The following is a 56365-nucleotide window of genomic DNA, read 5'->3' as shown; positions in this document are numbered from 1 at the left end:
GTCGTCGGTGCCGACCTCCGAGCCTAGATGTCGAGGAGGGCCGGAAGACCCGGACGGCCAGCACCAGGGCGTCAAGGTTCCGTCAAAGTTCTTCGGTGGCAGGTGCGCGCGGGGCCCTCGCTCATGCAGCAGCTCCCCCGGGTCAGGTCGGCCCGGGGGAGCTGCTGGTGCTTCAGGCGTCAGCGGACGAGCGTGAAGCCTGCGGTCCACGAGACGGCCTCGCGGGCCGCGAGGGTGAGCTGGAGGAAGCCGATCGCCTCGAGCTCGTGGGCGCGGGCGAGCGAGCCGGCGTCGACGGCGTCGAGCCCACCGGCGGTCACAGCCGCGACGAGCGTCTGCTTCGACGCCTCGTCGTCACCCGCGACGAGGACCGTCGTCCGGTTCGTGCCGACGGTGCCCGAGGCGAGGGTCGCCGCGAAGTTCGTGTTGAAGGCCTTGAGCACGTGCGACTGCGGGAGGGCCCGGGCGATCTCGGCCGTCGCTGAGCTGCCGGCAGGGACCACGAGCGAGTCGAAGGTCTCGAAGTTCAGCGGGTTGGTGATGTCCACGACGATCTTGCCGGCCAGCTGGTCGGCGTAGGTCGCCACGATGTCCGTGACCGAGGGGTACGGGACGGCGAGGACGACGACGTCGCCCGTGAGGGTCGCGGTCTCACCGCGGCCGACGTGCTGGACGGAGGCCCCGCCGGAGGCGAGGACGCCTGCGATCGCGCTGCCCATGTTCCCAGAACCGAAGATCGTCACGTTCGTCATTGCTGCTCCTCGTACGGGGGCCTCGCGACCCGCTTTGTTGTATGTACAAGCAACCTAGCACCGGTTAGTTGTAGCGTCAACCATCGGCGGTAGAGTGGTTCCCATGGACGACGTCACCTGGCTCGACAGCGACGAGCACACAGCCTGGGTGCGGCTCATGGCCGTGCTCACCCTGCTCCCCGGGGCCCTCGACGCGCAGCTCAACCGCGACGACGACCTCAACCACTTCGAGTACTTCACGATGGCCATGCTGTCCGAGTCACCGGGACGGGTCCTCCAGATGTCGGCCCTCGCCTCGCGCACCAACGCCACGCTGCCCAGGCTCTCCCGCGTGGTCTCGCGCCTCGAGAAGGCCGGGTACGTCGAGCGATCCCCCTGCCCAGGCGACGGCCGTGCGACGAACGCGACCCTCACCGACGCCGGCTGGGACAAGGTCGTCCAGGCAGCCCCGGGTCACGTGCGGACCGCACGGGAGCTCGTCATCGACGCTCTCGAGCCCGAGCAGGTCGGCCAGCTCGCCGAGATCGCCCGGCGCATCCTGACGACCCTCGACCCCGAGCAGAAGATGGTCGCGACGTCGCACTGAGGCGCGCACCGCCGACAGGCAACCCTGCTCGACCGGGCTCGACGGCGCACATTGCCCGCCGCTACGGCACCCATCCGACGGCACGTCAGAGCCCCTCGGGCGCCTGTGTGCAAAAGGGTGATGAACCGACACCTGGGCAGATACTTCTGATAACGTTCAATACGATCTTTCCTGTCGATCGCGGACCTCAGGCCAAGGAGAAGACCATGAACGTCAGACCGCTCGTCACCGTCATCGTCGGAGCGCTGGCGCTGATCGCCGTGCCGAACGCGGGCCATGCGGCACGATCAGCAGAACCCGCACCGGGCCCGGCGCTCACAGCACTCTCACCTGAGACAGACGCGACGCTGTGGACTCTCGCAGGAACGCAGTCCGATGCCGAGATCGAGGCAGTCGTCGAGAGCGGTCTGCCCGTCGCAGACCTCTTCGACCCAGTCACGAACGACGTGCTCGCCGCAGTGAACACAGCCCCACAGGCATCTCTGGTCAGCCTCACGCGTCCCTGAATATCTCGCGGGACATCCCGACTGTCTCGGACTGGCTGGACCAGGCCCTCTGGACCAAGGCTCGGCCAACCTCTTCCTCCGGAGTGTGACCTGACACACTAGGATGGAGCTCCAGGGGGCAGGGTCGGATCTCGCCGACCCATGATCCCGCCGGACGGGCGACGGTGCACACCACCGCCATCCATCGAGCGAGGGGCGACGATGACCGACCAACAGCACGACCTGAACATGCCGTTGCAGCCCGGGTCCGTCGAGGCCGAGTTCCGCCGTCCCGAGGGGCCTGGTCTGGTCTCCGCCGGACCGGCGATGTCCTCGTACGGCACCGGGTCCGCCATGCGACCCAAGAGCACGACGATGCGCACGGCGCTCATCGCCGGGGCCGTCGGCATCGCGATCGGGTTCTGGATGGGCACCTCTGGGCCGCAGGAACCCGCCGTCCCGGACGACGTCCAGACGTCGACGGTCGTCACGCCCGTCGGCTGACCGGCGGGAGGCTAGCCTCTCTCCCCGCAGGCTGCCGCCGAGGTGCCCTGCGAGGTCCGGGAGGACGCCCCACGGTCAGGTGGTCGCCGCCTGTGTCAGCGGCTCGCCTCCGAGTCGTCGTCTCGTCCTCAGAGCGTCCGCTGCCAGGCGACGACCCGTTCGACCGCCTCGGCGACGACAGCCGGGTCGGCCGCGAAGGACAACCGCACCCAGTCCTTCCCCGCGACCCCGTCGAAGTCGGTCCCCGGCGTCAGCGCGACGCCGGTCTCGGCGAGCAGCCGCTCGCACCAGGTCACGGAGTCGAGCCCGTACCGCGAGATGTCGGCGTACACGTAGAACGCGCCGTCGGCCGGGGCCACGGGTCCCCACCCGAGGTCGTCGAGACGGTCGAGCACGACCCTGCGAGACCGCGCGTACTGCTCGACGTTCGCCCGCGCTGAGGCATAGCCCTCGTCGCTGAAGGCCGCGACCCCCGCATGCTGCGCGAGCGCCGGCGGACAGAGCGCGACGTTGCCCGCGAGCGCGTCGACCGGGGCCACCAGGTCGTCAGGGAGCAGCAACCACCCGAGGCGCCACCCCGTCATCGCCCAGTACTTGGAGAACGACGAGACGACGACCGCTCCGTCGCCCAGGTACGACGCCGCCGTCGGTGTCTGCTCGCCCTCGGGGCCGTAGGTGATGCCGTGGTAGATCTCGTCGCTCACGAGCCGCACGTCGTAGTCCGCGCACCACCCGGCGATCGCCGCGAGATCACCGGGCGAGACCATGGTGCCCGTCGGGTTCGCCGGGCTCGCGAGCACGAGGCCGTCGAGCCCGCCCCCGTAGTACGCCTCCTGGAGCTGCGAGAGCGTCGGCTGGTAGCGGGTCTCGGGCCCGCAGTCGAGCTCGACGACCTCGCAGCCGAGCGCCGTGAGGATGTTCTTGTACGCCGGGTACCCGGGGCGGGCGAGCGCCACCCTGTCACCGACGTCGAAGGCGGCGAGGAAGGCGAGCATGAAGCCGCCCGATGATCCCGTGGTCACGGCCACGCTCGACGCCGGGACGTCCACGCCGTACCAGCGCCCGTAGTGCTCGGCGATCGCCGCCCGCAGGGGTGGGGCACCCATGGCCTCGGTGTACCCGAGGTCGCCCGACTGCAGGAGGTCGACCGCGCGGCGGCGGACCACCTCGGACGCGCCGGTCGACGGCTCGCCCGCGCAGAGGTTGAGGACAGACTCCCCCGCGGCGCGTCGCGCGTTGGCGGCGGCGAGCACCTCCATCACGGCGAAGGGCGGGACCTGGGCACGACGTGAGACCTTCATGGCTCCATGGTCGCAGGGCCTGCCTCGCCTGCGTGGCCACGCAGGTCCGGGAGCACACCGGCCGAGCGCAGAGCCCTGCGCAGGCGCGCCCCGTCGGGTGCGCTCACCACGGGGACGCTCGCCCCGGCCCCGGCCGACATCCCGGCACGGGCCTGGACCGTCGGTCCGGGGGCGCCGTGGGCGAGCACCTGCTCACCGGCGCTCAGCTGACGGATCGCGACAGCGCGCACGTGGTCCGGGTACATCTGCGCGAACCTGCTGTAGATGAGCGGGTCGTGCTGGCCGTCGTCCCCCACGAGGATCCACCGCACGTGCGGGAGCTCGCGGGCGAGCCGCTCGAGGCTGTGGAACTTGTGCTCACGACCGCTGCGGAACCAGCCGGTGTTGGTCGGACCCCAGTCGGTCAGCAGCATCGGTCCGGCCGGGAAGCCGTGGAAGGCGAAGAAGCGACGCAGCGCGGCCGCGCCGTTCCACGTGTTCGTGGACAGGTAGACGACAGGCAGCTGGTCCTCGAGCGAGTCGATCTCGGCATAGAGGTCAGCCATCCCGCGCACGGGTCGGCGCGCGTCCTCGTGCAGGACGAGCAGGTTCCAGATCGCCGTGAGAGGTCGGGGCAGCGAGGTCACCATGACGGTGTCGTCGACGTCGCTCACGAGTCCCGTGCAGACCTGGCGACCCACCACCCGGACCGGCGCTGTCACGGACGGCCCGCCGACAGGTGCGACCTGCACCTCGTGCCAGCCCTCGTCGGTCCGCGAGGGGACAACGACGTCGACGTAGCCACCGCGGTCGGCGACCACCCTGTGCTCGGTCCCGTCGACGGTGATGACCACGGGCGCACCCGGGAGCTGGGCGGTGAGGAAGCTGCGCCACCCGCGCACGGCGCGCAGCGGCTCGGGGCCCTCGGCGCGAGGTCGGCCCAGCCTGCGCGGTGTGGGGGCTGAGCTCTCGGCCACGGCAGTCGGGTCGTCGGCGCGTCCACCACGTCCTGCTGCGGCCCTGTCGCGGGTGGTCGCCCTGTGGGCCGGCGCGAGCACGACCCGCCCCAGCACGCGGACCCAGCCGTCGTCGGTGGCGTCCTCGCCCGGGGCGAGCCCGTACCCCGTGTAGGGCTCGATGCGCGGCACCCACCCGCGACGGCGCAGGACGCTCGCGAGGGCGGCGTCGAACGTGTTCTCCCAGCGGCTGGCCCAGTACGGCCTGCTCGACGTCGTGTCGCTCATGCGGCCCGAGTCTTCCAGAGGTGGGGCCTCGCTGCTGGTCGAGGCTGCAGGCCGAGGCTGTCGCGGCGACCCGGCGGAGGGCTGGCTCCGTCTCCCGGTCAGCAGCCTCCACCGCACCTCGTGTGGAGTGCGGGGGAGGCTAGTCCCGCCCCAGCCGCACCCGGGCCCACCCGACGATGCCGTCGACAGCGGCCTCGACCTGCGCGAGGCACACGTCGAAGTCTTCGGGGCCTCCGTACCAGGGGTCTTCGACGTCGAGCAGGTGCTCGTCCTCGACGCCACGGGTCGAGGGTGCCGCCGGGTCGAAGGTGCGGAACATGACGATGTCTCCGACCACGTCGGGCTGGCCGCTGCGCTCGGCGAGCCTGCGCAGCGCGGCAGCGTGCCGGGCGGTCATCGGGAGCAGCAGGTCCCGGGCTCCGAGGTCTGCCACGTCGACCTGACGGGCGCGGTGCGTGTCGAGGGCGCGGTCGGCATAGCCAGCCGCGGCGAGGACCGCGCGGGCGCGGCGGTCCATCGGGTTGCCGTGCTCCTCCGAGCTGACTCCCGTCGAGTCGACGACCACGTCGTCGCCGAGCCCTGCCGCCTCCAGCCTGTCGCGGAGCACCACCTCGGCGATCGGCGAGCGGCAGATGTTGCCCGTGCAGACTGTCATGATGCGCAGGGGTCGCACCTGACCGTCGGCGGCGGGCGTGTGGTCCGCGGCGGGGGTCTCGTGGTCCGCAGGGCTGTGGGGGTCGGTCACTGGGGCGTCCTCCGGTCGGGGGTGAGGTCGGGGCACCAGCCTGTCACGCCGACGCGCGCCCGGTGGTGTCTGCGCAGGTCACCAGCACGGCGGCCGACCCGTCGTCCACAGACGAGAAAAACCCCTTGAGCTCTCGCCCTGCGCAGGCGTAGCGTCGTCGGTACATCGGAAGGAGGTGGTCCCAGACATGAAGTTCACTCGGACTCGTGAGGTGGCTGTCCGCTAGTCGCCACCAGCATCGACCAGCCAGCCTGGTCGAGGACCAGCGCGCAAGGTCGCGCTGGCAGCTGACGGACGAACCGGTTGTCAGTACTCGCCGGCCCCGCACCGCCACGCGGTGGGCGGCAGCGAATACCAGGCAGTCACCGGAGCCCGTGGGTGCCGCGATCTCGTCCTTCGCGGCAGGTGGAGCGATCCACCAGCCCACGGGCTCTTCCATGCCCGGCCGCAGATTTTCACCCCTGCCCGCCTCGACGCCGCCGCGCACAGCACGGGACGCGTTGGCATACTGACGATCTGTCAAGAAGCAGGGGGATCATCGATGAACGAGCGCACCACGTCTGACCCGCAGGAGCGCCAGCGGGTCATCTCTGCCGAGACCGCACTGTGGACGTCAGCAGCGGGCAAGGACCGACAGCGCCTCGAGTGGTTGCTCCACGAGGACTTCTCGGCGATCACCTGCGACGGAGACGCCGTCAGCCGCGAGGCTGTCGCCGGGTCTACAGCACGAGACGTCGAGGTCGGAGACCGTACCTTCTCCGACTGGGCTTTCCACGAGATGCCCTGGCCCCTCGTGCTCGTGACCTACCACCTGGACGAGGTCGACAGGTGCAGCCGTCACATGTCGATCTGGGACGTGTCGACGGGGTCGGCCCGCATCAGGTTCCACCAGGGGACCTGGGTCACCGAGGACGAGACTGCCGAGGCCGACGTGCTGACCGGCGCAGCCTCTGGCCACGCGACGGGTCACGGGATGTAGCCACGACCGGCGCCTCCGGCGCTCAGCCGATGTACCCCAGGTCGAGCGTCACCACCTGCGCGAGAAGCGCGTCGATGACCGCCGTCACCGCCGGGGTCGGCTCGTGCCGGTTCGCGCGGTGGCGGGCGGCGATGTGCCTCATGCCGAGCCCGGCGATCGGCACCACGTCGACCCCCGCGACGTCGGCGTGCTCGAGGGCGAGAGCCGGCAGCAGCGCCACGCCCTGGCCGGCCGCGACGAGGGCGATCGCGACCTCGTAGCTGTACGTGCTGTGCAGTGTCGACCGGGTCGGCTTCGCCAGGTCCACCACACGGGAGAGCGCCCGGGCTGCGGCCGTCGTCTTCTCCGACCCGATCCACACGGCGTCGGTGAGGTCCTGCAGGCTCGTCGGGGTCGCCATGGAGGTGGGCACGGCGATCCGCCACGGCTCGTCGAGCAGCGGCACCTCGCGGAAGCCGCGCGGGACGGGGCGCTCCGCCGAGGAGTCGTGCTCGACGATCGCGATGTCGTACTCACCGCTGCGCAGACCACGGTTCGCGTCGTCGGTCTCGACCTCGTGGACGTCGATCTCGAGCCCGGGCGCAGACTCGGCCAGCTCGACGAGCATGGGAGCGACGACGCTGCGGGTCACGGTCTGGAACGCGCCGATGGTCACCCGTCCGCTGACGTCCGGCCCGATGGTCGCGATCTGCTTGCGCGCCTCGACGAGCTCGGACTCGATGCGCTCGGCCGCCTCGGCGAGCATGAGCCCGACGGCTGTCAGCGTCACGCCGCGGGGGCCGCGGTGCAGCACCTCGACACCTTCTTCTGCCTCGAGCTTGGCGATCTGCTGGGAGATCGCCGAGGGGGTCAGGTGCAGCAGGTCGGCGGCTGCCACCACTCCTCCAGCCCTGTGGACCGCCAGGAGTACACCAAGTCTTCGCGCGTCCAGAGCCATGTAGTGATGCTACATGGGGTTTGGAGAATGATTCGATTGTGCTACAGCATCTGGAGCCTCATGATTGGGGGCATCACCTCGTGGTCCGCAGCCGGTGGCTCGGCAGGACCGCACCCCCCACCGCACGTCATCAGGAGTTCGTCATGTCCGCAGCCGCCCAGATCCTCCTCACCCTCGCCGGGTGGACCGGTGCCATCAGCGCCGTCGTCGCCTACGGTCTGGTCACGATGAAGCGGATCTCCCCCGACTCCCTGCTGTTCCAGGGGCTCAACATCGTGGGTGCCGGACTCCTCTCGGTGAGCGCGTCGGTGCACAGCGCGTGGCCTTCTGCGGTCGTCAACGTCATCTGGGTCGCGATCGGCGTCTACGCCGTCCGTGCGCTGTGGAACGCCCGCCGCACAGCCGCCGCGGTCGTCGTCCCCGACGACGCCTCGGAGCTCACCGGCAGCGCACCCGCGGAGACGTCCGCGGACCTCTCGTTCGACAGCAGCCCCGAAGAGGTCCTCGCGACGGGCTGGGAGGCCCCGGCCTCGTCGGTCGCCGACCACGACCTGCTCATGGACTCGCTCTTCGCCGGGACCGACGTGGTCGACCCCGCCTCGCACCTCGTCTCCGAGAGGAATAGCGCGACGCGCACCCCGGTTGCAGCCTGAGTGAGCACCAACCCCACCACTGGCACGCCGGTGGACCCCGCGCCCGTCGACAGCACCCCTGTCCCCTCTGTCTCTGCACTCTCCGTCCTCGACCTCATCCCCGTCAGGACAGACCAGACCTCTGCTGACGCGATCGCCGCGAGCACCCGTCTGGCGCAGACGGCCGACGAGCTCGGGTTCCGGCGCTACTGGATCGCCGAGCACCACAACATGCCCGCGGTGGCCTCGACCACCCCGCCTGTCTTGCTCGCGCTGCTGGCCTCGGCCACGCAGCAGATCCGCGTCGGGTCGGGCGGGGTCATGCTCCCCAACCACGCGCCGCTCGCCGTCGCCGAGCAGTTCGCCGTCCTCGAGGCAGCGTTCCCGGGGCGCATCGACCTCGGCATCGGCCGCGCTCCCGGCTCCGACCCCGTGACCAGCCACATGCTGCGGTCGGGCGCGGCCCAGGGCAGCAGCTCGGTCGACACCTTCCCGGACGACGTCCGCGACACCATCGAGCTCATGTCCCCCGGTGGCATGGTCCTCGACCTGCGCGGCCGCAGCTATCCGCTGAGGGCGACCCCGCACGCGACCTCGGCACCCGAGACGTGGCTGCTCGGCTCCTCCATGTACTCGGCGCAGCTCGCCGCGGCCCTCGGGCTGCCGTACGTGTTCGCGCACCACTTCGCCGGGCAGGGCACCCGCGAGGCGATGCAGACCTACCGCGCCGCCTTCCGTCCCTCGGAGCATCTCGCGGAGCCCAAGACCTTCGGCATCATCAACGCCGTCGTCGCGGAGACCGCCGAGGAGGCCGAGCGCCGGGCGCTCCCCTACATCCGGTCGATGATCCGGCTGCGGACAGGCCAGGGCCTCGAGCCGCAAGAGCTGGTCGAGGACGCCGAGCGCGAGGGCATCGCCCCAGAGCACGCCGGCATCGCCCAGGCGATCCGCGGCTCGTGGGCGATCGGCACCCCGGACGTCGCAGCCGCGAAGGTCCGTGAGCTCGCCGAGATGGTCAGGACCGACGAGATCATGATCTCGCCCGTCTCCTCCGCCTACGTCGGCAGCGACCCCCGCCGGGTCGAGACCCGCGAGGAGACGCTGCGCCTGCTCGCGGGCGCGCTGCTCCCCGGCTCGCTGCTCCCGAGGTGACCGAGCACACACACCAGAGCTGAGCAGCCGAGAGCTCCGGGGCCACCTCCCCAGGCCCTTCTGCCCCCTTCTCAGCCCATTCGTCTCCGCAGGCCGTCCACAGTCCCGAATATTCGCTGGCCAGCCGCAGATACGATGACTGTATGAAGAGGATTGCTCTGGTTATGTGTTCATTGGTTCTGCTTTCTGCCTGTTCGGGCACCGACGACTCCAGCTCGACGGAGACGACCTCGGCCCCGGCCGCGGCGACCGCCGAGGCCGTCTCGAAGGACCCTGTCGCCGTCTGCGGCACGCTGTTCGACGGTGGTGAGGACAGCATCGTCAGCCAGCTCACCGCCCTCGCGGGTGTCGCTGTCGACGAGACCGTGCTGACCCAGGTCTCCGACCTGCGTCAGGAGCTCGTCGGTGCGATCGCGAAGTCCCCGACCGACCTCGCGTCGGCCATCGAGGGCCTGCGCTCCCCGCTCGGCGCCGTGGTCTCGGCCGCCGGCTCGGGCACGCCCGACGTGACCGTCGACGCCGAGGCGATCACGACAGCCACCGCAGAGCTCACCACGGCCTGCGAGGACGCCGGGTACACGGTCCCCGCAGCCTGACCCTCCGGTCGCGGGCGGCCCAGCCGGCGCCCGGATCGCGACGACGGCCGGTCCCCTACCCCGGGGCCGGCCGTCGTCGTCTCTCACCGGAGGGCGGGCCCGGCGTCCTACGCCCCGTCCTGTCACCTGTCGACCACCGCCAGGCCCGGACCGGTCGTGGGGAGGCCGGTCCAGCCACGGGAGGCCGGACGAGACCGCGACCGGTTCGCCCGTCGCACCACCCGCATACTGGTGCCCATGTCTGTCGCACCCGCACCTCACCCGCCCCGACGAGCTGACCGGCGGACACGCCACGGGTGGATGCTTCTCTGCGCAGCCCTGACCGTCGTGCTCGCAGGCTGCGCCACGGACCCCGCACCTGACGACACCGACGACCAGGTCCCCGCAACCTCAGCCACCGTCGGACCGGTGCCCGACGATGCCGGCAGCTCCGGGGCAACCAGCAGCACCGCCCGTCCCGAGGTCAGCCTGCTTCCTGCAGGCGCGCAGGTCGACTACCAGCTCGGCGGGGCGTACGACCCGCCCCAGGGCGTCACCGTGGTCGTCCGGGACGTCACCGCGGAGCCAGCCGGCCTCGGCTACGACCTCTGCTATGTCAACGGGTTCCAGACCCAGCCTGGCGACTCCGAGGCCTGGCTCTCCGACCACCCCGACCTCGTGCTGCACGTCGACGGCGCCCCTCTCGAAGACCCAGACTGGCCGGACGAGCTGCTGCTCGACACGTCGACGGCCGAGAAGCGCGAGGCGATCGCAGAGATCCTCGGGGAGCAGGTGGACACCTGCGCGGAGAAGGGCTTCGACGCCGTCGAGCCCGACAACCTCGACTCGTACACCCGCTCGCACGGACTCCTCACCGAGGCAGACAACCTCGCTCTCGCGTCGCTGCTGGTAGAGCGGGCGCACGCCGCAGGCATGGCGATCGCCCAGAAGAACACCGTCGAGCTGGGCGACCGGGGCAAGGCCGCCGGCTTCGACCTGGCCGTCGCCGAAGACTGCGCCGTGTACGACGAGTGCGGCGACTACACGGCGGTCTACGGCCGCCAGGTGATCGAGATCGTCTACGACGACGCCCCCGACTTCGCCGACCTGCTCGAGACCTCGTGCGCCGACCACGGCCATGGCGACGACGCGATCCCCGTCGTGGGGCGCGACCGCCCGCTGAGCCTGCCCGGCGACCCGGGGTACACCTTCGTCACCTGCTGAGAGACATGCTCTGACCTCGCGCAGAGATCAGTAGGCCGACATCTGCCCGAGCATCTTCTCCATGGCGTCGACGATCTCTTCGCACAGGGGGAGGTCGTGCCAGACGTCCTCTGGTGTCGCGGGCTGCTCGTGAAGGTAGTCGCCGTCGTTGCGCTGCCGACGGATCCTCCCGTAGGGCGCCAAGACACTGCCGAGCGGCGGGTCGAGCTGCGCCCTGACAGCTTCGTGCACCGCAGTGTGCCCACCGTCTCGGGTCGGTCGCAGCCCCTGGGCGAGCAGCACCGCGGTCAGGGCTTTGCGGTTGGCACTGTGCAGCCCGTCGTAGGCGAGCTCGACGTCGTCGTCCGCGATCCTCCGTGCCGAGGTGAGGTGGTTGCGAGCCTGCTGGACGAGTCCGCGAGCGCCATCGAGATGAGGGGGCACCTTCTCGAGCCTCCCTCGCTCCAGCAGCACATCGATCTCGGCACTCCCCGGGTTCCAGCTCACGCATCCTCCTCGAGCTCAGGGGTCAGGCGCAGCGCGACCAGCGGTCGAGAGCGCACTGTCCTGATGAACGGGTCGTCGTCATCCTGCCAGCGTTCCGGGCTCACGTAGGTGGCGTTGACCTCGCGACCCAGCTCTTCCTCGAGATCTTGGAGTGCCGTGTCAACCACACGCCGGGACGGCCGACCGATCAGCACCAGGTCGATGTCTCCGGGCGGGCCTCCGGGCTCCCCCTGGTACCTCGCGGCCCAGGAGCCGTGGATGTACGCGTGCTGCACCCCGTCGATGCCCGCGAGGGCCTTCTCCAGGACCATGGCGGGCCCGAAGGTCACCACCAAGAGCTGACGCAGCGGCGCGGTCGCGGGGTTGTCGACAGCCGGGTGGAGGCGCAGCGCCCGTCCGACCCTCTCACCACGGACGAGCCCTGCCTCGACCAGCCTGCGCACCTCCCTCGACACCGTGGCGTCCGGGGCGTCGAGCGTGCGTGCCAGCTGTGACGCCGTGAGCGGCTCGGCAGAGGTCAACACCTCGAGCAGCAGGCGCGCCTGCAGCTGGGAGCGGAAGATGGGCATCAACGCGGGTGCGTCGGTTCTCATATGACGCACCGTATCACTCACCAAACGAGTCTTTCTGGTGGCGCTCGCCTTCTCGGGCCCGAGCAGCAGGCCGGCGGCAGGTCGCTGAGAGAAACCGCACTCTCCGCCCTCGAGGCTGGGCACGCCCCGACGCCGGAGCCTAGGGTCGAAGGGACCAGCACATCCCGCCACGAAGGAGATGCCATGTCCGCCTCTGCCATTCCCGTCCGCACAGTCATCAGCCCCGGACGCTACGTCCAGGCGAAGGGCGCGATCGCCCGGCTCGGCGAGTTCACGGCGCCGATCGGCACGACCCCGATCGTCGTCGCGGACGACGTCGTCTGGGGCATCGTGGAAGAGCAGGTGAGGGCGTCCTTCGAGGCTGCGGGGCTGACGGTGGTCCGCGAGTCCTTCGGCCGCTACGCCACCAAGGGTGAGGTCGACCGTCTCGTCACGGCGATCCAGGACGCCGGCGCCGACGTGGCGATCGGCATCGGTGGTGGCAGCACCATCGACGCCGTGAAGGCCGCAGGCCACCTCGCGGGGATCCGCTGGGTGTCAGCACCGACGGTCGCGTCGACCGACGCCCCGGCCTCTGCGCTCTCGGTGATCTACACGGAGGAGGGCGAGTTCGAGGAGTACAGGTTCTTCCCGCACAACCCGGACCTCGTGCTGGTCGACACCCAGCTCGTCGCGAACGCCCCGGTGAAGTTCCTCGTCGCGGGTGTCGGTGACGCCCTCGCCACCTGGCTCGAGGCACGGGCCACCCAGCGAGCGCACGCGACCACGATGGCGGGTGGTCTCCAGACCGAGACGGCTCTCGCGCTGGCCAGGCTCTCGTGGGACCTCATCTGGGAGAACGCCCTGCCAGCCATCGCGGCAGTCCAGGACGACCTCGTGACCCCCGCGGTCGAGAAGCTCGTCGAGGCCAACACCCTGCTCTCGGGTCTCGGCTTCGAGTCTGGCGGCCTCGCCGCGGCCCACGCGATCCACAACGGCCTGACCGCCGCCCCGCAGACGCACGGGCTGACGCACGGGCAGAAGGTCAACATCGGCTCGCTCGCCCAGCTCGTGCTCGAGGGCGCACCGACCGAGGAGATCCGCGACTTCATCATCTTCACCACGAAGGTGGGTCTGCCGAACACCCTGACCGAGATCGGCCTCAAGACCACCGACGTCGAAGACCTGCAGCGCGTGGCCGAGCTCTCCGTGGTCGAGGGCGAGACGATCCACAACATGCCCTTCCCCGTCACCGCGGCCGACGTGGTCGACGCCCTGCGCTCGATCGAGGGCTACTCCCGACAGGTCCGTGCCGAGGCAGGTCTGCCCGAGCCAGTCTTCTACACGGCGCACTGACGCCTCGCTCGCGCGCCGCCCGGGACCTGTCGAGGGGAGACCCTGTGCGGATCCGGTCGGCGCGCGAGAGCAGTCCGGCACACCGCCTGCACAGCCCCTCCCCGGCCGCTGCGGGTGAAGATCGCGCGTGCAAGCGACCGCCCCGACGGGCCACCTGCGCACGGTCGGGTGGCGGGCCAGCGCCCTGGCCCCCTCGGCGACGGCCCGGCGGAGCAGGCGCAGGGCGCCACCCGGCCGTGTGCCGAGCCCGAGAACCGCAGCAACCCGCGGGAGAGCACGGCCTGACGACGCAGAAGGCCCCGACCGGAAACCGGTCGGGGCCTTCTGATGTCCGTCAAGACGGACCTACGTGCGTGAGGGGGGACTTGAACCCCCACGTCCTTACGGACACTGGCACCTGAAGCCAGCGCGTCTGCCATTCCGCCACTCACGCGAGACTCAGAGAACTTATCACGTCTACGCTGAACCCTGTGCATCCACGCACCGTCGACCCAACTGTCTATACGATGGGACGACGTAGCAGTGCGAGTCGCGACCGGTAACCGGTCGCTCCTCAGCCATCATAGGTCCAGCACACGGGCCTGCGTGCCGTCCGCCGACGGTCCGCGCAGCACGATCGGAGGAGGTGACATGGGAGTTCTCGACAGGTTCGAGAAGAGCGTCGAGCGCGCTGTGAACAACACGTTCGCCCGCGTCTTCCGAAGCGAGCTGAAGCCCGTCGAGCTGGCGAGCGCGCTCCGCCGCGAGGTGGACGACCGCGCCGCAGCCGTGGACCGCGACCGCACGGTGGTACCCAACGAGTTCACCATCCAGCTGTCGGTCGACGACTTCGCGCAGATCGAGAGCTGGGGCGCGGAGCCCCTCGCCGACGAGCTCGCCGCGAACGTCACCCAGTACGCCGGGACGCAGCACTACGCCTTCGTCGGTGCCGTGACCGTCACCTTCGAAGAGGTCGAGGGTCTCGAGACCGGCCGCTTCGAGGTCAGGTCGTCGACCGTCCGCGGAGCCGTCGCCCCCGCGAGCGCCGGAGCGACCCCGAGCTCACGCCACCCGCTCGTCGACATCGACGGCCAGCGCTACCTGCTGACGGGCCCCGTGACAGTGATCGGCCGAGGCGCCGAGGCCGACATCGTCGTCGACGACCCGGGCGTCTCACGCCGGCACCTCGAGATCCGCGTGACACCCGACGGCGTGGTCGCGACAGACATGGGCTCGACCAACGGCCTGTACGTCGAGGGCCACCAGGTCCCGGCCGCGACGCTGCTCGACGGGAACTCGCTGACCATCGGCCGGACGCGCATCATGTTCTGGACCGGGGTCGCCGACGACTCTGCCGACGGTGAATGGTGACCTGCCCCGGATGAACGAGCTGACGATCACCCTGCTGCGGCTGGGTTACCTGGTCTTGCTGTGGCTGTTCGTCTACTCCGTCGTGCGCGTCCTGCGCCACGACCTCTACGGCACCCGCATCACCACCCGCAAGGGCTCGCACGAGACGGGCGTCGGCACCGTGACCGCACCGGCCCCTGCGGCCCCCGCCCAGAGCAAGAACCGGCCCACCCGGCTCGTCGTGAGCGAGGGACCGCTGCGCGGCACCACGCTCCCCCTCACCAGCTCCGCGATCCTCATCGGGCGCGCGCCGAGCTGCACCCTCGTGCTCGACGACGACTACTCCTCCTCCCGCCACGCCCGGATCTTCCCGTCCGGCGACCAGTGGGTCCTCGAGGACCTGGGCTCCACGAACGGCACCTTCATCGGCAACCAGCGTGTGTCGGCCCCGACCCCGCTGTCGCCGGGGACCCAGGTGCGCATCGGTCAGAGCGTCGTCGAGCTGCAGAGGTAGGCCATGACCATCGCCTTGCGCTACGCCGCGCTGTCCGACGTCGGACTCGTCAGGTCCAACAACCAGGACTCTGCCTACGCCGGCCCGCACCTGCTGCTCGTAGCCGACGGCATGGGTGGGCACGCGGGCGGAGACATCGCGTCGTCTCTCGCGGTCGCCTCCCTGGCTCCCCTCGACGGTGAGGCCTTCGGGTCCTCAGAGATCCTCGAGCGCCTCGGCGAGGCCATCGAGACCGCACGGCTCGAACTCGTCCGCAGGGCTCGCGAAGACTCCGAGCTCTCCGGCATGGGCACGACGGTGACCGCCCTGCTGCGCTCGGGCAACAAGCTGGCGATGGCCCACATGGGCGACTCCCGGGGCTATCTGCTCCGCGGCGGCCAGCTGAGCCAGGTGACCAAGGACCACACCTTCGTCCAGCACCTCGTCGACACCGGCAAGATCACCGCCGAGGAGGCCGAGCACCACCCGCAGCGCTCTGTCGTCATGCGGGTCCTCGGCGACTTCGACCTCGACCTCAGCCCCGACCTCTCCGTCCGCGAGGCACACCCGGGCGACCGCTGGCTGCTGTGCTCTGACGGGTTGAGCGGCATGGTCAGCCTCGAGACGATCGAGCGCACCATGGTCGAGAACACCGACGTGACCGCCTGCGCCGAGCGGCTCGTCCAGCTCGCGCTGCGTGCCGGCGGGTCGGACAACATCACCTGCATCGTCGCCGACGTGCTCGACCTCGACGACCTCCCGGACGGCGCAGCGCCCGACTCCGGCGTGCAGGTGGTCGGATCAGTCGCGATCACCCGCGACGCACCGACGACAGCCGTCGACGGTCCTGCTGCCCGGGCGGCAGCCCTGCTCGCCGAGGCGCGCGCGACCGTCGGCGCCCTCGCCGAGTCGTCCCAGCAGTCGCCGGCTGCACCCGACGCGGCCGTCTCCGAGCCGGACGAGACCGTCGAGGTCGCGACGGCGACACCCGGGGCGCTCAGCCGCTCCGAGAAGAAGGCAGCACGAGCCCAGGAGCGCGCCGACGCCAAGGCCGCGAAGGCCGAGGCCAAGCGCGGGACCGGCATCTCGTCGACCGAGCTCGAGGAAGAGACCGGCCGCGGCCGGTGGGCCTGGACCCTCGTCTCCCTCGTCGTGCTGCTCGCGATCGTCGGCACCGGCGCGTTCTTCGGCTACCGCTGGACGCAGACGCAGTACTACGTCGGCCTCGCCGACGGCAAGGTCACCATCTTCCAGGGCATCTCCCAGTCGATCGGCCCGCTCGAGCTCTCGGAGGTCTACGAGACCTCCGACGTGGTCGCCTCCGACCTCGACAGGTTCGAGATCAACCAGCTCGAGCGCACGATCCGAGCGAAGTCGCTCGACGACGCCCGGCAGCGCGTCGCGGACCTCGCCCCCGAGGGTGCAGCGACCGACGAACCGGCCACCGAGGGGACCGGCGAGACCCCGACTCCCACGGACGGCGCCACGACAGCTGCCGCCGACGCCGCGCCGGACAGTCCGACGACCGCGGGTGGCACCTCCTGATGGCCACGGTCGAACCTGGTCGGGTCCGCAGCGGTCGAGCCAGCGAGTTCGGCCTGCTCGTCCTCGCCCTCGCGATCGGCATCAGCGCCTACGCGATCGTCAGCCTCGTCATGGAGGGGACCCTCCCGGCGAACTTCTACATGCTCATGCTCGGCATGACGGGCCTGAGCCTCGCCCTGCACCTCGTCGTCCGCTGGCGTGCCCCCTACGCAGACCCGACCCTCGTGCCGATCGCCGTCGCGCTCAACGGCCTCGGCCTCGCGATGATCCACAGGCTGGACCTCGGGCAGCAGCTCAAGGGAGCCACGAGCGAGCTCGCGACGCGCCAGCTCGGCTGGACCGCCGTGGGTGTCGGCGGCGCTGTCGCGCTGCTCTTCGTCCTCAAGGACCACCGCACGCTGCGCCGCAACACCTACACGGCCATGGTCGTCGGCCTGGTGCTCATCCTGCTGCCGCTGCTCCCGGGGATCGGCAAGCAGATCAACGGCTCACGCGTGTGGGTGGGCCTGGGCCCCTTCACCCTCCAGCCCGCAGAGTTCGCCAAGATCGCCTTCGCGGTGTTCTTCGCGGGGTACCTGGTGTCCAACCGGGACACGCTGACACTCGCGGGCAAGAAGGTCTTCGGCCTCCAGCTGCCACGCTCGCGCGACCTCGGTCCGATCATCGTCGTGTGGCTCGTGTCGATCCTCGTGCTCGTCTTCGAGAAGGACCTCGGCACCTCGCTGCTCTTCTTCGGCCTCTTCGTCGCGATGATCTACATCGCGACCGAACGTGTCAGCTGGGTCCTCATCGGTCTGGTGCTGGTCGGCGTCGGTGCAGCCGCTGCAGCCTCCTCGCTCCCCCACGTCGCCGGCCGGTTCGACGCGTGGCTCAACGCCTTCGACGCGGACATCTACGACCGGGACTTCGGCGGGTCGTACCAGATCGTCCAGGGCCTGTTCGGCATGGCCAACGGCGGTCTCATGGGGACCGGGTGGGGCGCGGGACGACCAGACATCGTGCCGTACGCCTCGTCCGACTTCATCTTCGCGGCCCTCGGTGAGGAGCTGGGCCTCACCGGCGTGCTCGCCATCCTCGCGATGTACACGCTGCTCGTGCAGCGCGGCATGCGCATCGCGATCGGCACCCGTGACGGCTTCGGCAAGCTGCTCGCGAGCGGTCTCGCCTTCGTCGTCGCGTGGCAGTGCTTCGTCGTCATCGGCGGGATCACCCGCGTCATCCCCCTCACGGGCCTGACCATGCCCTTCTTGGCCTACGGCGGGTCGTCGCTCCTCGCGAACTGGCTGATCGTGGCCCTGCTCGTGCGGATCAGCGACAACTCGCGGCGTCCGACGCCGCTGCCCCTGCGCGGTACGCCCCGAGCCGAGCCGAAGCCGACCCTCGAGCCCGCACCTGCTGCGGCCTCGCGGGACACCGCAGGCGCGCACGGCTCGACGACCTCGCAGGCTGCCGCCGTCTCCCGTGACGACGACACCCAGATCGTCCGCCCCGGGGACGACGACCAGACCCAGATCGTGCCGGAGCCTCCCCGATGAACGTCCCCATCCGGCGCGTCGCCGTCGTCGCCCTCGCCCTGTTCCTCGTGCTCATGGTCGCCTCGACGTGGATCCAGGTCGCCCAGGCGCCGACGCTCAACGCCGACGGCCGCAACTCCCGCTCGCTCTACCGAGACCTGAGCATCCAGCGCGGGCCGATCATCGCCGGCGGCCAGACGATCGCCGAGTCGGTCCCCGTCGACGACGCCTTCATGTACCAGCGCGTGTACGCCGAGCCTGAGCTGTACTCGGCCGTCACGGGTTACTACTCGTTCAGGTTCCAGTCGACGGGCATGGAGCGGGCCGCCAACGAGTACCTCGTCGGCACCTCCGACTCGCTGTGGTGGGACAGGTTCCGCAACCTGATCTCCGGCGGGACGCCGCAGGGCTCGTCGGTCGAGCTCACCATCGACCCCGTGGTGCAGCAGGCTGCGTGGGACGCCCTCGGCGACCAGCGCGGCGCCGTCGTGGCGCTCGACCCGAAGACCGGTGCCGTCCTCGCGATGGTCTCGAAGCCCGCCTTCGACCCCAACCTCGTCGCCTCGCACTCGTCCGCCGACGCGAGCGCCGCCTTCCAGGCCCTCGCCGACGACAGCGCACGCCCCCTCGACAACCGGGCGATCGCCGGCCGCACCTACCCGCCCGGCTCGACCTTCAAGCTGGTCACGGCGGCGGCTGCCCTCGAGGGAGGTGCCGTCACCCCGGACCAGCAGATCCCTGCGCCCGACCAGCTCCAGCTGCCGCAGTCGAGCAGCGTCCTCAACAACTTCGGCGGCGAGTCCTGCTCCCCCACGGGCACCACGACCCTCGCCGACGCGCTGCGCACCTCGTGCAACACAGCCTTCGCGCAGCTCGGGATCGACCTGGGTCCCGAGGCCCTCGACGAGCAGGCCAAGGCCTTCGGCTTCGACTCGCGGATGTCGATCCCGCTCCAGGTGACGAACAGCCAGTTCCCGCTCGAGGTCGACGGGGCGACCATCGACTCCGCGAAGACCGCGCTGTCCGCGATCGGCCAGTACGACGTGAAGGTGACCCCGATGCAGGTCGCGATGATCTCTGCCGCGATCGCCAACGGCGGCACCCTCATGCAGCCGTACATGATCGACCGTGTGCGGACGCCCGACCTCACGGTCGCGGTCGAGACCGACCCCGAGGAGATCGGCACGCCGATCTCCCGCGAGACCGCCGACACCCTGCGCGACATGATGATCGGTGTCGTCCAGGACGGCACCGGGACCTCTGCGCAGATCTCGGGCGTGCAGGTCGCTGGGAAGTCCGGCACGGCCGAGACCACGGCCGACGCTGCGCCTCATGCGTGGTTCACCTCCTTCGCGCCGGCCGACGACCCGCAGGTGGCCGTCGCGGTGATCGTCGAGAACGGCGGAGACGCCGGCAACGAGGCGACCGGTGGCCGTGTCGCGGCCCCCATCGCCCGAGCAGTCATGGAAGCGGTGATCAACCGATGAAGCCCGAGGCGCAGATGGCGCTCGGCGGCAGGTACCGCCTCGTCCGGCAGATCGCCGTCGGCGGCATGGGCGAGGTGTGGGTCGCCCACGACGAGTCGCTCGCGCGCGACGTCGCGGTCAAGGTGCTGCGCGAAGAGTTCGCGGGCAACTCCGACTTCCTCGACCGCCTGCGGACCGAGGCCCGCAACAGCGCGGCCCTGTCGCACTCCAACATCGCCCAGCTGTACGACTACGGCGAGCAGCAGGGCTCGGGGTACCTCGTCATGGAGCTCGTCCACGGCGAGCCCATGTCCGACCTCCTCGAGCGCGAGCCTGTGCTGCCCGTCCTCCGCCTGCTGTCGATCTTGTCGCAGACGGCGCGGGCGCTGCACGCTGCCCACGTCGCCGGGGTGGTCCACCGCGACGTGAAGCCCGGCAACATCCTGCTGGAACGCTCCGGCGAGGTGAAGATCACCGACTTCGGGGTCTCCCTCGCGTCGAACCAGATCCCCATGACGGCCGCCGGCATGGTCATGGGCACGGCTCAGTACCTGTCACCCGAGCAGGCGATCGGCAAGGCCGCGACGGGTGCGTCCGACATCTACGCCCTCGGGATCGTGGCCTACGAGTCGATCGTCGGGAACCGGCCCTTCACGGGAGCCACTCCCGTGGACATCGCTGTCGCGCAGGTCAACGAGGCGGTGCCCCCGCTGCCGTCGACGGTGCACTCGGGGCTCGCAGACCTCGTCATGCGCATGCTCGCCAAGGACCCGCTCGACAGGCCGCGCAGCGGGGCGATCCTGGCGCGGACCTTCGACCTGCTCGCCGACGAGATCGCCGCCGACCCCTGGGGCAACGGCCGGCGTCGTCGTGAGCCTGCCGCACCCGTGGTCCACCGAGAGGCTCCTCCGACGGCTGGGGTGCCGGTGACCGCTCCGGCCGCAGCCGAGAGCACCCCCTCCGCTGCCGCGGTGCCGCTGCCGGACGTCCGCGAGCCAGAGACCCCGGCCGCGCCGGTATCGCCAGGCACTCAGCACGAGCGTGCTGAGCAGGCTCCTGTCGGACGCCGGATGCTGCCGCCGACCGACCGACCGGACGTCCAGGACGAGGCACGGACCGAGACGCGCTCCGCGCCAGCGGTGCCGCCGGTCCCGCCTGCCCCGTCCCAGGCCGAGCCCGGCACGAGCGAACCCTCAGCCTCACCTGCCGCAGCTCCCCCGTCGCGCCACGCCGAGCCGACACCGCCTCCAGCACCGGTCAGCACCACCGCTCCGGCGGCCCCGGCCCGCTCCGAGACGTCCAGCGTGCGCGACGTCCCTCCGCCCCCTGCTCCGCACCAGGACGCCCAGCAGACCCAGCAGTGGGAACCTGTCGCACCCACCTGGGACGCCGTGAAGACCGCGAGCCGCACGAGCCCGTCGGACCGACCGGGCTCGTCCGACGGCAGACTTGCCGGCACCTCGGCGACGTCTGCCTCGGAGCCGACGGGATCTGTCCGACGGCGCGTGCCACCGCCGGGGACGACCGCGCGGTCGCGCACGACGCCGGTCGCGGGTACCCCGCGCGCACCGGGGTCGTCGACGGCGCGATCCCCGCGATCCACCACACGCAGCTCTGCGAACCGGAGCGCGCCAGCCCGCAGCTCGACGACCCGTCCCGCGACTGGTCGCCAGGCATCCTCCTCTCGCCGTCGCGGCGGGGCACGACGGAGCGGGGTCGCAGGTCTCCTGGACACCATCAGGTCGGTCGGCTGGCCGACGCTCGCGCTGGTCCTCGTCCTCGTCGTCGTCCTCACGGCGACGCTGGCCAAGGCGCTGCTCGACTCCTCAGCCTCTGGTGAGGCACCAGGGTCTGGTCACCTCTCAGGAACGATCTCGGTAGAATCGACCGGCTGGACCGGCCCAGATGCCATGATCGTCGAAGCGCAGGGCTCGCAGAGCCACGGCGCAGCATCCCCAACGACACCTAAGGACACGTAGTGGTTGACGAGGCACCCCGCACCCTTGCGGGCCGTTACGAGGTCGGTGAGCTCATCGGCCGCGGTGGTATGGCCGAGGTCCACATCGGTCACGACAACCGTCTCGGGCGGACCGTGGCGATCAAGATCCTGCGCTCCGACCTCGCGCGCGACCCGTCCTTCCAGGCGAGGTTCCGCCGCGAGGCGCAGTCCGCTGCCGCGCTGAACCACCCGGCGATCGTCGCCGTCTACGACACCGGTGAAGACACCTTCACCGAGCCGAGCGGTGCCGTCTCGCACGTGCCCTTCATCGTCATGGAGTACGTCGAGGGCCACACGGTCCGCGACATCCTCCAGGACGGCAACGCCGTGCCGATCGAGGAGGCCGTCGAGATCACCTCGGGCGTCCTCTCGGCCCTCGAGTACTCCCACCACGCCGGGATCGTGCACCGGGACATCAAGCCCGCGAACGTCATGCTCACGCCCACGGGCGCGATCAAGGTGATGGACTTCGGCATCGCCCGAGCCCTCGCCGACTCCGCCGCGACCATGACGCAGACGCAGGCCGTCATCGGGACCGCGCAGTACCTCTCCCCCGAGCAGGCTCGCGGTGAGAGCGTCGACGCACGCAGCGACCTCTACTCGACGGGCTGCCTGCTCTTCGAGCTCCTCACCGGGCGCCCGCCGTTCACCGGCGACTCCCCCGTGTCCGTCGCGTACCAGCACGTCCGTGAGGCTCCGGTCAGCCCGAGCAGCATCGCCTCCGACGTCCCCGAGACCCTCGACCGCGTGACGCTCAAGGCCCTGGCCAAGGAGCGCACAGCCCGCTACGGCAGCGCGGCGGAGTTCCGCTCTGACCTCGAGGCCGCCATCCGCGGCGGAGCGTTGGCTGCCGGATCTCTCGGTGCCGTCGTCGCAGCATCCGCCGCGACAGGACCGGCCGAGGGCGCTACGGAGATCTTCAGCTCGGTGACCGACGACGCGACCAAGGTCGCGCCGGCCTTCGCTCCCGTCACGACGGCCGACCCGCTCGCCGAGCTCGCGACGGAGGAGGACGAGGAGAAGCCCAAGCACCGCGCGCTGCTCTGGACCCTCGTCGTCATCGCCGTGCTGGCTGTCGCAGCCATCGCGGCCATGCTGCTCCTCGACCGCGACTCGACTCCCCCTGTCGACCAGGCCAACGTGCCTGTCCTCACCGACATGTCGCGCGAGCAGATCACCGCAGCGCTCACCGACGCCGGGTTCACAGAACCGCCCGAGTTCTTCGAAGAGGTGAACAACGACGTCGCACCGGGGCTGTTCATCCGCAGCGACCCGGCGGTCGGCGACTCTGTTCCCGTCACCACGGCTGTCCAGGTCTGGACCTCGACGGGCCCTGAAGACACGAAGGTCCCCGACGTCACGGGCTTCACCCAGGCGCAGGCGACCGAGGCCATCGAGGCCGAGGGGCTCGTCGTCGCTGTCGGCATCACGTCTGAGTCGAGCCCGAAGATCGCCCGTGACTCCGTCACCCGCACCGAGCCCGTCGCCGGGACGGCTGCCAAGAAGGGCGACGAGGTCAGGCTCTACGTGGCCTCCGGCCAGGTCGACCTGCCAGACCTCGCAGGGCTGACCCAGGCTGAGGCCGCCCAGGCGCTGAGCGACCTCGGTCTGATCGGCAGCTTCACCAACACACCGACCAACGACGTCGAGGCCGGCCGGGTCGTGTCGCAGTCGCCCAACCCCGGGTCTGTGAACCAGGGACAGCGCATCGACGTCGCGATCGCCGAGGCGATCCCGGTCGCCACGGTGCCCGCCAACCTCGTCGGCATGACCTTTGCGGACGCCCAGAAGGCGCTCGGCGATGCTGGACTCGGCGTGCAGCTCGCTCCAGGGACGCTCCCCAGCCCGACCGGTCGCGTGGTCTCGAGCAACCCTGCCGGCGGGACCGAGGTCGAGCCCGGGTCTGTGGTCGTGCTGACCTTCGAGCCTGAGCCCTCGGCAGACCCGAGCGACGACCCGTCGGACGACGCGTCCGCGGGTGCGAGCCCCGGCAACAGCGGCAACAGCTCCGGGAAGCCGGGCAAGGGCGACGACTGACGACCATCCCGCACTGCTGAAACGATGAAGGCCGCTCCCCGCTGCGGGGGGCGGCCTTCGTCGTCGGGAGCGCCACGAGAGATGCGGCCTCCGTCGTGCGGAGAGATGCCGGGTGGACTGGTCAGCCCGGCACCGAGGCTCAGCGGTGCAGGAGCGGCGCGAGCCCCTCAGCGCGCTCGACGGCGTCCGTGGACCCGCAGATCTCGAGCCAGTTCGCGAGCAGCCTGTGGCCGCCCTCGGTGAGCACAGACTCAGGGTGGAACTGGACGCCGTGGAGCGGCAGCTCGCGGTGCGCCAGCCCCATGATGATCGTGCCGTGCGCGCCGTCGACCTCCGCGGTGACCTCGAGCTCGTCAGGCACGGTGCCGGTGACGACGGCGAGGGAGTGGTAGCGCGTCGCGGTGAAGGGGTGCGGCAGGCCTGCCAGCACTCCCCCGTCACGGTGCTCGACGACGCTCGTCTTGCCGTGCATGAGCTCGGGCGCGTGGGTGACCGTCGCTCCGAAGGCCTCACCGAGGGCCTGGTGGCCGAGGCAGACACCGAGCATCGGGGTACCTGTGCTCGCGCAGTCGCGGATCACCTGGAGGCTCTGCCCGGCGTCCGCCGGGGTTCCCGGACCCGGAGAGACCAGCACGCCGTCGAAGGAGCCACGCTCGTCGAGGGGAGGCACGGCGTCGTTGCGCACGACCACTGTCTCGGCCCCGAGCTGCTGCAGGTAGCCGACGATCGTGTAGACGAAGGAGTCGTAGTTGTCGACGACGAGGATTCGGGTCATGTCGGTTCTCCCGCTGGTGATGCCGTGGTGGGGGTGCGCGGTGCGTGCCTATCGGTGCTGCGCGCAGAGGACGAGCCTACGTCGTGGACCGCAGCGACGTCGGGCCAGACCGGCTGCCGAGCACAGTCACCTGTAGACGTCCGTCCCGGCCGGGACGGAGGCGTGCTCGAGGGTCAGGACCCCGGTGTAGGCGGGGGCGTCGATGGTGTCTCGGGTCTCGACCGAGTACCCCAGACCGACTGCCGCGACGTACTCCCTGTAGATGCTGAGGGGCTCAGAGGCGTCGAGCGCCGCCTGGAGCCTCTGCGGGTCCCCCACGGCCTCGACCACGTAGGGAGGCGAGTAGACACGGCCGTGGAGCGACAGCACGTTCCCGACGCACCTGAAGGCCGTCAGGGCTGTCACCCGCTCGCCCTGGAGAGTCATCGCCTCCGCGCCACCCGCCCAGAGGGCGTTGATGACCCCTTCGAGGTCCTGCTGGTGGACGACCAGGTCGTCAGGCACGATCTCGGGCGGCTGCGGGCGGTTCGTCGGCGCGTCCTCGAGCTGCACACGCAGTCCCGCTCCGGTGACGGCGGTCATGCCGGCCTCGATGCCAGAGCTCACGTCGAGGGCCGGGTCGAGCGCCGGGACCTCGGTCGCGAGGCCTTCTGAGAGCGTGTCAACGGCAGACCGCAGACCTTCGACCTCCGTGAGGAGGTCGTCGCCGCGGTCGACCTCCTGGCGGACCAGCTCGGCGAAGTTCTCGGGCTGCCGGTTCTCCTCCCCGCCGGAGAGCCGCGCGTTCGCGGTGAACAGCAGACCGGCCAGGATCAGCACGAAGGTCGCCGAGAGCGTGGCTCTGAGCGGCGTCCGGGTGCCGTGCGACTGAGGTGCCATGGTCCTTGCTGTCCACTGTGGGCGGTGCGGGGGCTGTGTGCCACTACGCTAGTCGAGAATACGTCGTCGACCCATCGACAGGAGCCGGCTCCAGTGCCTGAATCGAAGCGCCGCAAGAAGGTCGCGAAGACATCGTCTGAGCAGGCCTCCACACCCAAGGTCAAGCAGGAGCGCGTGGGCAACCCTCCGTGGCTCGTCCCGACCATGGTGACCATGTTCGTCGTCGGGATCCTCTGGGTCGTCATCTTCTACCTGACGTCGGGTGGCGCACAGCTGCCGATCCCGCCGATCGGGCGCTGGAACATCCTCGTCGGCTTCGCGATCCTGCTCGGTGGCTTCGGGCTGTCGACGCGCTGGAAGTAGCTGCTCGACCGGGCCGTCCGGTCTGAGCGCGCAGGCCCTCGTCCTGCCGCCGTGCCCATGGCACGTCGGCTGGGCGGGGGCCTGCTGCGTGCCCGGGTGGTCGGTCTGCCTCTCCCCTCGCGGGAGGACGGTGCGCGGCTCCCGAGGAACCATCATGCACAGGCCTGTCCACAGGTGTGGATAACTTACAGGTGTGTAGTTCCCGCACGATCCTGCGAGTTCCGGCGCTCTGTCCCCACAGCTGTGGACAGCGAGGTCTACACCTGTGAATAACGCAGCAGGACGGCTCCGACGAGCAGGACAGCGACAGCGACGGTCGCCACGATGCTCACGAGGGTCCGTCGCTCACGAGGCGCGAAGGCGTAGGCGGCACCTAGGACTGCGCCGGTGACGAGCCCGCCCAGGTGCCCCTGCCACGAGATGTTCGGGACGACAAACCCGACCACGAGGTTGAGCCCGATGATCACCAGCATGCCGCGGGCCTCCTGGCCCATCCGCCGCATGACGACGAAGATCGCCCCGAAGAGCCCGAAGACGGCGCCCGACGCGCCCACGGTCCCGGTGAACCACGACGCGGACAGGGGGTCCGCGAGCAGCACGACCGCGACGTGGCCGCCTATAGCCGAGAGCAGGTAGAGAGAGATGAAGCGGGCCCGACCGAGCAGATTCTCGAGGTAGGGGCCGACGATCCACAGCGCGTACATGTTGAGCGCGACGTGGAAGATCTGGGTCGAGTGCAAGAACGCCGCGGTGACGAAGCGCCACGGCTCGAGCTCGCCGGTGAACGGCGAGAAGGCCAGACGGCCCGTCCAGCCGTCGACGCTGAGCTGCAGCACGTAGCTGATCAGGCAGAGCGCGATGATCGTGTAGGTGACGACGGGGCGTCCTGTGCGCAGCGGTGCTCCGAGGGCCGTGCGGTGCACGGGGGCGGTGCGCTGCGCCTCGCGGACGCAGTCGACGCACTGGACGCCGACAGAGGCCTGGACAGAGCACTCCGGGCACGCGGGCCGTCCGCACCGCTGACAGCGCACATAGCTGACGCGGTCAGGGTGGCGGGGACAGGTGGGGACGGTCTGGTCGGCCGCCCCGGGCGGCGTGCTCGGAGTGCTCATGCGTCGCAGGTCAGCGGCGGTGTGCCGCTCAGTCCTCGATCGTGACGGACGTGATGGTGATGTCCTCGACCGGGCGGTCGCCGGGGCGCGTCGCTGCGGAGGCGATCGCGTCCACGACGGCGCGGCTCGAGTCGTCGGCCACCTCACCGAAGATGGTGTGCTTGCCGTTGAGCCACGGGGTGGCCTCGACCGAGACGAAGAACTGCGAGCCGTTGGTGCCCTCGGGCTGGCCGGTGATGGCGTTGCGGCGCGTCCCGGCGTTGGCCATCGCGAGGAGGTACGGCTTGTTGAAGGACAGCTCCGGGTGGATCTCGTCGTCGAACTTGTAGCCCGGGTCTCCGGTGCCGGTGCCGAGCGGGCACCCGCCCTGGATCATGAAGCCCGGGATGACGCGGTGGAAGATCAGGCCGTCGTAGAAGGGCTCGTTGCTCTCGGCGCCCGTCTTGGGGTCGGTCCAGGTCTTCGACCCGGTCGCCAGACCCGTGAAGTTCTCGACCGTCTTCGGCGTGTGGTTGGGGAACAGCTCGATACGGATGTCACCAGCAGTGGTGTGGAGGGTTGCGAACATGCCGCCATTGTCCCACGACCAGGCGGTCCGGGGCAGGACCAGCACAGGATGGTCACGTCCGACCCCTCTGCGCGCACGCCCGTGAGGTGGCAGAGTGGACTCAGGTGCATGCCCACTACTCTCAGGGAGCTTTGAATGTTGGACGGAATCAAGGACTCGGCACGCAGCGCGAGCGACAAGATCGACACCGACAAGATCAAGGACCAGGCCGCCGACCTCGCCTCCGTCCTCGCTGACGGTGCGCACCAGGCAGGCGAGAAGGCCGGCGTCGTCGCCGGTCAGGCCCGAGAGGCTGCTCTGCAGGCCAAGGACTGGGGAACCCCCAAGGTCGAGGCCTTCGTCGAGTGGGTCACCCCGCGCATCGAGCAGGCGTGGAACGAGTCGGTCAAGGCCGCCGCCCCCCGCGTCGAGAAGGCTGCCGAGAAGGCCTCCCCCGTGATCGACAGCGCCCACGACAAGCTCGTCGACGAGGTCTTCCCCAAGATCGTCGCCGCGCTCAACGAGGCTGCCAAGAACGCCGCCGACGTCACGAGCGGCGGGGCGAGCACCGTGGCCTCCAAGGCGTCCTCGGGTGCGACCCACGTGGCCGACTCGATCAAGGCGGCCTCGGCCAAGGCTCCGATCAAGCTCTCTGACGCCGTGCACTCCGTCGAGAAGCACGCCAAGAAGAAGCAGAAGAAGTCCGGCAAGGGCTGGTGGGTCGTCGCCGGTGTCGCCGCCGCCGGTGGCGCGCTCGTCCTGTGGCGCCGCGCGCAGCCGACGACCGACCCGTGGGCCGAGCCGTGGGAGAAGGTCGACTCGAGCGCTGTCGACAACGTCGAAGGCGCTGTCGGCAACGCCGCCGAGGCTGTCGGCGAGGCTGCTGGCGCGGCTGTCGCCAAGACCCGCGAGGTCTCGGGCAAGGTCGCCGACAAGGCCGAAGACCTCTCCGAGAAGGTCGCCGACAAGCTCTCCGAGGCCAAGGCCACCGCGAAGAAGACCACCTCGCGCGCCAAGAGCACCGCGAAGTCCGCAGCAGACGACCTCGGCGAGGCCAGCGAGCACGCCGTCGACTCCGCGAAGAAGGCCGGCGACGCCCTCGCGACCGAGGTCGAGGCGAAGGTCTCCGACAAGGACGCCGAGTCGACCGACCAGGACGACGCCGTCAACCGCGCCGGCCAGGTCGCCCCGACGTCCACCGAGGACGACACGAAGTAGCTCGACCCCAGCACCGACGATGAAGGCCACGGTTCCTCGGGACCGTGGCCTTCGTCATGCGTGCTCCCGACATCGTCGAGCCGGGCCGGCGGACAGCTGGCCGGCAGGACGGCCGGGAGCCGCTGGTACGCTGCGAGCCATGGCTCCCGACGAGGCACTCCATGCGCTGAGAGCGTTCTTCGCCGAGCGCGACTGGGAGCAGTTCCACACTCCCGAGAACCTCGCGAAGTCCATCTCCATCGAGGCTGGTGAGCTGCTCGAGTGCTTCCAGTGGTCGTCCGAGGCGGACCGAGGAGCGGTACGTGATGAGCTCGCCGATGTCCTCACCTACTGCCTCGCTCTCGCAGACAAGTTGGGGCTCGACCCGCAGCAGATCGTGCTCGACAAGCTCGAGAAGACCCGGCAGAAGTACCCGGTCGAGACGTCCCGCGGACGGAGCACGCGATATGACGCTCTCTGAGCGCCCGCGCGTTACCCGGCTCAGCTTCGACGCAGCCACTGTCCGGGACTGGCGTGACCCCGACGGCCGGCACCACGACTGGCCGGTGGTCTACATGATCACCGACTCACAGAAGGTCTACGTCGGCGAGACCACGCGAGCACGTCACCGGCTGCGCCAGCATCTCGACCACCCGTCCAAGGCGGGGCTCCGCGAGGTTCGGGTCGTCATCGACGAGGAGTTCAACAAGTCGGCCTGCCTCGACCTCGAGTCGCGCCTCATCGCCCTGTTCCACGCCGACGGTGCCTACGCGCCTCTCAACCGTAACGACGGCCAGCAAGACTCTGGCTACTTCGAACGCACCACGCGGTACCAGCCCCTCTTCGACAAGGTCTTCGACAGGCTCAGGACCGAGGGCGTGTTCCGGCGGAGCGTCGACGAGATCGAGAACCTCAACCTCTTCAAGCTCTCGCCGTACAAGGCGCTGAACGACGAGCAGCTCGTCGCGGTCGACGGCATCGTGGAGGGTCTTCTCGAGGACCTCACGGAAGGGCGAGAGAGCGCGTCCGTCGTCCGCGGAGGGCCGGGCACAGGCAAGACTGTCGTCGCCATCTTCCTGCTCAAGCTTCTCCGTGACATCCAGGACTCTGGTAGCGGGGTCGACCCGAGTGATGACGGACGGTTCTCGGACTTCTTCCTCGACGGGAACCGCGAGCTGCTCGACGGCTTGCGGATCGGCTTCGTGGTCCCCCAGCAGTCGTTGCGGAAGACGATCACGTCAGTCTTCCGGCGGACGCCTGGTCTGAAGGGAGTGACGGTCCTCAGCCCCTACACCGTCGCAGCGTCTCCTGGGACCTGGGATCTCCTCGTGGTGGACGAGGCTCACCGTCTGACGCACCGGGGCGCAGGACCGACCCGAGGGGCCTTCTCACAACGCAACCGGGACCTCTTCGGGGAGATGTCCGAGGGGCGGACCGCGGTGGACTGGATCTCCGCGAAGAGCACCCACCAGATCTACCTCGTCGACGGTGAGCAGACTGTACGGCCTGCCGACGTGTCTCGGACCGTCGTCGACGGTCTCGTCGCCCGTGCCTCCGCCGATCACCGCTTCTACGAGCTGGAGTCTCAGATGCGGGTCTCAGCCGGGCAGGGCTACCTCGGCTTCGCACGGGCGCTCCTGACGGACTCCCCCGCCCCAGCACGAGTGCCGACGTCGTACGACCTCCGGTTCTTCGACCACCTGGGGGACATGAAGTCCCAGATCCTGGAGCGCGAGTCAGAGGTCGGGCTGTCGCGGCTGGTCGCCGGGTACGCCTGGAGATGGACCAGCAAGGGTGATGTGTCGGTCGACGCCCCTCACGACATCTCAGAAGACGGGGTGGAGCTCCGCTGGAACCGGACGGACACAGACTGGATCAGCTCGCAGGGGTCGATCGACGAGGTGGGCAGCGTCCACACCGTGCAGGGCTACGACCTCAACTATGCCGGTGTGATCATCGGCCCGGACATCGTCTGGGACGAGGACCACGGCGGGGTACGAGCCGTCCGAGAGTCTCATTTCGACCGCGAGGTGCGGTCGGTCCGCGACGAGCACGAGCTGCTGGAGTACATCCGCAACGCGTACTACGTCCTGCTGACCCGTGGCATGAAGGGGACGTACGTCTACGTCTGCGATCCGGCTCTGCGAGAGAGGGCGCGAGCGGCGATCTCCGCGGAGCACCAGTAGCGTCGTCCCCCGGTACTCGGAGCCTGTCCCGACAACAGCAAGAGGCCCCGCCGTGGCGGGGCCTCTCGTGTCATCCTGTGGAGCCAAGGGGACTCGAACCCCTAACCCCCTGCTTGCAAAGCAGGTGCGCTACCAATTGCGCCATGGCCCCTCACGCACCTGAGGTGCGCTGCGTGCCGGACTACTTGAACGTGTCCGTGACCTCTGACCAGAGGTCACGCTCTGCGTTGTCCTCGGTGTACTTACGCCAGACGGCGTACCCGATTCCCGCGACAGCGAGTGTGAACAACAACTTCTTCATACGTTCCCCCTCTAGTGGGATCCGACAGTGGGCCTTGGAGGACTTGAACCTCCGACCTCTTCGTTATCAGCGAAGCGCTCTAACCGCCTGAGCTAAAGGCCCGTGCGCACGTCAGTAGCCCGAGGGCTTCCGTTGTGCAGCGCTTGACCTTACCCCACGATCGGCGTGACGCTCAAACTGAGCGTCAGCACCGGTCCCGAGCGGGATCGAGCGCGTGATGATCTTACTCGTCGATGAGCGTGAGGTGCACACCACCGACGAGCGAGGCGACCACGTTGTACAGGAATGCCCCGATCGTGGCGAGGGCTGTGAGCAGCACCATGTCGACGATCGCGATGATCGTGGCCAGGGACACCACGCGCTTGAACTCGACGTACTGGAGCACGTTGACGTCCGCGGCGTCGCCGAGGACCTCCTGGACGAGCCTGTCGACCTCGGTGAAGACGTACATGCCGTCGAGGACCATCCAGAAGACGATGGTCGCCACGATCATCATGATGCCGAGGGCGATCGACAGCAGGAACGACAGCTTCATGGCGGACCACGGGTCGATCCGTGCGACGGCCAGACGGACACGTCGCGGCCCGGGCACGACCTTCTTCACGGCCGGTGAGGCCTGCGTGGTGCCCGTGCTCGGGTCAGCCTGCGTGACCGACGGCCGTGCGGGCGCCGTGCTGCTGCCCTGGGAGGCCGGCGCACCGGACACCGAGGGTGCCGCAGAGGTCGGGGTGGCGGCGGTGACGGTGCCGATCGGGCTGGGACCCTTGGCCGCCGGGGTGCCGCCGGGACGGGTGGAGGGTGCAGTCTTCGCAGCCTCCGCCTGGGCGCCTGTGGTCTTGGCTCCCTGCGATCCGCCCGAGCCTGACACCTTGGTCGCGCCGGCTGCCGAGGTGGGCGACGGCGTGCCGGCAGCCTTCTTCGGCGGGACCGACGGCGGCGGGGAGCTCACCGACGGTGCCGGGGGAGCCGGCGGGGTGGAGGCGCTGGCGCCCCGGGCGGGCTTCCCCGATGCTGCTGTGGGCTTGCCTGTGGCTTCGCCGCTCATGCGTCCTCCTCGGATCCGGTGGTCGAATCCGGAGCGGCGACTGCGTCGCCAGGGTGCTGCAGGTCGTCGCTCGTCGTCACGGCGTCCCCGTCAGCCCCCTCACCGGACTCCTCTGAGTCGATGTCGTCACCCAGGTTCCGCTCGACGTTGCGAGCGACCGCGATGATGCGGTCGTTCTTGTCGGGCTTGGCGAAGGTCACGCCCTGCGTGGTGCGCCCGGTGAGGTTCACCTGGTTCACAGCAGATCGCACGATCTTGCCACGCTCCATGATGACGAGTACCTCGTCATCTTCGTCCGTCACCAGAGCCCCCACAAGATCTCCACGCGCCTCGACGAGGTTGGCGACCTTGATGCCGAGCCCGCCACGTCCCTGGACACGGTACTCGTCGACGCTCGTGCGCTTGGCGAACCCGCCCTCGGTGACCACGAAGAGGTGGGCACCCTCACGGACGACGTCCATGGCGAGGAGCTCGTCGTCCTCGCGGAACTTCATGCCGGTGACGCCCGAGGTGGCACGTCCCAGGGGCCGCATGGCCTCGTCGCTCGCCGTGAAGCGGATCGACTGGCCCTTGCGCGAGACGAGGATGAGGTCGTCGGTCGCGTCGACGAGGCGCGCCGAGACGAGCTCGTCAGGGTGGCCGTCGGCGTCCTCGCGCAGGTTGATCGCGATGACACCGCCGCTGCGGTTGGAGTCGTACTCGGACAGCCGGGTCTTCTTCACGGTCCCGCGGCGGGTCGCGAGCACGAGGTAGTCCGCGACGTCGTAGTCGCGCATGTCGAGGACCTGCGCGATCTTCTCCCCGGGCTGGAAGGCCAGGAGGTTGGCGACGTGCTGGCCCTTCGCGTCACGGCCGCCCTCGGGCAGCTCGTAGGCCTTGGCGCGGTAGACACGGCCGAGGTTGGTGAAGAAGAGCAGCCAGTGGTGCGTGGTCGTGACGAAGAAGTGGTCGACGATGTCGTCCTCGCGCAGCTGGGCGCCACGCACTCCCTTGCCGCCACGCTTCTGCGCACGGTAGTTGTCGCTGCGGGTCCGCTTGGCGTAGCCGCCGCGGGTGATGGTGACGACCATCTCCTCCTCGGCGATGAGGTCTTCCATCGAGACCTCGCCGGCGTGCGGGAGGATCGTCGTGCGTCGCTCGTCGCCGTACTTCGCGACGAGCTCGTTCATCTCGTCGGAGACGATCTGACGCTGGCGCGACTCCTTCGCGAGGATGTCCTGGTACTCCAGGATCTCCTTCTCGAGCTTGTCGTGCTCGTCGATGATCTCCTGGCGCTGCAGGGCGGCGAGTCGGCGCAGCTGCATGTTGAGGATCGCGGTCGCCTGGATCTCGTCGATGTCGAGCATCTCGATGAGGCCCTGACGCGCACGGTCGGCGTCGGGGGAGCGGCGGATGAGCGCGATGACGTCGTCGAGGCGGTCGAGCGCCTTGAGGTACCCGCGGAAGATGTGGATCTTCGACTCGGCCTCGCGCAGCAGGAAGGCCGTGCGACGCACGATGACCTCGAGCTGGTGGGCGACCCAGTGGCGGATGAACGCGTCGATGCTCAGCGTGCGGGGCACGCCGTCGACGAGCGCGAGCATGTTGGCACCGAAGTTGTCCTGCAGCTGCGTGTGCTTGTAGAGGTTGTTGAGCACGACCTTGGCGACGGCGTCGCGCTTGAGCACGATCACCAGGCGCTGGCCCGTGCGGCCCGAGGTCTCGTCGCGGATGTCCGCGATCCCCTGGACGCGGCCGTCCTTGACCAGCTCGGCGATCTTCAGCGCGAGGGTGTCGGGGTTGACCTGGTACGGGAGCTCGGTGACGACGAGGCAGATCCGGTTCTGGATCTCCTCGACGTTGACGATCGCGCGCATGGTGATCGAGCCGCGGCCCGTGCGGTACGCGTCCTCGATCCCGCGGTGGCCGAGGATCGTCGCGCCTGTCGGGAAGTCCGGGCCCTTGATGATGCGGATGAGCGCGTCGAGGACCTCTTCGGGCGAGGCGTCAGGGTGGTCGAGGTACCACTGGACACCCTCGGCGACCTCACGGAGGTTGTGCGGCGGGATGTTGGTGGCCATGCCGACGGCGATGCCCGACGAGCCGTTGACCAGCAGGTTCGGGAACCGCGACGGGAGGATCGACGGCTCCTGCGTGCGGCCGTCGTAGTTGTCCTGGAAGTCGACGGTGTCCTTGTCGATGTCCCGGACCATCTCCATGGCGATCGGGGCCATGCGGCACTCGGTGTACCGCGGGGCAGCCGCGGGGTCGTTGCCGGGGGAGCCGAAGTTCCCCTGCCCGGCGACGAGCGGGTAGCGCAGCGACCAGTCCTGGACGAGGCGCACGAGAGCGTCGTAGATCGCGCTGTCACCGTGGGGGTGGAACTTTCCCATGACGTCGCCGACGACGCGGCTGCACTTGGAGAACGCACGGTCGGGGCGGTACCCGCCGTCGTACATCGCGTACAGCACGCGGCGGTGCACGGGCTTGAGCCCGTCACGGACCTCGGGCAGCGCACGCCCGACGATCACGCTCATCGCGTAGTCCAGGTAGGAGCGCTGCATCTCGAGCTGCAGGTCGACGCTCTGGATGCGTCCGTGCTCGATGGCGAGCCCGTTCTCGCCGAGGATCTCGGGAGTGCTGGGCTCAGGTGTCAGATCGTCTGTCACGGTGTTCCTCGTTCTCGGTCCGGCGCTGTCGCCGTCTCGGTCTGGCTCGTGGGGGCTGCGTCGTCGTGGGACCGGGAGTCCCGGTCACGACCCGCTAGATGTCCAGGAACCTGACGTCCTTGGCGTTGCGCTGGATGAAGTTGCGGCGGGACTCGACGTCTTCTCCCATGAGCACGGAGAAGATCTCGTCAGCTGCTGCCGCGTCGTCGAGCGTGACCTGCAGGAGCGTGCGGTGGTCGGGGTCCATCGTGGTGTCCCAGAGCTCGGAGTAGTCCATCTCGCCGAGACCCTTGTAGCGCTGGATGCCGTTGTCCTTGGGGATCCGCTTGCCGTTCGCGATGCCCGCGGCGATGTACTCGTCGCGCTCACGGTCGGAGTACACGTAGTCGTGCTCGGCGTTGGACCACTTGATGCGGTACAGCGGCGGCTGCGCGAGGTAGACCATGCCGTGCTCGATGAGCGGTCGCATGTAGCGGAACAGCAGCGTCAGGAGCAGGGTGCAGATGTGCTGGCCGTCGACGTCAGCGTCGGCCATGAGCACGATCTTGTGGTACCTCAGCTTGGCGATGTCGAAGTCCTCGCCGATCCCGGTCCCGAAGGCCGTGATGAGCGCCTGGACCTCCTGGTTGCCCAGGGCCTTGTCGAGGCGCGCGCGCTCGACGTTGAGGATCTTGCCTCGGATGGGCAGGATCGCCTGGGTGCGGGGGTTGCGCCCACGGACCGCGGAGCCGCCTGCCGAGTCACCCTCGACGATGTAGACCTCGCACTCCTCGGGCTTGTTCGACTGGCAGTCGCGGAGCTTGCCCGGCATGCCGCCGGACTCGAGCAGACCCTTGCGTCGGGTCGCCTCGCGCGCCTTGCGGGCGGCCAGACGGGCCTGCGAGGCCTGGATGGCCTTGCGGATGATGTCCTTGGCCTCGTTCGGGTGCGAGTCGAGCCAGTCGCCCAGCTGCTCGTTGACGACGGACTGGACGAAGGTCTTGGCCTCGGTGTTGCCGAGCTTGGTCTTCGTCTGGCCCTCGAACTGGGGCTCGCCGAGCTTGATCGAGATGACGGCCGTGAGGCCCTCGCGGATGTCGTCACCCGTGAGGTTGTCGTCCTTCTCCTTGATGATCCCCTTGGCCCGCGCGTAGCGGTTGATCAGGGACGTCATCGCGGCGCGGAAGCCTTCTTCGTGCGTCCCGCCCTCGGTCGTCGAGATGGTGTTCGCGTAGGTGTGGACCGACTCGGAGTAGGCGTTGGTCCACTGCATCGCGACCTCGAGCGAGATGCGGCGCTCGGTGTCCTCGGACTCGAAGGCGATGATGTCCTCGTGGACGATCTCCACACGCTTGGCCGAGTTGAGGTGGGCGACGTAGTCGAGCAGACCGCGGTCGTACTTGTAGACCACGGTCCGTGCCTGAGCGCCGGAGCCCTCTCCCTCGTCGGCGCCGGTGACCTCGTCGTCGGTCTCGGCGACGTCGGAGCGCTCGTCGGTCAGCGTGATCTGCAGGCCCTTGTTGAGGAAGGCCATCTGCTGGAAGCGCGCGCGCAGGGTCTCGAAGTCGTAGCGCGTGGTCTCGAAGATGCTGTCGTCGGCCCAGAAGGTCTGCGTGGTGCCGGTCTCGTCGGTCGGCTCGCCCTTGCGGAGCTCGCCCACAGGCTTGCCGCCGTCGGCGAAGGACTGGTGCCACGTGAAGCCCTGGCGTCGCACGACGGTCTCGACCCGGGTCGAGAGCGCGTTGACGACGGAGATGCCGACACCGTGCAGACCACCCGAGACCGCGTAGCCGCCGCCGCCGAACTTTCCGCCGGCGTGCAGGATCGTCATGACGACCTCGACCGTGGGGCGACCCTCGGTCGGGTGGATGTCGACGGGGATGCCTCGGCCGTTGTCGACGACACGGACACCGCCGTCGTCGAGCAGCGTCACCTCGATGTGGTCGCAGTAGCCGGCGAGGGCCTCGTCGACAGAGTTGTCGACCACCTCGTAGACGAGGTGGTGCAGACCACGCTCTCCGGTCGAGCCGATGTACATGCCGGGACGCTTGCGCACGGCCTCGAGTCCTTCGAGGACCGTGATGTCGCTGGCACCGTACCCTCCGTCGACGGTTCCGGGGACGTGGGTCGACGGCTCGGAATCGGCGGCGTTGTTGAGTTCTGCCACGGCTGGTGGTGCTCCTAGTCCTCTTGCAGCGCGCATCCGTCCTCGCTCCGGCGACGCGCTCGGACTCCGAGCGGGCCAGGGGTGTGCGACGGCGGTCACGCTGCTCTTTTCCGCCTGCAGCACGCGGGCGGAATGACCTTCAGAGTCTACCGGAAAGACGCGGATCAGCGGGGATTCACGCCGCTTTTCCACAGGTGTCTGCACAGGTCGAGACCAGGTCGTCCCGAGGATCCACCCTCAGGTGGACGACAGCGGTCTCGTCAGCCGTAGGTGTCGCGCGCGCCGCGGCCCTGGACCGAGCGAAAACCCTTTCCGAACCCTGGACCTGTCGGCCCCTGGACGGCGATCGTCTGCACGACGTCCTGCCCAACCTCGCGCTCGAGGACGCCGAGGAGCTGGGGCACGAGCAGGCGGATCTGGGTCGCCCAGGCCGTCGACGACGCCCGCACCGTGAGGATCCCGTTCTCGAAGGTCAGGGGCTCGCAGTGGTCGGCGATGTCGTCTCCGACGACCTCGCGCCACCGGCCGATGACACCGCCGACCGAGACCTCCTGGACCCAGCCACGCTGCTCCAGGAAGGCCGAGAGGGTCTCGGCGAACAGCTTCGGGTCGCGACCGTCCTTGCCGGGCCCGCTGCGCCGCGGCTCGGCCAGGATCCGTCGACGTTGAGCCCCGGGGTAGAGACCCTTCGCCTTGGCGGCGGCCCGCGCTCGGTTGAGGGCCTCGCGGGCGACGTCGCCCGGCGCCTTCAGCTCGATGATCTCGCTGACCGGCCGGTCGTCCGGGAGGACCGGCCCGTCGGTCTCGTCGTCGGTCCCGGTCGTGCTGGTCTGGTCCTCCGGGCTCTCGCTCTCCGGGGTGCTCTGGCCGTCCGCGCCACCCGGCCGCCCGCGACCACCGCCCGACACCCGTGACCCGCCGCGGTCGCCGGGGACCTCAGGCACGGGTCACCGTGCCTCCCGAGACCGCCAGGCGCGCCCCGTGCAGCCGTTCCGGGATGTCTTCACCGACGGCCGCGGTGATGAGCACCTGGCTGGCACCCTCGACGAGCTCGGCAAGACGCCCACGACGACGAGAGTCGAGCTCGGCGAACACGTCGTCGAGCACCAGGATCGGCTCGGTGTCAGGGCCCGTGTCCGCGAACCAGAAGGCGGCGTCGGCCGACGCCGGGTCAGGTCCGTCGGTCAGCAGCCGGTACGAGGCGAGCCGCAGCGCGAGGGCGAAGGACCACGACTCTCCGTGGCTCGCGTAGCCCTTGGCAGGCAGACCGCCGAGGGTGAGGGTCAGGTCGTCGCGGTGAGGGCCGACGAGGCAGACCCCGCGCTCGAGCTCTTTCGGACGCACGATCGTGAGCGCCTCCATGAGCTGCTGCTCGAGGTGCTCGGTCGACGGCGCTCCAGCACCCGCGTCGGGGGCGAGGACGGGCTCTGCCGCCAGACCCGAGATCGACCTGTCGTCCACCCCGCTCAGCACGGCCGAGAGCGACGACCTGTACTCGATCTCGGCGTGCCCCTGCCCGGAGCTCACCTGGTCGTAGGCGAGAGCGACGTGCGGGCGCAGCGCAGCGACCAGCTGCAGCCTGACGGCGATGATCTGCGCGCCCACCTGGGCGAGCTTGGCGTCCCACACGTCGAGGGTCCGAAGGTCCGGCGGGTTCGACGAGCGCCGGGCCGCACCGGCGGACTTGAGCAGCGCGCTGCGCTGGCGGAGCACGCGGTCGTAGTCCGAGAACACCCCCGACATCCTCGGGAGCAGCAGCACCGTCAGGTCGTCGAGGAACCGGCGTCGGGCATCCGGGTCCCCCTTGACCAGCACGAGGTCCTCGGGGGCGAACAAGACCGTCCGCGCGATGCCGAGGACGTCGCGCGGTCGCTGCACGGGGGAGCGGTTGAGCTGGGCCCGGTTGGCACGCCCCTGCGCGATCTCGATCTCGACGACGCTCGCGCGGTCGCCCCGCACGATGCGTGTGCGGACGACCGCGCGCGACGCCCCGGCGCGGATCAGCGCCGCGTCAGAGGAGACGCGGTGGCTGCCGAGGGTGGCGACGTAGCCGAGGGCCTCGACCAGGTTCGTCTTGCCCTGCCCGTTCGGCCCGACGAGGGTCGTGACGCCCGGCTCGAGCTCGACGTCGACCTGGGCGTACGACCTGAAGTCGAGCAGCGAGAGGTGGGAGACGTGCATCAGTCGATCATGCGCCCGGGGCCGACGGCCTGACGCTGTGACCACCGAACTGGTGGCGGAGGGCGGCGACGGCCTTCATGGCCGGCGAGGCTCCCTGGCGCGACGAGAAGCGCGCGAAGAGCGCGGCCGAGATGACCGGCAGCGGGACGGCCGAGTCGATCGCCTCGTCGACCGTCCAGCGACCCTCGCCCGAGTCTTCGACCCAGTCGCTGATCTGCTCGAGCGACGGGTCTTCTTCGAGGGCCTTGACCAGCAGGTCGAGCAGCCAGGACCGCACGACGGTGCCGCGGCTCCATGCCTTGAGGGTCCCGGGCACGTCGGTGACGATGTCCTTCGCCTCGAGCAGCTCGAAGCCCTCGGCGTAGGCCTGCATCAGGCCGTACTCGATGCCGTTGTGGACCATCTTGGCGTAGTGGCCGGCGCCGACTGCCCCGGCGTGCACGAAGCCCTCGTCGCGGGGACCCTCGGGACGCAGGGCGTCAAAGACGGGGAGAGCGCGCTCGACGAGAGCGGCATCACCGCCGACCATGAGCCCGTAGCCGTTCTCGAGGCCCCAGACGCCGCCTGAGACGCCGACGTCGAGATAGCCGATGCCGTGCTCGGCGAGGGCGGCCGCGTGCTTGCCGTCGTCCAGATAGTGCGAGTTGCCACCCTCGATGACCGTGTCACCGGGGGAGAGCAGGCCTGCGAGGTCATCGACGACTCCCTGGGTGATCGCCCCTGCCGGGACCATCACCCACACGAATCGCTCACCCTCGGGGAGCGAGGCCACGAGCTCTTCGAGCGAGGCGACGTCGGTCACCTCCGGGTTGCGGTCGTACCCGACGACGTCGATGCCTCCGGCGCGCAGACGGGTGCGCATGTTGGCGCCCATCTTGCCCAGTCCGACAAGTCCGATGCGCATGTCACCCTCCTCGGGGTCGTTCAGCTGGCGAAGCGGATCGGTACCAGCAGGTAGCGGTAGTGCGAGCTGTCCTCACCGTCGAGGGATCCCTGGCCGGTGAACTCGACCGGCTTGTTCGGGTGCGTGAAGCTGAGCCTCACGAAGTCTGTGCCGAGGGCGTTGAGCCCGTCGAGCAGGAACGCCGGGTTGAACGCGACCGAGATGTCGTCACCGACCAGCACGGCCTCGAGAGCCTCGGAGGCCTGCGCGTCGTCACCCTGGCCGGCGTCGAGGACGACCTGGCCCTCGGAGAAGCTCATGCGGATCGGCGTGTTGCGCTCGGCGACGAGGGCCACACGCTTCGCGGCGTCGATGAGCGGCTGGGTCGGCACGACGGCGTGGATCGGGGTCTCGTCGGGGAACAGGCGACGCACGTGGGGGTAGTCGCCGTCGACGAGGAGCGATGTGGTGTGGCGTCCGCCGGCCTCGAAGCCGACCAGGTCGACGCCGGTCCCCGTCGAGAGCGCGACGTTGACCTCGCCCGAGCCGCCGAGCGACTTGGCGACGTCCGACAGCGTGCGGGCACGGACGAGCGCGACCGTCGAGATGTCCGGCGAGGCGGGCTTCCACGTCATCTCGCGCAGCGCGAGCCTGTAGCGGTCTGTCGCGAGCATGGTGATGCGCTCGCCCTCGATCTCGACGCGGACGCCGGTGAGCAGCGGGAGCGTGTCGTCACGGCTGGCGGCGACGGTCACCTGGGCGACCGCGGCGGTGAGCTCGTCGCCGTGGACGGTGCCGCTGATCTCGGGCATGGAGGGCAGGGCCGGGTAGTCCTCGACGGGCATCGTGAGGAGCGTGAAGCGGCTCGCACCGCAGACGACGGTGACCTTGGTGCCCTCGACCGAGAAGTCGACAGGCTTGGCCGGCAGGGCGCGGGAGATCTCGGCGAGCAGGCGGCCCGAGACGAGGATGACGCCGGGCTCGGTGACCTCTGCGGGGATCTCGGACCGGGCAGAGACCTCGTAGTCGAAGCTCGAGAGCCCGAGCGTCCCGTCGGCCGACGCCTCGATGCGCACACCGGCGAGGACAGGTGCTGGGGGCCTGGTCGGCAGGGTACGAGCCGTCCAGGTCACTGCCTCGGCAAGAACGTCGCGCTCAACCCGGAACTTCATCCCACACCTTCCTCGACCTGCCTCTGGGCGGGTCTTGTGTCCGTCCAGGAGGGCCCTGACGTCCGTTGATCTTCTCGTGAACAGCTCTTCTCGTGCGCGCAGACTCTCGACGCGGGAGGTCCAGGGCGCGCAGGCCCGAGCGATCTCCCGGAGGTGGTCGGTCGAGGGTCAGCCGTCTGACCGAGCCCCCTCGCGTGGTTGAACCTTACGCGAGGACGCGCAGCACTGGCGACCGAGGTGCTGAAGAGATTCCTGTCATCGGTGATCGGTGTTCACCGGAGGCGTCAGGCGTGTCAGGAGCCGCGGTCTGCACAGGCTCATGCCTGGCATCTCGGACTTCTCGCCACCGGGTGATGAAGGTGAGTCGCTTGACCTTTGAGAGAGGAGTCGTAGTCGTAGTAGCCCTTGTGAATTCTGTGCGGATGATGCGTCCTCGCAGGTCAGAGCCGTTTTCTGCCTGTGCGCGCAGCTGTTGCTGAACTGTGGACGACCAAGGCGGTCTGTGGACAACAACTCTTCGACCACAGGCCGTCCACCGTGAACGGCGTTCCCGTCCACAAGAACCAAGGGCGTCGTCCACCGCTATCCACAGGGCTGTCCACAGCTGTGAACATTCGTCCCACGGCCCCCTGCCGGACACCTCTCGTCCACCTGCGGACGACGGACCACTCAGCCCCTGTGCTGCTGCTTGATGCGGCTCGTGAGCTCGGTGACCTGGTTGAACGTCGACCGGCGCTCCGCCATCTGCTCGGTGATCTTGCGGTTGGCGTGCATCACCGTGGTGTGGTCGCGGCCGCCGAACTGCTGGCCGATCTTCGGCAGGGAGAGGTCGGTCAGCTCACGGCACAGGTACATGGCGATCTGGCGTGCCGTCACGAGGACCCGTGACCTCGAGCTGCCGCAGAGGTCGTCGATGGTGAGACCGAAGTACGCCGCAGTCTGCGCGATGACGCTGCCCGCGGTGATCTGCGAGGCGTCGTCGTCGGTGATGAGGTCCTTGAGGACGATCTCGGCGAGGGCGAGGTCGACCTGCTGACGGTTGAGGTTCGCGAAGGCCGTCACGCGGATGAGCGCGCCCTCGAGCTCGCGGATGTTCGACGAGATCTTCGAGGCGATGTACTCGAGCACGTCGTCCGGGGCGGCGAGTCGCTCGCCGCTGGCCTTCTTGCGCAAGATCGCGATACGGGTCTCGAGGTCGGGCGGCTGGACGTCGGTGATGAGGCCCCACTCGAAGCGAGACCGCAGACGGTCCTCGAATCCGTTGAGCTGCTTGGGCGGCAGGTCGGAGGTGATGACCACCTGCTTGTTGGCGTTGTGCAGCGTGTTGAAGGTGTGGAAGAACTCCTCCATCGTCTGCTCTTTGCCCTGGAGGAACTGGATGTCGTCGATGAGCAGGAAGTCGACCTCGCGGTAGCGGCGCTGGAACGCCCCGGCCTTCTCGTCACGGATCGAGTTGATGAAGTCGTTCGTGAACTCCTCGGAGTTGACGTACTTGACGCGGACCCCGGGGTAGAGGTTGTAGGCGTAGTGGCCGATCGCGTGCAGCAGGTGCGTCTTGCCCAGACCTGAGTCGCCGTAGATGAACAGCGGGTTGTAGGCCTTGGCCGGTGCCTCGGCCACGGCGACCGCCGCAGCATGGGCGAACCTGTTGGACGAGCCGATGACGAAGGTCTCGAAGAGGTACTTCGGGTTGAGGAGCGCTGGTTCGACAGAGCTGGAGCCGCTCGCGCTCGACCCTGACGACATGGAGGCACGGCGGCGGGAGATCTCCGCGATGTCGGCCTGGGCCGGGGGTGCGTGGCGCACCGGAGCCGGCGCGGGGGCCTCGGTCGTGGGGGAGGTGGTCGGCGACTCGTCGTCGAAGCCGAGCTCGGGGTCCACGGTGATCGCGAACCGGGCGTCGCGACCGAGTGCGTTGGAGAGGGCCTGGACGACCTCGGCCCGGACCCTGGTCTCGAGGAAGTCACGGGTGTGGTCGTTCGCGACGGCGATGATCACGGTGCCGTCGAAGAGACCGAGCGGCTTGGCGAGCTTGACGAAGGCCAGCTGGCGAGGCGTGATGTCGGGGCTCGCCTCGAGCTCGGCGATGGCCTGCTTCCAGATGCCGCTGATGTTGTCGTCTGTGGTCGCCACGTGGTCTTCCTGTTGGTCACGATGTCCCGGGGAGGAGTGTCGTCTTCCCGAGTGCCGAGCTCTGCAGAGGCGTCCCGCCGGTGGAGAACTGGATCAGCAGTCTCGCATGCCCAGGCGCTGTCCACATAGTTTTCCACAGCCTGTGGGTTATCGGTACGGTTGTTCGAGACGTTGGTATCCCGGGGGTCCAGCCTGTGGATGACCCGCTCCCGGCGCGCCCCGGTCGCACAGGAGCTGACGAGCTTCCACAGGTGGACGCAGCCCGTCCACACCTGTGGACGATCCGGTGCACCGGGACCTCTGCCGCACCCGGACGGAGCGTCGCTGCGACGCGCCCAGCCGGCTGCCCACCCGCGGGTTTGACCTGTGGTAGCCGGACCACGTACCGTTTGACAGCCAGTTCCGTCGCTTCCGCATGCCCCCAGATCCTTCCGGGGACGTCATGCACGACATCCGAAGTGGCGTTCCGCGTGTCCACCGAGGATGCGCTTCCCCAACGTGTTTTGGAGTACCTCGTGACCAAGCGGACCTTCCAGCCGAACAACCGGCGTCGTGCGAAGACCCACGGCTTCCGGCTGCGCATGCGCACCCGTGCGGGTCGCGCGATCCTCGCAGCTCGTCGCCGCAAGGGCCGTTCCGAGCTCTCTGCCTGAGCTCGGTGCTTCCCGCGGCGCATCGCATGCGCCGTCCCGGCGACTTCAGCCGGGCGGTGCGCGGCGGTGTGCGCACAGGAAAATCGACCATGGTCGTCCACGTCTCGCCCTCGGGCGCAGGCAGCGACGCGCCGTCGGTCGGTTTTGTTGTATCTAAGGCCGTGGGGAACGCCGTCGTCCGCAACAGGGTGAAGCGTCGCCTGCGGGCGCTGGTGGCGACGCGCATGTCGACGCTCCCTCCCGGCAGCCTGGTCGTGGTGCGAGCTCTGCCGGCATCGGCCGACGCTGACTTCGCCAGGCTCGGCACAGACCTCGACGCCTGCCTCGGCAGGTCTCTGTCGAGGCTGACCAGAGCGTCCTCGTGACCTCCGCAGAGCGACCGGACCACCCCGCGGTCGAGCCGCCGGCGGCAGGACCGCGACGCCGCGGTCCTCTCGCCCGGCTCCTGCTCGGGGCCGTCGGTCTGTACCAGCGTTTCATCTCTCCGCTGTCGCCGCCCAGGTGCCGCTTCTACCCGTCCTGCTCGAGCTACGCGGTGATCGCGCTCGAGAAGCACGGTGCGATCCGCGGTACTCGTCTGGCCGTGTGGAGGGTCCTGCGGTGCAACCCGTGGAACTCCGGGGGCGTCGACGACGTTCCAGGTACAGGGCCCGGTGCGGTCCATGACCACTGACAGGTCACCGGCCGCCACAGATCTTCGTCGCCGATCCTGCCGACGACTCATGCACGACGCTTGTCCACTAGGAGCCACAGCCATGGAGTTCACGACGATCCGCTGCTCGAACGAGCGGGTGGCATGATGCAGATCCTCTACCCCCTCGAGTGGGTTGTCGCCTGGATCATGTTCCTGTGCCACAAGCTCTTCGTCTTCGTCGGGCTCCCCGACGGCGCGGGCGTGGCCTGGATCCTGTCGATCGTGGGTCTGGTCATCGTCATCAGGACGATCATGATCCCGCTGTTCTTCAAGCAGATCCGTGCCTCGCGCGGCATGCAGATGGTGCAGCCTGAGCTCCAGGCGATCCAGAAGAAGTACAAGAACAAGAAGGACCCGGCGTCCCGCGAGGCCATGAGCCGCGAGACCATGGCGCTGTACAAGAAGCACGGCACCAACCCCTTCGCGTCCTGCCTGCCCGTGCTGCTCCAGGCGCCCGTGTTCTTCGCGCTGTTCCGCGTCCTCAACAGCCTCGCCGGCATCGCCGACGGGTCCAAGGACGCGATCGGCCCGATCGACCAGGCCGTCGCCAAGGCTGCGGAGTCCTCCGCCCTGTTCGGCGCCCCGCTGTCCTTCACGTTCTTGCACGACCCCACGACGGTGAACACCAAGGTGGTCGCCGGGATCCTCATCGTCGCGATGGCGGCGACGCAGTTCCTCACGCAGCGTCAGCTGACGATGAAGAACATGCCGAAGGCGGCCCTCGAGGGCCCGATGATGCAGACGCAGAAGATCATGCTCTACATGCTCCCGGTGATCATGGGCGTCTCGGGCGTGAACTTCCCGGTCGGTGTCCTCATCTACTGGACGACCACCAACCTGTGGTCGATGGGCCAGCAGTTCTACACGATTCGCAAGATGCCCGCCCCGGGTTCCGAGGCCGAGCGCATGCTCAACGAGCGCAAGGCACGCAAGGCCGCCCGCAAGGGCATCGTGATCGAGGAAGACAAGCCCACGGTCATCGAGCAGCCGCGTGGACAGCGCCAGCAGCCCAAGCGCAAGGACCGTCAGAAGGCGCGTCCTGTCACGGCGACGCAGGACGTCACGTCCGCTGCAGCGGGTGCGGAGGCCTCGGCGACAGCGCCTGAGGTGGTGTCACCCGAGGTGACCACCAAGCCCGCCAGCACACAGCGTCAGCAGCCGCAGAGCAAGAAGCGCAAGAAGCGCTGACCGCGCTGCAGCAGACTGTCCCTGTCCCCGACGGACAGGCCCTCGGACGTGAATGGAGAATCCCGTGACTGCAGAGACACCCGCTGTCGAACCTGAGGTTCGCACGAAGACGACGCTCCTCGAAGAAGAGGGCGAGGTCGCTGCCGACTACCTCGAAGAGCTGTTGGACATCGCGGACCTCGACGGTGACATCGACATAGACGTCGACCACGGCCGTGCTGCTGTCGAGGTCGTCGCCGACGACCAGGAGTCGCTGAGGCACCTGGTCGGCCGCAACGGGGAAGTGCTCGACTCTCTGCAGGAGCTCACCCGCCTCGCGGTCCAGACCAAGACTGGGGAGCGGAGCCGGCTGATGCTCGACGTCGCCGGGTACCGGGCGGAGCGTCGCGCTGAGCTCACGATCCTCGCCGACACGACGATCGAGCAGGTGAAGGCGTCGGGTGAGAAGGTTGCGCTCGACCCGATGAACGCCTTCGAGCGCAAGGTCGTCCACGACGTGGTGACTGCGGCTGGCTTGGTCAGCGAGTCGTACGGCATCGAGCCGCAGCGGTACATCGAGGTCGGACCGGCCGAGCAGCAGCAGTAGCTCCCCGGTATCGACCACACAGAACGACAGACTCCACATCTCGGGTGACTGCCTGAGATGTGAAGTCTCTCTGCGAGGCGGCCGGACGGCGCCCGCGGACCGAGCGCCACAGGACGGACGAGAAGACGATGGACGAGAACTACGAGCGGGCGACGCTCTCCGAGTACTTCGGAGACGCCTTCCCTGCGGTCGATCGCTTCGCGCACGAGCTGAGCGTCCAGGGTGAGCTCCGCGGTCTGATCGGACCGCGAGAGATCGGTCGGATCTGGGACCGCCACATCCTCAACTCCGCGGCTGTGGTCCAGTACCTCCCGCAGACCGGCACGATCGTGGACATCGGTTCCGGTGCTGGTCTGCCGGGGCTCGTGATCGCGGCGATGCGCCCCGAGGCCGAGGTGATCCTCATCGAGCCGATGGAGCGTCGCTGCACCTGGCTGAACGAGATGACCGAGACGCTCGGGCTGACCAACGTCGAGGTGAAGCGTGGACGAGCCGAAGAGTTCCACGACGCCTTCGAGGCCGACGTCGTGACGGCACGGGCTGTGGCCGCCCTCGACAAGCTGGCCCGCTGGTCGCTGCCGCTGCTGCGGCTCGGGGGAGAGCTCATCATCCTCAAGGGGCGCAATGTCGAGGCGGAGATCGAGCCCGCGCGCAAGGTGCTGAAGAAGTTCAAGATGAGCCCGCCGGAGATCCTCCAGGCACACACGATCGACGGTGCCGAGGGGACGACGGTCCTCCGCTCGACGCGCGGCAAGAAGTAGCAGACGCACGTGCCGACGGCCCGCGGGCCTTGGTCGACGGCGTGGTCAGAGGCCGATCAACGACCATCCGCTTCTGTGAGAACGATCCTCCGGTCCGTCGCTGCGCTTCACGGACGCTCGAGTGCTGATCTCTGATCTCCTGAGGCTTCTCCACAAGGTCGTTATGTGTGGTTAGTGTAGAAGGTGACTCGGCGACGCGACGCGGGCAGAAGGCCGGCGCCGCTGCGGGCTGCCGACCAGGCGGACAGTGGAGTACACCTACGAGGCCCGGGTGGCGGTCCTGGCCACCGCGATGACGGGGTCGCGCCCAAATCTGAGTCGGGGCCGACGCGGCGGAACATCGTGCTGATCGATGAGATCTTGAGAGCAGCCCGACTGGGACATCGAGCGGACGATGCGATCCGGGCCCATCCCTGATGCTCGTCGGTGACGTCGGTGACGTCGGTGACGTCGGTGACGTCGGTGACGGGGTGACGCGGTGACCCGGCAGCTCAGTCGCTCAGATGTTGGGTGGCTGCGGATCGGGCGATCTCGGTCGCGTTCCTCGATATCTCACCGGAGCCTGGGTACGGGGCGGGGGTGTCACGCGGTATAGATCTGCTGATCTGCAGGCGGATCGCGGTGCCCCAGTTGGCTGCCTCATCCAGGGTGTGTTCGCTCGCAGACGCTCGGTCCAGCGGGGTAGCGGTGACCTGAGGTCACGAGCGCTATCGTCTTTCACCGCCCGCACCAGATGTGAGCGTACGACTGCAGTGGGCAATGGGCTCGCGCGGGGGGAGTGGGGGCTCGGCGGCTGGAGCCACGACTACGTGATGCGGACAGCCTGGCGTCGGTTGTCGACGGTGCTCTGCGCCAGTCCATCCTGGCTTCGTCATCGAGACCCCTGTGATGTCGTGGGTGAAGAGTCCCAGGTGACGTCTGCCCCTGCGTGCCTTCGTCGTCGCCGTGCGCCGCTGTCAATGAGGTGGTTGATGTTCCGGGTTCTCCCAAGCGCTCTCTGCTTTCCTGGCCGGATCTGTTGGTCTGGATCGGCCGTTCTTAGCTCTTGGGGTCTGTGAGCCCGTGATCGCCTGGGAGTGGTGCCGCCGCGTTGGGACCGTCAGTGGTGGGGGAGGGGTCAAGGTCCGCCTAGGAGACAGCTCGTCCCGAGCCAGTCATGTGGAGGAGCGGTGGCACACGTTCCGGTCTAGAGAGAGTTGGCGACGTGCTTTGGCCTCGAAGAGGCGTGTTCCACGTGAAACAGATGGAGCATGTGGCCCTTCGGGACTAAGGGCGGGGAAGCTGGCGAGTCAGCTCAACGCTGGGTCGGTGCTGTGTCATCGCCGACCGTGGCGGGGCATCCGACAGACCGTTGGGCGAAGAAGGCTGCGACAGCTGTGTGTGTGGAGAGAGCTTGTTTGCCGTGGGTGCGGGTCTACTCGTTCCATGGCAGCCAACGCATCCCTCCCGGCCATGTGCCCTCATCCTTCTGAGTTGAGGGGAGGATGAAGGGTTCGTCGCGCCACGGGGATACCGGGTGAATCGAATGTGAGCGAATATTGTCCGTGAGCCGTGAGCCGTGGCGACCCTGTGCTCTTGTCTCTATGGGCGAGGAGCGGTGGCCGGACGGGATCGCCAGGCTTTGGGATGAGCGGCACCATCGTCGAGCCTCGTTCCACGTGAAACCGAGAACGAGGGCTCTGGCCCATGCGCCGTTGTTCCACGTGGAACGGGCGCGCCTACCGCCGACAGAGTCGCATACTGTCCGCAGCGGAAAGGGGATAGCAGCTGTCGTCGACGCGCGGCGCGGATGGTCTCAGCGTGGGTGGCACGCAGTAGTCTTGGGTGGAGAAGGCCCGGAGGCTCACGGAATGATCTGAGCTGCCCGGGCGTGTGCGTCTGTGTGGAGGAAGATCGAGTGTCCGTGGCACCTGGAAGCCCATCCCGAGGACTTGAGCCCGGATCCAGCAGCATCGAGGGAAGCCGTGATTCACGTGAAACACCGCGCTCGGACGACCGTATGAGTGAGCTGCTCACCTCCTTCCCCGCAGAGGACGAGTCCACCCCGCTCGCCGCACAGCTCCTCGTAGATACTCGACGCCGGATGTCGCTCGAGGGCCGGCAGTTCCGCAAGCCCGAGAAGACGCGGATCATGACAGTCGCTAACCAGAAGGGCGGTGTCGGCAAGACGACGACTACCGTGAACCTGGCTGCAAGCCTCGCCCAGGGCGGTCTCAACGTGCTGGTCATCGACAACGACCCGCAAGGGAACGCCTCCACAGCGCTGGGTATCGATCACCGGTCGGGAGTTCCGTCGGTGTACGAAGTTCTGGTCGAAGGACTATCGATCGCGGAGACCGTCCAGGCCTGCCCGGAATTCCCGAATCTTCTGGTTGTTCCTGCCACGATTGACCTGTCGGGCGCTGAGATCGAGCTGGTCTCGCTCGTTTCACGTGAAACTCGACTCCGTCGAGCTGTCGACACCTACCTCACCGAACGGGAGGAGCAAGGGCTTCCGCGCATCGACTACGTCTTGGTCGACTGCCCTCCGAGCCTTGGTCTGCTCACCCTCAACGCCTTCGTGACGGGGCGTGAGGTGCTGATCCCTATCCAGTGCGAGTACTACGCACTGGAAGGCTTGAGTCAGCTGCTGAAGACCATCAAGCTCATTCAGGCCCACCTGAATCCCGACCTGCACGTCTCGACGATCTTGCTGACGATGTTCGACGCCCGCACGAACCTGGCCACGCAGGTGGCGTCCGAGGTGCGAGAGCACTTCGGTACAGAGACTCTCGCGACGTCCATCCCGCGTTCGGTCAGGGTGTCTGAGGCTCCGAGTCACGGTCAGACCGTGATCTCCTACGAGCCCAGCTCGACAGGCGCCCTCGCCTACCGTGAGGCTGCCCGTGAGCTCACAGAACGGGAGGCCGCGGCATGAGTATTCATCACCCGCAGATCCAGACAATGTCCCGTCGCGCGGCGGCACAGGGGAATGGCAGCACGGTCGACGTCGACGTGTGGCACAGAGATGCAGCCCATTCCGTGACGACTACCGCTGGGGGCCCACCTTCAGCTCCTGGCATGCATCTTCGAGAGGATCACCTGTGAGCGAGAAGCGACGTGGGCTGGGTCGAGGGCTCGGCGCCCTGATCCCGACGGCTCCAGATCTCGAACGGCCCGTCGACGTGTTCTTCCCCCCGAAGCAGCCCGTCGAGGGGGAGGTGCCGAACACGACTGCTATCGCTGATTCGGCAGCGGTCGTGGCCAAGCTTCGCGCACCCCGCGAGACTAAGAAGACCACGAGCGGTGGGCAGCGATCCTCGATGCCCTCAGTCAGCTCCGGTGCGCCCGCACGCGATCGTGGGACCGTCCAGATCGACGCTGTTTCACGTGAAACGTATCTTGCGGCGACCGGTGCTGAGCCAGAATCGTCCCTCGTACCGGTCCCGGGGGCGACCTTCGCGCATCTTCCGGTCGAGTCGATCCGCCCTAACGCTCGTCAGCCCCGCACCGTCTTCGACGAGGCTGACCTAGCGGAGCTGGTGGGCTCGATCCGCGAGATCGGCGTGCTCCAGCCGATCGTCGTGCGTCCGACCTCCGAGCCGGACCAGTACGAGCTCATCATGGGCGAGCGGCGGTGGCGCGCGACCCAGGAGGCCGGGCTCGGTGCTATCCCGGCGATCATCAGGGAGACTGAAGACGGCGACCTGCTGCGCGACGCACTGCTGGAGAACCTCCACAGGTCGGCGCTCAACCCTCTCGAAGAGGCGGCTGCCTACCGTCAGCTCCTGGACGACTTCGGGTGCACGCACGAAGAGCTCGCGGTGCGGATCTCCAGGTCACGGCCGCAGATCTCGAACACCCTCCGACTGCTGAGACTGCCTCCTCTCGTGCAGCGACGTGTCGCTGCCGGGGTGCTCTCTGCCGGCCACGCCCGGGCGCTCCTCGGCCTCGCCGACGGGGCTCAGATCGAGCGCCTGGCGCAGCGCATCGTGGCCGAGGGACTCTCGGTCCGCGCGACCGAGGAGATCGTCGCCCTCGGAGGCGACGAGGAGCCTGCCAAGCCGGTTCAGCGTCCTCGGGCGGGCACCCGGGTCCAGGCGATCGACGACCTCGCCAGCAGGCTCTCAGACCGCTTCGAGACGCGGGTGAAGGTGGACCTCGGTAAGACCAAGGGGAAGGTCACCGTCGAGTTCGCGACCGTCGACGACCTGAACCGCATCCTCAACGTCATGGCGCCCGAAGAGCCGGGGCTCTTCCAGAAGGACGTCTGAGCGTCACGCAGAGCTGGAGGCGCACCTCAGCGCACTGTACGTCGAAGGGGACGGACCGCGCGGTCCGTCCCCTTCGACGCGCTTCCGCACGCTGACTCGTCATCGACGATCCGCCGGGAGCCGGGAGCCGGGAGCCGGGAGCCGGGAGCCGGGAGCCGGGAGCCGGGAGCCGGGAGCCGGGAGCCGGGAGCGGGGGCCCAGACCCGGCTGCTGGGAGGACAGTCCTGAGCCTCGGACCGAAACTCGGAACCCGGTGGAACCCGGTACTCAGACGCCAGACCTCAGACGACGGGCGCGGGCAGCGCGTTCTCGACGACCGACCTGTAGAGCGCCGGCAGGGCCCACCCGCTCGCCACCACGGCCTGAGGCAGCAGCGACGTCTCGGTCATCCCGGGTGCGACGTTGACCTCGAGGAACTGGATGGTCCCGTCAGGCTGCAGGATGAGGTCCGTCCTGGAGATGTGCCGGAGCCCGAGGGCCTCGTGGGCAGCGATCGCCGTCGCGCCGACGGCCTCGGCCTGCGCCGACGTGAGTCGTGCCGGCGCGAAGTACTCCGTTCGCCCCGGGTTGTAGCGGGCGTCGTAGTCGTAGGGCCCGTCGGTGACGATCTCCACGGCAGGCAGGGCCCGCAGGCCCTCAGACGTCTCGACCACCGACGCGGCCACCTCGATGCCCTCGACGGCGCGCTCGATGAGGGCCACGTCTCCATAGGCGAAGCAGCTCACCATCGCCTGAGGCAGGTCGGTCGCCGACCGCACCAGGCTGACACCGAGCGCAGAACCACCGCGTGACGGCTTCACCACGAGCGGCAGCCCGAGCTTGTCGACCACGGCTGCCATGACGGCCTGTGCTCCGAGCTCACGGAAGAGGCTCTGGGGGAGGGTCACGTAGTCAGGTGTGTCGAGGCCCGCACGCGCCACGACAGATTTCGCGACGGGCTTGCTCCACGCGATCCGAGAGGCCCGCGGACCGGTGCCGACGTAGGGGACGTCGAGCAGGTCGAGGATGTCGCGGATGGAGCCGTCTTCACCGCTCGCCCCGTGCAGCAGGGGCCAGACGACGTCGGGCCGGGTCTGCGAGAGCGCGGGGAGGAGGTCTGCATCCACGTCGTGCACGGAGACGTCGATGTTGGCCGACCTGAGGGCCTCGGCGACACGTCGGCCAGAGCGCAGGGACACGTCGCGCTCGTGCGAGAGGCCACCGGCCAGCACGAGGACGCGGGGAGAGTGAGTCATACGAGGTCCGGTCCTGGGTTGTCGGTGTCTGTCACGTCGTCGAGGTGGGCTGTCGTGCCGAAGATCTCGACGAGCTCCCGCTCGGCGTTGACGACAGAGGCGAGGCGTCGGACGCCCTCACGGATGCGGTCGGGCGTCGGGAAGCAGTAAGAGAGCCGCATGTGATCGCCGCCGGTGCCGTCGGCGAAGAAGGCCGTCCCCGGCACGTAGGCGACGCGACCGGTGACGGCGCGCGGGAGCATCGACTTGGAGTCCAGGCCCTCGGGGAGCTTGACCCACGTGTAGAAGCCGCCGTCCGGCACGGTCCAGGACGCGTCGGGCATGTGCTCTGCCAGCGCACCCACCATCGCGTCTCGACGTTCCCTGTAGAGCACCTGGAAGGCCTTGATCTGCGCCTTCCAGTCGCTGGTCTCGAGATAGGTCGAGATCGCCATCTGCGAGGCGTTGGACGGGCACAGGATCGCCGACTCGGACGCCAGGACGAGCTTCTCGCGGACGGCGTGAGGCGCGACGACCCAGCCGACCCGGAACCCGGGAGCGAAGGTCTTGGAGAAGGAACCGAGGTAGAGCACGCCGTCACCGTCGGTGGCGCGCATGGCCTCGAGGGGCTCGGAGCCGAAGCCGAGCAGCCCGTACGGGTTGTCCTCGACCACGAGGACGCCGTGGCGGCGGGCGATCTCGAGGATCCGCGGCCGCCGCTCGAGGCTCAGGGTGACGCCGGCGGGGTTGTGGAAGTTCGGGATCGTGTAGAGCAGCTTGACCCGGCGGCCCTGAGCGGCGAGGGATGTGAGCGCCTCGTCGAGCGCCTCGGGGATCAGCCCGTGCTCGTCGAGCGGGACGTGCACCACGTCGGCCTGGTAGGAGCGGAACACCCCCAGCGCACCGACATAGCTCGGTGCCTCGGCGACGATGACGTCGCCCGGGTCGATGAAGATGCGGGTCACGAGGTCCAGGGCCTGCTGCGACCCCGTGGTGACCACCACGTCGTCAGGGTGCGCATCGATGCCCTCGAGCTTCATGACCTCGAGGATCTGCTCGCGCAGCGCCTCGTGACCCTGACCGGAGCCGTACTGGAGCGCGGTGGTCCCGTGCGTCGCGATGAGGCGCTCCATGCTGGCGGCGATGCTCTCGAGAGGGAGACCTTCGAGGTAGGGCATGCCACCGGCCAGCGAGACGACCTCGGGACGGTTCACCACGGCGAAGAGGGCTCGCACCTCGGAGGCCCGCATGTTGTGCGCACGCATCGCGTACGCACCGAACCACGGGTCGAGCCGGGTGCCTGGTGTCGAGGGAGTCGGAGGCGTCACCTCGTCAGTCTCCCACGATGACTCAGAGGATCTCGTGAAGGAACACCAGACGGACGGTGCCGCTGTCGGCGGGTCGCCGCGTGCCGCAGACGGGTCGCCGCGACATGCAGGCGGGGTGCCATGCGCCGCAGACGGTGAGCCGCGTGCCGCAGACGGTGTGCCACCGTACGCAGGAGGGGTCCCTGGCGAGTGCCAGGGACCCCTCCTGCGTGCTGCTCGGTCAGGTCTGTGGACCGCACCGGCAACCGGGTCGTGCCTCGGTCAGCCGATCTCGGCGAGGACCGCCTCGATCTCCTCGACGAGCGCCTTCTTCGGGCGCGCACCGACGATGGACCTGACGAGCTCGCCCTGGTGGTAGATGTTCAGCAGCGGGATCGACACGACGCCGTAGGCGGCGGTCACCTGCGGGTTCTCCTCGGTGTCGACCTTCGCGATGGTCAGACGTCCCGCGTAGTCGGCGGCGATCTCCTCGAGGACGGGCGCCACCAGGCGGCACGGCCCGCACCACTCGGCCCAGAAGTCCACCAGGACGGGGACGTCGGACTCGAGGACGACGCTCTTGAAGGTCTCGTCGGTCGCGTGGACCGGGGTCGCGGTGCTCACTTCGCCTCCAGTGCCTCGACGGCCTCGACGAGCTCGGTCGGGGAGTCCTGCGCACCGACGAGGTCTGCGAGGTAGTGCTGGGCGTCGAGAGCCGCGGCACAGCCAGAGCCTGCAGCGGTGATCGCCTGACGGTAGGTGTGGTCGACGGCGTCGCCGCAGGCGAAGACACCCTCGAGGTTGGTGCGTGTCGAGCGACCCTGCACCTCGATGTACCCCTCGTCGTCGAGCGTGACCTGGCCCTTGACGAGCTCGGTGCGCGGGTCGTGGCCGATCGCGACGAAGAGCCCGCCGGCCGCGACGTCGCGCTCTTCACCGGTGAGGGTGTCGCGCAGGCGCACGCCCTCGACCTTGTCGGCGCCGTGGATCGCGACGACCTCTGAGTTCCAGGCGAACTCGATCTTGGGGTCTGCGGCGGCGCGCTCGGCCATGATCTTCGAGGCGCGGAGCGTGTCGCGACGGTGCACCATCGTGACCTTCGAGGCAAAACGGGTGAGGAAGGTGGCCTCTTCGACTGCGGAGTCGCCGCCGCCGACGACCACGATCTCCTGGTCGCGGAAGAAGAACCCGTCGCAGGTCGCGCACCACGAGACACCGCGCCCGGAGAGGCGTGTCTCGTCCTCGAGGCCGAGCTGGCGGTAGGCGGAGCCTGTCGCGAGGATGACCGCGCGGGCCGAGAAGACCTCGCCGCCACCTGTCGTGACCACCTTGACGGGACCGTCGAGCTCGAGCGACACGGCGTCGTCCCACTCGATCTGAGCGCCGAAGCGCTCGGCCTGCTTCTGCATGTTCTCCATGAGCTCGGGGCCCATGATGCCGTCGACGAAGCCTGGGAAGTTCTCGACCTCGGTCGTGTTCATCAGGGCGCCACCGGCGGTTACCGACCCGGCGAGGACCAGCGGGGCCAGCCCTGCGCGCGCCGCGTAGACGGCAGCGGTGTACCCGGCCGGACCGGACCCGACGATGATGAGCTCGTGCGTGGGGGTGGTCTGTGCGGTCACTGGTCGTGTCCTTCGGTCGGTGTGTCTGTGCGACGGGCGTGGGGCTGTGCTGCTCGTGCCCGGCGGTGTCGCGGTTGCTAGGACGAGAACACCGGTCTGCACGGGCTTGTTCCCGTGCGGTGGTGCAGGAGTGGTTCGGACCCGAGGGCCCTGGAGATGGCTCCGCGGGGCCTCAGGAGAGGCTGATGTCGTAGATGTGGGCGCGGAACTTGCCGTCCGACGTCGCCGTCGGCAGGTCCGTGAAGAGGATCACGAGGTTCTGCGTCTCGACAGGGGCGGACAGCGTCATGGTGGTCTCGCCGTTGAGCGGCCCTGAGGCGAGGACCTCGCCGCCCCGCGGGTTCGCGGCGTCGGTCGCGCGGATCTCGACGTTGCCGCCGGTGTTCTGCGTCGACAGGTAGACCGTCGAGACCGTCGCGGGCTGCTCGAGGGTGATCGCGTAGGCGAGGAGCCTGTCGAAGCCTCCGAAGTTCGAGGTCTTGTACTCGAGGGAGTACCAGGCCGTCGTGACGTCGTCGTCGATCGCGAGGCCGGCGTTCTCGTTGTAGTCCTCGTCGCCGGGGTTCGTGACGACCTGGCCGCCCGAGATCACGGGGAGGGCCGGTGCCGGGGGCGCTTCAGCGGGGG

At 69.0% G+C, this 56365-nt stretch carries 52 protein-coding genes, 3 tRNA genes and 1 pseudogene; 28 read left to right on the top strand and 28 right to left on the bottom strand.

The annotated features are described in order from the left end of the window. Window positions 1-179: 179 nt before the first annotated feature. On the bottom strand, window positions 180-752 hold the full coding sequence (locus HZZ10_RS00275; protein ID WP_179911981.1) for an NADPH-dependent F420 reductase: 573 nt from the start codon (window positions 750-752) through the stop codon (window positions 180-182). 103 nt (window positions 753-855) lie between these two features. Here HZZ10_RS00275 and HZZ10_RS00270 point away from each other — a divergent pair, with 103 nt between their 5' ends. The 3 genes from HZZ10_RS00270 to HZZ10_RS00260 all read left to right on the top strand — a co-directional run bounded on the left by HZZ10_RS00270 (window position 856) and on the right by HZZ10_RS00260 (window position 2327). Next, a complete protein-coding gene (locus HZZ10_RS00270) occupies window positions 856-1338 on the top strand; it encodes a MarR family winged helix-turn-helix transcriptional regulator (protein WP_056134704.1) in 483 nt (160 codons plus the stop codon). 206 nt (window positions 1339-1544) lie between these two features. Then, complete coding sequence (locus tag HZZ10_RS00265; RefSeq protein WP_179911980.1) at window positions 1545-1844, top strand: hypothetical protein; 300 nt, start codon at window positions 1545-1547, stop codon at window positions 1842-1844. A gap of 201 nt (window positions 1845-2045) precedes the next feature. Continuing rightward, window positions 2046-2327, top strand: a complete 282-nt coding sequence (locus tag HZZ10_RS00260) for a hypothetical protein (RefSeq protein WP_056134699.1) — start codon at window positions 2046-2048, stop codon at window positions 2325-2327. A gap of 128 nt (window positions 2328-2455) precedes the next feature. Here the strand turns inward: HZZ10_RS00260 and HZZ10_RS00255 are convergent, their stop codons facing one another. The 3 genes from HZZ10_RS00255 to HZZ10_RS00245 all read right to left on the bottom strand — a co-directional run bounded on the left by HZZ10_RS00255 (window position 2456) and on the right by HZZ10_RS00245 (window position 5506). Next, window positions 2456-3628, bottom strand: a complete 1173-nt coding sequence (locus HZZ10_RS00255; protein ID WP_179911979.1) for a pyridoxal phosphate-dependent aminotransferase — start codon at window positions 3626-3628, stop codon at window positions 2456-2458. Next, on the bottom strand, window positions 3625-4851 hold the full coding sequence (locus tag HZZ10_RS00250) for an App1 family protein phosphatidate phosphatase (protein WP_179911978.1): 1227 nt from the start codon (window positions 4849-4851) through the stop codon (window positions 3625-3627). The genes HZZ10_RS00255 and HZZ10_RS00250 overlap by 4 nt, the downstream gene beginning before the upstream one ends. A 139-nt stretch (window positions 4852-4990) precedes the next feature. Further along, on the bottom strand, window positions 4991-5506 hold the full coding sequence (locus HZZ10_RS00245) for a low molecular weight protein-tyrosine-phosphatase (RefSeq protein ID WP_179912091.1): 516 nt from the start codon (window positions 5504-5506) through the stop codon (window positions 4991-4993). Between the two features lie 631 nt (window positions 5507-6137). Here HZZ10_RS00245 and HZZ10_RS00240 point away from each other — a divergent pair. Then, window positions 6138-6575: a DUF4440 domain-containing protein gene (locus HZZ10_RS00240; RefSeq protein ID WP_179911977.1), complete on the top strand. Its 438-nt coding sequence runs from the start codon at window positions 6138-6140 to the stop codon at window positions 6573-6575. 22 nt (window positions 6576-6597) lie between these two features. On the opposite strand, the gene HZZ10_RS00235 is transcribed toward HZZ10_RS00240, so the two are convergent. After that, complete coding sequence (locus HZZ10_RS00235) at window positions 6598-7512, bottom strand: LysR family transcriptional regulator (protein WP_056134681.1); 915 nt, start codon at window positions 7510-7512, stop codon at window positions 6598-6600. 143 nt (window positions 7513-7655) lie between these two features. On the opposite strand from HZZ10_RS00235, the gene HZZ10_RS00230 reads away from it, so the two are divergent. The 4 genes from HZZ10_RS00230 to HZZ10_RS00215 all read left to right on the top strand — a co-directional run bounded on the left by HZZ10_RS00230 (window position 7656) and on the right by HZZ10_RS00215 (window position 11095). Next, the gene (locus HZZ10_RS00230; RefSeq protein ID WP_179911976.1) at window positions 7656-8165 is read left to right on the top strand and encodes a CBU_0592 family membrane protein; all 510 of its coding nucleotides are present in this window, start codon (window positions 7656-7658) and stop codon (window positions 8163-8165) included. After that, complete coding sequence (locus HZZ10_RS00225; protein WP_308507443.1) at window positions 8166-9296, top strand: LLM class flavin-dependent oxidoreductase; 1131 nt, start codon at window positions 8166-8168, stop codon at window positions 9294-9296. A 173-nt stretch (window positions 9297-9469) separates the two neighbouring features. Next, entirely contained in the window at window positions 9470-9892 is a 423-nt protein-coding gene (locus tag HZZ10_RS00220; protein ID WP_179911975.1) for a hypothetical protein, read from the top strand. 300 nt (window positions 9893-10192) lie between these two features. Then, the gene (locus HZZ10_RS00215; RefSeq protein WP_179911974.1) at window positions 10193-11095 is read left to right on the top strand and encodes an endo alpha-1,4 polygalactosaminidase; all 903 of its coding nucleotides are present in this window, start codon (window positions 10193-10195) and stop codon (window positions 11093-11095) included. 27 nt (window positions 11096-11122) lie between these two features. On the opposite strand, the gene HZZ10_RS00210 is transcribed toward HZZ10_RS00215, so the two are convergent. Together HZZ10_RS00210 and HZZ10_RS00205 are read right to left on the bottom strand one after the other, a co-directional pair. After that, entirely contained in the window at window positions 11123-11581 is a 459-nt protein-coding gene (locus tag HZZ10_RS00210; RefSeq protein WP_179911973.1) for a hypothetical protein, read from the bottom strand. Continuing rightward, window positions 11578-12174 (bottom strand): winged helix-turn-helix domain-containing protein, encoded by a 597-nt coding sequence (locus HZZ10_RS00205; RefSeq protein ID WP_179911972.1) that lies wholly within the window; start codon window positions 12172-12174, stop codon window positions 11578-11580. Before HZZ10_RS00205 ends, HZZ10_RS00210 begins: the two co-directional genes overlap by 4 nt. 183 nt (window positions 12175-12357) lie before the next feature. On the opposite strand from HZZ10_RS00205, the gene HZZ10_RS00200 reads away from it, so the two are divergent. After that, complete coding sequence (locus HZZ10_RS00200; RefSeq protein ID WP_179911971.1) at window positions 12358-13509, top strand: glycerol dehydrogenase; 1152 nt, start codon at window positions 12358-12360, stop codon at window positions 13507-13509. Window positions 13510-13859: 350 nt separating this feature from the next. Here the strand turns inward: HZZ10_RS00200 and HZZ10_RS00195 are convergent. Next, window positions 13860-13942: transfer RNA gene (locus tag HZZ10_RS00195), tRNA-Leu, on the bottom strand. A gap of 197 nt (window positions 13943-14139) precedes the next feature. Between HZZ10_RS00195 and HZZ10_RS00190 the strand changes: the two genes are divergently transcribed. The 7 genes from HZZ10_RS00190 to pknB are packed head-to-tail and all read left to right on the top strand — an operon-like array spanning window position 14140 to window position 23892. After that, window positions 14140-14859, top strand: coding sequence for an FHA domain-containing protein (locus HZZ10_RS00190; protein WP_056134666.1), 720 nt, complete (start codon window positions 14140-14142; stop codon window positions 14857-14859). A 10-nt stretch (window positions 14860-14869) separates the two neighbouring features. Then, entirely contained in the window at window positions 14870-15352 is a 483-nt protein-coding gene (locus HZZ10_RS00185; RefSeq protein ID WP_179911970.1) for an FHA domain-containing protein FhaB/FipA, read from the top strand. Between the two features lie 3 nt (window positions 15353-15355). After that, window positions 15356-16876: a Stp1/IreP family PP2C-type Ser/Thr phosphatase gene (locus HZZ10_RS00180; protein ID WP_179911969.1), complete on the top strand. Its 1521-nt coding sequence runs from the start codon at window positions 15356-15358 to the stop codon at window positions 16874-16876. Then, entirely contained in the window at window positions 16876-18411 is a 1536-nt protein-coding gene (locus HZZ10_RS00175; RefSeq protein ID WP_179911968.1) for an FtsW/RodA/SpoVE family cell cycle protein, read from the top strand. Before HZZ10_RS00180 ends, HZZ10_RS00175 begins: the two co-directional genes overlap by 1 nt. Then, window positions 18408-19877: a peptidoglycan D,D-transpeptidase FtsI family protein gene (locus HZZ10_RS00170; RefSeq protein ID WP_179911967.1), complete on the top strand. Its 1470-nt coding sequence runs from the start codon at window positions 18408-18410 to the stop codon at window positions 19875-19877. Before HZZ10_RS00175 ends, HZZ10_RS00170 begins: the two co-directional genes overlap by 4 nt. Beyond that, a complete protein-coding gene (locus HZZ10_RS00165; protein WP_179911966.1) occupies window positions 19874-21835 on the top strand; it encodes a serine/threonine protein kinase in 1962 nt (653 codons plus the stop codon). Before HZZ10_RS00170 ends, HZZ10_RS00165 begins: the two co-directional genes overlap by 4 nt. After that, the gene (pknB, locus tag HZZ10_RS00160; RefSeq protein ID WP_179911965.1) at window positions 21835-23892 is read left to right on the top strand and encodes a Stk1 family PASTA domain-containing Ser/Thr kinase; all 2058 of its coding nucleotides are present in this window, start codon (window positions 21835-21837) and stop codon (window positions 23890-23892) included. The genes HZZ10_RS00165 and pknB overlap by 1 nt, the downstream gene beginning before the upstream one ends. Window positions 23893-24031: 139 nt before the next feature. Here pknB and HZZ10_RS00155 read toward each other — a convergent pair whose 3' ends face one another. Beyond that, entirely contained in the window at window positions 24032-24667 is a 636-nt protein-coding gene (locus HZZ10_RS00155; protein ID WP_056134646.1) for an aminodeoxychorismate/anthranilate synthase component II, read from the bottom strand. A gap of 126 nt (window positions 24668-24793) precedes the next feature. Further along, window positions 24794-25546: a DUF881 domain-containing protein gene (locus HZZ10_RS00150; RefSeq protein WP_179911964.1), complete on the bottom strand. Its 753-nt coding sequence runs from the start codon at window positions 25544-25546 to the stop codon at window positions 24794-24796. 93 nt (window positions 25547-25639) lie between these two features. On the opposite strand from HZZ10_RS00150, the gene HZZ10_RS00145 reads away from it, so the two are divergent. Next, a complete protein-coding gene (locus tag HZZ10_RS00145) occupies window positions 25640-25909 on the top strand; it encodes a cell division protein CrgA (protein WP_179911963.1) in 270 nt (89 codons plus the stop codon). 257 nt (window positions 25910-26166) lie between these two features. Here HZZ10_RS00145 and HZZ10_RS00140 read toward each other — a convergent pair whose 3' ends face one another. Continuing rightward, window positions 26167-27021: a rhomboid family intramembrane serine protease gene (locus HZZ10_RS00140; RefSeq protein ID WP_056134638.1), complete on the bottom strand. Its 855-nt coding sequence runs from the start codon at window positions 27019-27021 to the stop codon at window positions 26167-26169. 28 nt (window positions 27022-27049) lie between these two features. Beyond that, window positions 27050-27589 carry a peptidylprolyl isomerase gene (locus HZZ10_RS00135; protein WP_056136313.1) on the bottom strand — a complete coding sequence of 180 codons (540 nt, stop codon included), beginning with the start codon at window positions 27587-27589 and terminating at the stop codon, window positions 27050-27052. Between the two features lie 135 nt (window positions 27590-27724). Between HZZ10_RS00135 and HZZ10_RS00130 the strand changes: the two genes are divergently transcribed. The 3 genes from HZZ10_RS00130 (at window position 27725) to HZZ10_RS00120 (ending at window position 30951) form a co-directional block, all read left to right on the top strand. Further along, the gene (locus tag HZZ10_RS00130) at window positions 27725-28786 is read left to right on the top strand and encodes a hypothetical protein (RefSeq protein WP_056134635.1); all 1062 of its coding nucleotides are present in this window, start codon (window positions 27725-27727) and stop codon (window positions 28784-28786) included. Window positions 28787-28925: 139 nt separating this feature from the next. Beyond that, entirely contained in the window at window positions 28926-29246 is a 321-nt protein-coding gene (locus HZZ10_RS00125) for a nucleotide pyrophosphohydrolase (protein WP_179911962.1), read from the top strand. Next, window positions 29233-30951: a DUF2075 domain-containing protein gene (locus HZZ10_RS00120; protein ID WP_179911961.1), complete on the top strand. Its 1719-nt coding sequence runs from the start codon at window positions 29233-29235 to the stop codon at window positions 30949-30951. The genes HZZ10_RS00125 and HZZ10_RS00120 overlap by 14 nt, the downstream gene beginning before the upstream one ends. Window positions 30952-31029: 78 nt before the next feature. Here HZZ10_RS00120 and HZZ10_RS00115 read toward each other — a convergent pair. The 11 genes from HZZ10_RS00115 to dnaA all read right to left on the bottom strand — a co-directional run bounded on the left by HZZ10_RS00115 (window position 31030) and on the right by dnaA (window position 43460). After that, a tRNA-Ala gene (locus tag HZZ10_RS00115) sits at window positions 31030-31102 on the bottom strand. A gap of 30 nt (window positions 31103-31132) precedes the next feature. Then, window positions 31133-31252, bottom strand: a complete 120-nt coding sequence (locus tag HZZ10_RS19100) for a DLW-39 family protein (protein WP_218928284.1) — start codon at window positions 31250-31252, stop codon at window positions 31133-31135. A 28-nt stretch (window positions 31253-31280) separates the two neighbouring features. After that, window positions 31281-31354 (bottom strand) — tRNA-Ile (locus HZZ10_RS00110). 121 nt (window positions 31355-31475) lie between these two features. Then, the gene (locus HZZ10_RS00105) at window positions 31476-32297 is read right to left on the bottom strand and encodes a DUF3566 domain-containing protein (protein WP_179911960.1); all 822 of its coding nucleotides are present in this window, start codon (window positions 32295-32297) and stop codon (window positions 31476-31478) included. Further along, window positions 32294-34945, bottom strand: coding sequence for a DNA gyrase subunit A (gene gyrA, locus HZZ10_RS00100; RefSeq protein ID WP_373367300.1), 2652 nt, complete (start codon window positions 34943-34945; stop codon window positions 32294-32296). The genes HZZ10_RS00105 and gyrA overlap by 4 nt, the downstream gene beginning before the upstream one ends. A 94-nt stretch (window positions 34946-35039) precedes the next feature. Continuing rightward, window positions 35040-37091, bottom strand: a complete 2052-nt coding sequence (gyrB, locus tag HZZ10_RS00095; RefSeq protein WP_056134627.1) for a DNA topoisomerase (ATP-hydrolyzing) subunit B — start codon at window positions 37089-37091, stop codon at window positions 35040-35042. A gap of 260 nt (window positions 37092-37351) precedes the next feature. Then, on the bottom strand, window positions 37352-38035 hold the full coding sequence (locus HZZ10_RS19955) for a DciA family protein (protein ID WP_235533946.1): 684 nt from the start codon (window positions 38033-38035) through the stop codon (window positions 37352-37354). Next, complete coding sequence (recF, locus tag HZZ10_RS00085; protein WP_056134625.1) at window positions 38028-39272, bottom strand: DNA replication/repair protein RecF; 1245 nt, start codon at window positions 39270-39272, stop codon at window positions 38028-38030. The genes HZZ10_RS19955 and recF overlap by 8 nt, the downstream gene beginning before the upstream one ends. A 7-nt stretch (window positions 39273-39279) precedes the next feature. Continuing rightward, entirely contained in the window at window positions 39280-40176 is an 897-nt protein-coding gene (gene gnd / locus HZZ10_RS00080; protein WP_056134622.1) for a phosphogluconate dehydrogenase (NAD(+)-dependent, decarboxylating), read from the bottom strand. A gap of 20 nt (window positions 40177-40196) precedes the next feature. Then, a complete protein-coding gene (gene dnaN, locus HZZ10_RS00075; protein ID WP_056134619.1) occupies window positions 40197-41327 on the bottom strand; it encodes a DNA polymerase III subunit beta in 1131 nt (376 codons plus the stop codon). A gap of 669 nt (window positions 41328-41996) precedes the next feature. Further along, window positions 41997-43460: a chromosomal replication initiator protein DnaA gene (gene dnaA, locus HZZ10_RS00070; RefSeq protein WP_056134616.1), complete on the bottom strand. Its 1464-nt coding sequence runs from the start codon at window positions 43458-43460 to the stop codon at window positions 41997-41999. Window positions 43461-43975: 515 nt separating this feature from the next. Here dnaA and rpmH point away from each other — a divergent pair. From rpmH to HZZ10_RS00030, 8 genes are all read left to right on the top strand, one after another. Then, window positions 43976-44113 carry a 50S ribosomal protein L34 gene (rpmH, locus tag HZZ10_RS00065; protein WP_159808264.1) on the top strand — a complete coding sequence of 46 codons (138 nt, stop codon included), beginning with the start codon at window positions 43976-43978 and terminating at the stop codon, window positions 44111-44113. A 5-nt stretch (window positions 44114-44118) separates the two neighbouring features. Beyond that, complete coding sequence (gene rnpA, locus HZZ10_RS00060; protein ID WP_056134614.1) at window positions 44119-44478, top strand: ribonuclease P protein component; 360 nt, start codon at window positions 44119-44121, stop codon at window positions 44476-44478. After that, entirely contained in the window at window positions 44475-44786 is a 312-nt protein-coding gene (gene yidD, locus HZZ10_RS00055; RefSeq protein ID WP_179911959.1) for a membrane protein insertion efficiency factor YidD, read from the top strand. The genes rnpA and yidD overlap by 4 nt, the downstream gene beginning before the upstream one ends. Window positions 44787-44909: 123 nt before the next feature. Further along, window positions 44910-45995 (top strand): membrane protein insertase YidC, encoded by a 1086-nt coding sequence (yidC, locus tag HZZ10_RS00050; protein ID WP_179911958.1) that lies wholly within the window; start codon window positions 44910-44912, stop codon window positions 45993-45995. 52 nt (window positions 45996-46047) lie between these two features. Beyond that, the gene (locus HZZ10_RS00045; RefSeq protein WP_056134607.1) at window positions 46048-46581 is read left to right on the top strand and encodes a Jag family protein; all 534 of its coding nucleotides are present in this window, start codon (window positions 46048-46050) and stop codon (window positions 46579-46581) included. 128 nt (window positions 46582-46709) lie between these two features. Next, window positions 46710-47342 (top strand): 16S rRNA (guanine(527)-N(7))-methyltransferase RsmG, encoded by a 633-nt coding sequence (gene rsmG / locus HZZ10_RS00040; RefSeq protein ID WP_056136305.1) that lies wholly within the window; start codon window positions 46710-46712, stop codon window positions 47340-47342. Window positions 47343-49341: 1999 nt separating this feature from the next. Continuing rightward, window positions 49342-50259 (top strand): ParA family protein, encoded by a 918-nt coding sequence (locus HZZ10_RS00035; RefSeq protein WP_056134604.1) that lies wholly within the window; start codon window positions 49342-49344, stop codon window positions 50257-50259. A 166-nt stretch (window positions 50260-50425) separates the two neighbouring features. Continuing rightward, window positions 50426-51595: a ParB/RepB/Spo0J family partition protein gene (locus tag HZZ10_RS00030; RefSeq protein ID WP_179911957.1), complete on the top strand. Its 1170-nt coding sequence runs from the start codon at window positions 50426-50428 to the stop codon at window positions 51593-51595. Window positions 51596-51876: 281 nt separating this feature from the next. Here the strand turns inward: HZZ10_RS00030 and HZZ10_RS00025 are convergent, their stop codons facing one another. The 5 genes and pseudogenes from HZZ10_RS00025 to HZZ10_RS00005 form a co-directional block, all read right to left on the bottom strand. Beyond that, window positions 51877-52830: a D-alanine--D-alanine ligase family protein gene (locus tag HZZ10_RS00025; protein WP_179911956.1), complete on the bottom strand. Its 954-nt coding sequence runs from the start codon at window positions 52828-52830 to the stop codon at window positions 51877-51879. Continuing rightward, complete coding sequence (locus HZZ10_RS00020) at window positions 52827-54137, bottom strand: aminotransferase-like domain-containing protein (protein WP_179911955.1); 1311 nt, start codon at window positions 54135-54137, stop codon at window positions 52827-52829. Before HZZ10_RS00020 ends, HZZ10_RS00025 begins: the two co-directional genes overlap by 4 nt. A gap of 261 nt (window positions 54138-54398) precedes the next feature. After that, window positions 54399-54740 carry a thioredoxin gene (trxA, locus tag HZZ10_RS00015; protein ID WP_056134595.1) on the bottom strand — a complete coding sequence of 114 codons (342 nt, stop codon included), beginning with the start codon at window positions 54738-54740 and terminating at the stop codon, window positions 54399-54401. Continuing rightward, window positions 54737-55738: a thioredoxin-disulfide reductase gene (gene trxB / locus HZZ10_RS00010; RefSeq protein WP_056134594.1), complete on the bottom strand. Its 1002-nt coding sequence runs from the start codon at window positions 55736-55738 to the stop codon at window positions 54737-54739. Before trxB ends, trxA begins: the two co-directional genes overlap by 4 nt. A 172-nt stretch (window positions 55739-55910) precedes the next feature. Further along, a pseudogene (locus HZZ10_RS00005) lies at window positions 55911-56365 on the bottom strand (hypothetical protein); the annotation flags it as partial.

Origin of the sequence: Sanguibacter inulinus, from assembly GCF_013415325.1 — a bacterium.
GTDB classification, from domain to species: Bacteria; Actinomycetota; Actinomycetes; order Actinomycetales; family Cellulomonadaceae; genus Sanguibacter; species Sanguibacter inulinus.
This window is presented reverse-complemented; position numbering and strand designations above follow the sequence as displayed.

What these genes read in the sequence shown, in the direction of transcription:
- yidC (WP_179911958.1), top strand. Translation starts at nt 44,910, where the DNA reads ATGATGCAGATCCTCTACCCCCTCGAGTGGGTTGTCGCCTGGATCATG.
- HZZ10_RS00190 (WP_056134666.1), top strand. Translation starts at nt 14,140, where the DNA reads ATGGGAGTTCTCGACAGGTTCGAGAAGAGCGTCGAGCGCGCTGTGAAC.
- HZZ10_RS00185 (WP_179911970.1), top strand. Translation starts at nt 14,870, where the DNA reads ATGAACGAGCTGACGATCACCCTGCTGCGGCTGGGTTACCTGGTCTTG.
- HZZ10_RS00200 (WP_179911971.1), top strand. Translation starts at nt 12,358, where the DNA reads ATGTCCGCCTCTGCCATTCCCGTCCGCACAGTCATCAGCCCCGGACGC.
- HZZ10_RS00270 (WP_056134704.1), top strand. Translation starts at nt 856, where the DNA reads ATGGACGACGTCACCTGGCTCGACAGCGACGAGCACACAGCCTGGGTG.
- HZZ10_RS00170 (WP_179911967.1), top strand. Translation starts at nt 18,408, where the DNA reads ATGAACGTCCCCATCCGGCGCGTCGCCGTCGTCGCCCTCGCCCTGTTC.
- HZZ10_RS00105 (WP_179911960.1), bottom strand. Translation starts at nt 32,297, where the DNA reads ATGAGCGGCGAAGCCACAGGCAAGCCCACAGCAGCATCGGGGAAGCCC.
- HZZ10_RS00245 (WP_179912091.1), bottom strand. Translation starts at nt 5,506, where the DNA reads ATGACAGTCTGCACGGGCAACATCTGCCGCTCGCCGATCGCCGAGGTG.
- HZZ10_RS00135 (WP_056136313.1), bottom strand. Translation starts at nt 27,589, where the DNA reads ATGTTCGCAACCCTCCACACCACTGCTGGTGACATCCGTATCGAGCTG.
- HZZ10_RS00165 (WP_179911966.1), top strand. Translation starts at nt 19,874, where the DNA reads ATGAAGCCCGAGGCGCAGATGGCGCTCGGCGGCAGGTACCGCCTCGTC.
- HZZ10_RS00230 (WP_179911976.1), top strand. Translation starts at nt 7,656, where the DNA reads ATGTCCGCAGCCGCCCAGATCCTCCTCACCCTCGCCGGGTGGACCGGT.
- HZZ10_RS00215 (WP_179911974.1), top strand. Translation starts at nt 10,193, where the DNA reads ATGCTTCTCTGCGCAGCCCTGACCGTCGTGCTCGCAGGCTGCGCCACG.
- HZZ10_RS00235 (WP_056134681.1), bottom strand. Translation starts at nt 7,512, where the DNA reads ATGGCTCTGGACGCGCGAAGACTTGGTGTACTCCTGGCGGTCCACAGG.
- HZZ10_RS00175 (WP_179911968.1), top strand. Translation starts at nt 16,876, where the DNA reads ATGGCCACGGTCGAACCTGGTCGGGTCCGCAGCGGTCGAGCCAGCGAG.
- HZZ10_RS00140 (WP_056134638.1), bottom strand. Translation starts at nt 27,021, where the DNA reads ATGAGCACTCCGAGCACGCCGCCCGGGGCGGCCGACCAGACCGTCCCC.
- HZZ10_RS00255 (WP_179911979.1), bottom strand. Translation starts at nt 3,628, where the DNA reads ATGAAGGTCTCACGTCGTGCCCAGGTCCCGCCCTTCGCCGTGATGGAG.
- dnaN (WP_056134619.1), bottom strand. Translation starts at nt 41,327, where the DNA reads ATGAAGTTCCGGGTTGAGCGCGACGTTCTTGCCGAGGCAGTGACCTGG.
- HZZ10_RS00265 (WP_179911980.1), top strand. Translation starts at nt 1,545, where the DNA reads ATGAACGTCAGACCGCTCGTCACCGTCATCGTCGGAGCGCTGGCGCTG.
- HZZ10_RS00260 (WP_056134699.1), top strand. Translation starts at nt 2,046, where the DNA reads ATGACCGACCAACAGCACGACCTGAACATGCCGTTGCAGCCCGGGTCC.
- gnd (WP_056134622.1), bottom strand. Translation starts at nt 40,176, where the DNA reads ATGCGCATCGGACTTGTCGGACTGGGCAAGATGGGCGCCAACATGCGC.
- HZZ10_RS19100 (WP_218928284.1), bottom strand. Translation starts at nt 31,252, where the DNA reads ATGAAGAAGTTGTTGTTCACACTCGCTGTCGCGGGAATCGGGTACGCC.
- HZZ10_RS00125 (WP_179911962.1), top strand. Translation starts at nt 28,926, where the DNA reads ATGGCTCCCGACGAGGCACTCCATGCGCTGAGAGCGTTCTTCGCCGAG.
- HZZ10_RS00035 (WP_056134604.1), top strand. Translation starts at nt 49,342, where the DNA reads ATGAGTGAGCTGCTCACCTCCTTCCCCGCAGAGGACGAGTCCACCCCG.
- HZZ10_RS00150 (WP_179911964.1), bottom strand. Translation starts at nt 25,546, where the DNA reads ATGGCACCTCAGTCGCACGGCACCCGGACGCCGCTCAGAGCCACGCTC.
- HZZ10_RS00240 (WP_179911977.1), top strand. Translation starts at nt 6,138, where the DNA reads ATGAACGAGCGCACCACGTCTGACCCGCAGGAGCGCCAGCGGGTCATC.
- HZZ10_RS00045 (WP_056134607.1), top strand. Translation starts at nt 46,048, where the DNA reads ATGGAGAATCCCGTGACTGCAGAGACACCCGCTGTCGAACCTGAGGTT.
- HZZ10_RS00025 (WP_179911956.1), bottom strand. Translation starts at nt 52,830, where the DNA reads ATGACTCACTCTCCCCGCGTCCTCGTGCTGGCCGGTGGCCTCTCGCAC.
- HZZ10_RS00205 (WP_179911972.1), bottom strand. Translation starts at nt 12,174, where the DNA reads ATGAGAACCGACGCACCCGCGTTGATGCCCATCTTCCGCTCCCAGCTG.
- recF (WP_056134625.1), bottom strand. Translation starts at nt 39,272, where the DNA reads ATGCACGTCTCCCACCTCTCGCTGCTCGACTTCAGGTCGTACGCCCAG.
- HZZ10_RS00155 (WP_056134646.1), bottom strand. Translation starts at nt 24,667, where the DNA reads ATGACCCGAATCCTCGTCGTCGACAACTACGACTCCTTCGTCTACACG.
- HZZ10_RS00180 (WP_179911969.1), top strand. Translation starts at nt 15,356, where the DNA reads ATGACCATCGCCTTGCGCTACGCCGCGCTGTCCGACGTCGGACTCGTC.
- HZZ10_RS00130 (WP_056134635.1), top strand. Translation starts at nt 27,725, where the DNA reads ATGTTGGACGGAATCAAGGACTCGGCACGCAGCGCGAGCGACAAGATC.
- rsmG (WP_056136305.1), top strand. Translation starts at nt 46,710, where the DNA reads ATGGACGAGAACTACGAGCGGGCGACGCTCTCCGAGTACTTCGGAGAC.
- HZZ10_RS00250 (WP_179911978.1), bottom strand. Translation starts at nt 4,851, where the DNA reads ATGAGCGACACGACGTCGAGCAGGCCGTACTGGGCCAGCCGCTGGGAG.
- HZZ10_RS00120 (WP_179911961.1), top strand. Translation starts at nt 29,233, where the DNA reads ATGACGCTCTCTGAGCGCCCGCGCGTTACCCGGCTCAGCTTCGACGCA.
- HZZ10_RS00275 (WP_179911981.1), bottom strand. Translation starts at nt 752, where the DNA reads ATGACGAACGTGACGATCTTCGGTTCTGGGAACATGGGCAGCGCGATC.